The following is a 57671-nucleotide window of genomic DNA, read 5'->3' on the forward strand; positions in this document are numbered from 1 at the left end:
CGTTCGGGGCGGTGCTGACGATCCAGGGTGTGCAAGATTCGCGGAACTGCGCTTTGCATACCCACCGACAGTCGTGTCACCCCGGCATCTGCAAGCCTCTTGACAGACTGCTCGTCAACGGTTTCCGGGTTTGCCTCGCAGGTAACCTCTGCACCTTGGGCAATTCCGATTCGGTCTGCGAGGTCGTGCAGCATACGCGCGTGGGCACTGGTGTCCAGCATGGTGGGCGTGCCGCCGCCGAAGAAGACGGTGCGTGCAGGTGCCTGTCCCAGCCCCGCCTCGTCCAGCACGCGTGCCGCCAAAGAGATTTCACTGCTGACACTGTCCGCGTACGTATCGCGGTCGGCCCCCGGACCGAACCCAACAGTGTAGGTGTTGAAGTCACAGTACCCGCACCTCACGCGGCAAAAAGGTACGTGGACGTAAATGCTGAGGGGTCGGTGAAGCTCGGGCTGCGCGTTTTCAGAGCTGATAGCGCCAGATTGTGGCCAGCGCATTCCGTCGGGCAGCTGCGGGCTCACTGCTGGGGGGGGTTTTCGCTCGCGGGCTGTGTGCGTGGCAGTCGAGGCTCCCGGATCGCTTCGATGTCGTGCGCATGGCGTTCGTCGTGGATGCCGCGGGATTCGAAGTGGGTGAGCACGCGTCCTTCCCACCGCGGTGCGAATCCCCCGCGCTCCCCCTCGGGGTCATTGGGGTCCGCCCGTTCGCCTTCATACGGATTGACGAGGACGTCGCACGCCTCGACGACATCACGCATTTGCCATGCGTAATCATCCCAATCCGTTGCCAGGCGCCACACTCCCCCGTCTTTGAGGATTCTGGCGATCTCCAGGGCGAACTGGTCGTTGACGATGCGGCGCTTGCGGTGACGCGCCTTGCGCCACGGGTCTGGGAAGAATGTCCACACCTCGTCGGCAATCGCACTGTCCAGGGTGATCGGGATCGCCTGGGCGGCGTCAGCTTCGACGACGCGAATGTTCTCAACTCCGGCGCTGACTGCTCGTGAAACGAGTTTGGCAATACCCGGTTGCCAGACTTCAAATGCCAGAAAGTTGTGGTCGGGCCAGCGATCTGCCGCCGAGACGATCTGCTCGCCGACGCCCGGTCCGATCTCGACAACCAGTGGCGCCTCGCGCCCGAACAGTTCAGTGGGCGCCAGGTGGAAGTCGGATGCGACAGTGGTGTATCCCTGTGAGCGCTTAACGGGCACAACGAAACGTTCACCATGCTTGTCCATCGTGCGCTGCAGCGATTCGGTCAGGCGACGCGAGCGACGCGTGAAGGACTTCGTGCGGGCACGGTACACACCGTTTTCCTCGTCGTGACGGTCAGATGAATCCAGCACTGACTTGCGGGTTCGATGTACACGGTTCATCGGCCGGTCACTGCTTCTTTCCTGTGGGCACATCTGACGTCAAAGCCGCAATGAATGCCTCCTGCGGCACGTCGACACGCCCGATGGACTTCATGCGCTTCTTACCGGCTTTTTGCTTCTCCAGCAGCTTGCGCTTACGGGTGATGTCACCGCCGTAGCACTTGGCCAGCATGTCCTTGCGCAGGGCTCGGATCGTTTCACGCGCGATGATGCGCGCACCGATAGCAGCCTGCACGGGGATTTCAAATTGCTGGCGTGGAATGAGTTCCTTGAGGCGCTTCGTCATCTTCAGCCCATAGGCGTAGGCCGCATCTCGGTGGACGATGGCGCTGAACGCATCGACCTTTTCACCGTTGAGTAACACATCGACTTTGACGAGGTCAGCGCTTTGCTGCCCGGCATCGTGGTAGTCCAGCGAGGCGTACCCTCGGGTGCGGGACTTGAGCTGGTCGAAGAAGTCGAACACGATTTCAGCCAGTGGAAGCTTGTAGCGAATTTCGACGCGCTCAGGCGACAGGTACTCCATCCCTTCGAGGGTTCCGCGCCGCTCCTGACACAGCTCCATGACCGCGCCGATGAAGTCTGACGGGGTGAGCACGGTGGCGTCCACGATCGGCTCACGCACTTCTGCCACTTTACCGTCCGGGAAAGTCGAGGGGTTGTCGACACGAATGCGGGTACCATCTTCTGCGACCGCTTCGTAGACCACGTTGGGTGCGGTCGCGATCAACGACAGGTCGAATTCGCGTTCGAGGCGTTCACGCACAATTTCCAGGTGCAGCAGCCCGAGGAAGCCACAGCGGAAACCGAAGCCCAGCGCCGCTGAGCTTTCCGGTTCGAATGTCAGTGCTGCATCGTTGAGCTGGAGGCGTTCGAGTGCTTCACGCAGGTTAGGAAAGTCTGTTCCGTCCACCGGGTAGATGCCGGAGAACACCATCGGATGAGGATCCTGGTAACCCGATAGCGGCTGGTCGGCTCCGCGCACCGATTCGGTTACTGTGTCGCCGACTTTAGATTGGCGCACATCCTTCACGCCTGTGATCAGGTATCCGACTTCGCCAGCTCCAATTCCGTCGGTAGGCGTGGGGTCTGGTGAGATGACACCAATTTCGAGCAGTTCGTGGGTGGAGCCTGTGGCCATCATTTTCACTTTTGTACGCGAGGACAATGAGCCATCCACGACGCGCACATACGTCACGACACCGCGGTACACGTCGTACACGGAGTCAAAAATCATGGCTCGTGTGGGAGCATCCGGGTCGCCACTTGGCGGTGCCACCAGGTTCACGATCGCGTTGAGCAGTTCTTCGACGCCTTCGCCTGTCTTGCCGGAAACGCGCAGAACTTCATTGGCGTCCACACCAATGAGCTGGGCAATTTCGTCGGCGTACTTATCGGGTTGGGCGCTGGGCAGGTCGATCTTGTTGAGTACAGGGATGATCGTCAGGTCGTTTTCCATTGCGAGGTACAGGTTCGCCAGGGTCTGCGCTTCAATACCCTGAGCTGCGTCGACCAGCAGAACTGCGCCTTCGCAGGCAGCGAGGGATCGGGAAACCTCGTACGAAAAATCGACGTGGCCAGGGGTGTCGATCATGTTAAGCGCGTAGCCGGTGCCGTCAACAACCCACGGCATGCGCACAGCCTGAGACTTGATGGTGATGCCGCGTTCGCGTTCGATGTCCATGCGGTCCAGGTACTGGTCGCGCATATCGCGCTGCTCGACGACGCCAGTCAGTTGCAGCATCCTGTCAGCCAGGGTGGATTTGCCGTGGTCGATGTGGGCGATAATGCAGAAGTTTCGAATCCGATTCTGCGGGGTATGCGCCGGAAGAATCGACTGGCGTACTGCATCAGTCAAACTAGCAGACAAGGAACAACCTCCGAACATCACGATGTATACCCCCTATCGTCCCATTGAAGACGGGTCACGCGCCAACTGTCGCCTTGACCAGTTGCGCACATCCCGGGTCAGGGACCACCGCCGCACGTCGCGCCGCTTCCGCTCGCCTACCGTTGCCGAATGCCCTCCTGCGTGTCGACAGCTTCCTGGCAGGAGCCCTGAATGTGCATGTAGATCTGCACATCCTCTTCAGTGAATCCGGCGGGCAGATTCTCCAGCAGTTCGGCGCACCAGTGCTGCGCGGCCGAATAATCGTCCTCATCGAGGGCGAGGGCGACCTGTAAGATCCGCTGCCGGGCTGTCATGTCAGCGCGCTCACCCAGGAACCGCCGGCAATCTTGTGCCAGGACAGACCATAATTGTCGCGCCTTTTCCACGTCTCCTGAGGCAAACAGGCATGCTGCAAGGGAATCGCGAATACTCAGCGTCAATTCGCTGCCTTGCCCCCACACCGGTATCACGTCTTTCACGAGCTCTTCGTAGAGTGCAATCGCTGCATCCCACTGTTCGTCGAGGGCGAGCACTTCGGCAAGATTGTCACGAATCGTCAGGAGCATCGGGTCATCAGGATCCAATTCGGCACCCATGTCATCAGCAAGTTGTCGGTATATCAGGGCAGCTCCCGCGTAATCTCGGCGTTTTTTATACGGCATTGCGGAGTTTGTGCGCGCGGCCCATGCCAGTGAATCGGTGTGCCCCAGGGTACGGCAGATATCCTTGATGAGCGGTTCGAACTGCGGCTGTGCAGCCTCGTCGTATCCGCTCATGCACATCCAGTACAGCTCCGAGTGACGGACAAGCAGGGACAGTGGGTGGCACGCTCCCAGATCGCGGCGCGCCAGGGTGACCGCTTTGGAAGCTGATCTGCGCGCGTAATCGGCCTGCCCGAGGTGCCCATGCCAATCGACGACCTGTTTCATGATGATGACTTGCGTCGCAGTATCGACGTTATTGCACGTGATCACCTGTTTGGCGACGTGAATCGCTTCTTCAAGGTTGCCTCCGTCTGCTAGCTGCCGCATACGTTCCAAGGCGCGCCCTTCAGTGGTGATATCACCGGCGCGGCTTTTCATATTGACAGGGGCTGGCATCCCCCCGGCACTGCTTCGATGCTGCGAGCCTGTCGTAGATTGTCCCACACCATTACCTCATTTCATGTCAGTTCCTTTCGGTTCACTCATACTGACATGAGTTCATGGCACACACATGTATGGCCGAGTACATCTGTGGATAAACGAAGGCTCCTTCTATCCCTGTGGATAAAAGGAGCCTTCCAGAGAAGTCCTCAAGCCTGCATCGGCACCCCGTGCCCATCATAGGCGTAAGATCCCGATCCGATGAAGTACATGATCGATTCGATAAACGCCCAGATCGCGACACCGGTGAGCGTGAAGAACCCGATGATGATGAAGCACAGCGGGAACGACACGAGCGTCACCAAGAGCTGAATAATGCCCAGCGTCGTCCTACCGGCATAGAAGTTATGGACACCGAGCGTGCCGAAGAACAAGCCCAGGATTCCTGCGACGATTCGCGACTTCGGTGCCGAATAGGTTGGATTCGCCTGATATCCGGCGGGATTCTGGTAGGCGCCCTGAGACTGGTAGCCTCCCCGGTTGCCATACCCGCCCTGGTTTGGGTACGGGGTTGCGCCGTGCGCCTCGTACACACCCTGGTTGGAATAGCCGCCATAGGACTGGCCCTGGTATGAGGACCCATCGGGAGCGCCATTGGCAGCACCGTTGGGAGCGCCGTTGGCCGATCCATAAGGGGAACTGCCGTACGACCCGTAGTATTGCGACGAGTTATATCCGGACTGTTCCAATGCGGATCCAGTTGATGCTGAGTTGCCGTAGTCCTGGCTGGAATCAGACGATGAAGGAACATCCTGTTCCGGCCACCGGCTGGCACCATACGTGTGATCGTTGTCCACTGAGAATTCCTAACGTGTCACGTACCGACCTGAAAGTATTTTCAGACACTAACAGTACTGCAGATGCCCACAATTGTGCAGGTGGTACATGAATTAGCCTCGCATTCTGTCCGTGATGCCACGCACACCGGCCACTTTTGGGTGACAATGATGACGAAGCGTACTGAAGGAAGGTTCCATGACGTCTGAAGCAACCCCGCTGCCGCCGCGCACACATACACCCATCCCGGCCACCACTCAGCGGGTTTCCCGGTGGATTGCACGCGTGACAGGTTTTATCGGCCTGCTCGTTCTGATCACAGCCGCAACGACAGCAGCCATCTGCGCATTGCTCGGCATTTTCGTGGTGCGCCAGCGCGACGGTTTCGGCTCATGGCTCCCCCTGATTATTGCGGTGGTCACATTGCTTGTCACCGGTGTCTTCTGGTACGAACGACGCCTGTGGGTCAAGGCCATTCGGGAAGACTCCCGGGCACATCGCCATTCGAGTGGAGGCAACTCAATCACCGTCCACAATGCTTCCCCCTCATCGCCTCAGGAGTCGGCACTTTCTCCCTCGACAATTCTTGACCGCGAAGAAGTACGCTGGCTCAACGCACGTAAGGAATATGACCTGCGGCGCAAGACCACTCTTCCTCGTGTCGAGGCAGCTCAACGTGCCGCAACGGAATACCTGGGCGGGGTGGAAAATGCTCCCTGGCTCGAACGCGATTTGCGCACCAGCGTGATTGCCTTCTTCGCCATGACGGCGGGTGGTGCGATCTGTGCAGTCACCTGCCTTGTTTCCATCATCGTTCTAGCTTCTCATTAGGATTTCCTCATGCCATCGTGGTCCCGACTCGCACGCAACATTGCCCGCAAAGCGCTGTTCACTGTGGTGTCTCAGATGCGCACCTCCGGCTCGCAGGCGCCCACACAGACACGCAAATCGCAGCGCAACTCCATGCCTTCTGACGGTTCCCAGCCGCGCCCCCTCGGCGCGCATTCCATTCGCGAGGTTGACTTGTCCGAGGGTCTTGCGCATACCTCCTACGATCCTGATCCGGATGGGGATGCGGATCCGGGTGAAGTGGTGTGGACGTGGGTTCCCTATGAGGAGGATGCCTCCCGCGGAAAAGATCGCCCGGTCGTGGTCATCGGCCGCTCGACAAAGTCAGGCACCCACGGCGTGTATGTTGCGCAGCTGACCTCGAAGGACCACGATCGAGATGCCCGCTGGGAAGCCTCGCAGGGCCGTCACTGGATGGACGTCGGTACCGGCACGTGGGATTCACGAGGGCGCCCATCCGAGGTTCGACTCGATCGGGTTTTATGGGTAGCTCATGATGAAGTGCGTCGAGAAGGCGCAACACTGAAACGTCAGATCTTCGAACGCGTCATCAACGGCATGCGCACCGTCGACTCGAACAGGTAAGGACTGCCGCCAACTCCCACCGCTGAAGATTTTCGTTGAGTCGCGCGACTGCTCACTATCGTCAAGTTGCGCCTCTGAGAGGGCCACCGCCGGCTCACTTGTTCTGGAGCCGGCGCCCGAACCGGCCGAAGGTGAGCGTATTCACCCCGTTTTTTCGTTCAGCTACTGGCACGGACGCGCTTGATGCTGGTAATGTTAACGGTCGGGCTCCCGGCTTGGTCGAGCAGGGGGTCTGGTTGTTTACCGTTTGCGGGATGTCCCCTCGTCCCAGTCCCGGTAGCGACAGAACCCTCACCGACCTGGACGTTCATGAAGTAAGGAGATTTCCGGACAGTGGCGAATATTAAGTCTCAGATCAAACGCAACCGCACCAACGAGAAGCGTCGTCTGCGTAACCAGTCAGTGAAGTCTGAGCTGAAGACCTTGGTACGTAAGGCTCGCGAACTCATTGAAGAAGGCGACGAGGACGCTGCAGAAAAAGCAGTGCAGGTTGCTTCCCGCAAGCTTGACAAGGCTGCTTCCAAGGGCGTGATTCACCGTAATCAGGCCAGCCAGCGTAAGTCGAAGCTGTCGCACCGTCTGAACAAGATGACGGCTGAAAAAGCGGAGTGATTCTGCGCCCCGAGCGGGCACACACTTTCACAGGGAGCAGGCATGGCGCCTGCTCCCTCGCTTTTTGGTTCGGCCACGCCAGTCTCCTTCGTCCGCTTCGCGCGCCATCACGCATTCGCCGGCATTTTCTGCTCGCGTTATCGCAGGTGTTCCGCGTTCGACCGTCCTCGTTCTCGTTCTGCACGCGAGTGTGGTCAATGGCACACTGGAGCCATGAGCGATATTCCTGTGATGAAACTGAATGACGGCTACGAGATCCCTCAGCTGGGCTTTGGGGTATTCCTCGTTGAAGAAGATGAGGCACAGCGGGTAGTGATGGACGCCCTCGAAACTGGCTATCGCCACATCGACACGGCGAAGATCTACGGGAACGAGGAAGGCGTCGGACGCGCGATCGCTGAATCGGGAATTGCCCGTAAAGACCTGTACATCACCACGAAGCTGTGGAACGATGACCAGCCGAAAGCACGCCAGGCACTTGAGCAGTCCCTGGAACGCCTGGGACTTGACTACGTTGACCTTTACCTCATTCACTGGCCGTGCGCCCGGCAGGATGCGTACCTCGATGCATGGCATGAAATGGAAAAGTGCCGAGAGGAAGGGCTGATTCGCTCGATCGGTGTGTGTAATTTCCTGCCGAAACACCTGGAGCGTTTGCTCGGTGAGTCCGAGACTGTTCCGGTTGTGAACCAGATTGAGTTGCATCCGACCTACCAGCAAAGCTCGGTGACGCAGTATTCACGCTCGCACGATATTGCGATTGAAGCCTGGGGACCGCTGGGACAGGGCAAGTACGACCTGTTCGGTGAGAAGCCGATCAAGGAGGCTGCTGAAGCTCATGGAAAGACTCCTGCTCAGGTGGTATTGCGGTGGCATTTGCAGATGAAGAACATCATTTTCCCGAAGTCAGTACATGTTGAGCGCATGCGCGAGAACATGGAGATCTTTGATTTCACGCTGACCAGTGACGAAATGAGCGCGATCACCGCGCTGGAGCGAGGCAACCGTGTCTCGTCTCACCCCGACGAAGTCGACGTGGACTAGAAGCGGCTCCTAGGCTCTTAGGCGCGGGCCGACCCGCGCAGTCGACAGATCGTGAGGACACATTTTTCGACTGCGCGTTCAGGGTCACGTGACAGGCCTTTGGCCTCTTCGTCTGCGAGCGCGATGGCTTCAATGGCACCGGCCAAAGCCGTGTCAGTCCACCCTTGCACGTCCCGCCGTGCACGGTTGAACTGCCACTGATTCATCGACACAGACTGCAGAGCGCCACGCGGAGCGGTTGCGTACGCCATCGACCGAAACTTCGATGCCAGTGCGCCGACGATCATCAGCGGCGCGACACCTGTTGCCAGAGCGTGGCGTAGCAGTGTGAGCGCCTGAGCTGTCCGACCTGCGAGTGCAGCGTCAGCAACGTCAAAGCCGGAGGCTTCCACTCGGCCTGAATGGTAACGGTGGACGGCTTGCGTCGTGATCGTCCCTTCGACGTCACTCATGAGTTGGGACAGTGCGCTCATCATTTCCGCCAGGTCAGATCCCAGAGCGCCGACGAGCATGTGCGCAGCTTCAGCTTCGATGCGTCGGTGCAGGCGGCGCGCCTCGGACATGACGAGGTCGATTTTTTCGTTGTCGTATTTGAGCGGATCTGCCGCGATCGTGGGCACATGTGCTTTCTTGAGCGCATCGAGCACTTTCTTGCCACGGTTACCGCCGTTGTGTCGGACAATCATCCACACGTCGTCTGCCGGGTTGTCAATGTAGGCCAGCAGATCCACCATCAGTTCGTCATTGGTGACTTCAAAATTAGGGATCACGATCAGGCGGGGTTCACCGAACAGGGACGGTGAGGTGACAACATCGAGTTGTCCAGCCGGATACGTGGCGGCCGAAATCTCCACGCGTTCAACTGAAGCGTCGCGTTCAGTGGCCTGGCGTCGAAGCTCACTGACGGCACGGTCTGCCAGGAAGGCTTCGGATCCTTTAACCAGCACAAGAGGTGCCAGTTCGATCGGGTCACTTGAGCGTGACTGGGATCGACGCGCCATCTGCCATCCTCCTCCGCTTCCTCACCGTGTCGTTTTTTAGATTCAGGGTATGCCACTAGTGTGACATGCGTCGACGGCATCTGCGTACCACTGTGGACACACTCAGCATTCCGATTGCTGCGCTGGCCAGGACGATAGTTCCCTCGATCCCCTGTGGCCATGACACGTTCGCCATCGGCCATGACGACACCCATGTAGCGACCCACGCGATCCATCCCGTGAATATTTGTGCAACGTGCGCCATCAGGGTTGCTGCAGCGGGCCACCACGGCGCACACACCGCTGTCATCAGGGCGCAGACGCACGCTGGCGCGATGACAGGGCTGACCAAAACGTTCGCAATCACACCCCACACTGGTAGAAGCGGCGACATCAGTACGAGGACAGGCGCCACCAGGATTTGAGCGGCAAGTGGAACACAGCACGCCTGCAGCAGGCGTCTGACACAGCGCGCATACCAGGCATCGCTGCGCACCGCGTGCTTGACAGCTTCGTTCCACTGTTGAGCAGGGCCGACAACGCCCCACGTGGCAAGGACGGACAGCGCAAACCCCACTGCCCGGGCAGAAAACGGGTCAATCAGCAAAACCAGTACGACCACGGTGGACAGCGCTGCCTGCGCTCCCCCAGGCCGTTTGAGCAACAAGCCTGCGACTCCGACGCTCGCGGTCAACACCGCGCGTATGACCGAGGGCTGCGGTCCGACAACTGCCACAAGAAGACTCATCGCCGCAAGGGTCGCGCCAGCGCGGATCAATCCTCGCCCTGGCACTGCGCTGACGATCAGTGACAACATGATCGCGATGTGAGTTCCGGACACGGCCGTGAGATGCGTCAGCGACGACGTCTTCATTGCGTCCGAAAGCTCCTCGTTCATGGCGCGATCATCACCAATGGCGACGCCGGGAACCAGCGCCTGGCCTTGCACAGTGAGCGTCGAGCACACCTGACGCATCGATGATCTGACATGACGGACAATCGAGACCCATCCGCCCGGGCGTTCAGTCAGCTCAATGTTCTCAGCCTCCATCGCGCCCACAAACGGCGGGTCGGAGCGAAATTGCGAGTCAATACTGCCGCGCACGAGTACGCGATCATCGCGCACATACTCTCCAATCCCTGCACCCATCAACATGACATTCACGTTCGAGGGCTGCCATTGACCGTGAGACACTTCAACCTGTTCGACGCGCGCGTCTGCGTAGAAGCGTGTCCGGTTCCACCGGCTTGCCATCGCAGCTGGGTCATCGATCAGGCGCACGCGGAGCGTCACGTAGGTGCGTCCAGAGTCGATGAGGCGCACGGTCGGATCCCGCGCATGAGCATCGCAGGCACTGCCGGCAACTATTGCAGCCGCACCCGATGCGATAAGTATTGCCGCCCATCCCAACCGTAACGATCCGACAGGAGTGCGCATCCGGCGAGGGCGAGGCCTCCCTCGTTCATTGTGCCGATCACGAACCCGCCACGCGGCCAGTGTTGCTGCGAGTGCCACAAGGACACCGGTCACTACCACCGCATCCTTCAGGTGGATCGAGATGCGCAGACAGATGAGCAGGGTGATCCAGATGCTGGCGGCAACCGGCGTGACACGCATATCACGCATGCGCGGATAAATCCTCGGTGAACTCATCGGATGGCCTTCAGTGACGGTGGCGCCCCGGGAAACGGCTGACCGGCATGGCAACGGCGAGTGCGAGCCGATGATTCAATCAAGAAAAAGTGCTGCATGAGGACGAGGGTATGCATTCGTCTCACCGCCTACCACCGTGTGTCCTTCGCCTGTGGGTGAGCGCTGCACACGTGTGGTGGCTGTGGACGGCGGTGGTTTTCCACACGACAAAACCCCGGTCGGATTAAGTTGTCGTTCGATTTACAGGGGCGACGCAGCGCGCTTACAGTAGGACTCATCTAACCGCGCTCATGACAAGGACACCCGTTTGAACCCACCATACGTTGCTCCTGATGCTCACGACGCTGCGATACGGACACCTCCGGGACCATCTCCAGAACTCTTGCACCTGCGCGCATCAACGAGGATCGTCCGCGCACTGAGTGCAGCACGCTTACAGCGCGCTCACACCAAGTCCCGCACTGATGCGCTGAGAACGCGGGTGCGATCGTTCCTGATGTTGCCACTTGTCACACTCATGGTTGCGTTTGCGCTGACGTCGTGTCATTCCTCGCAGCCGACGACGGATAATCAATTCTGGGATGGATCCTTATCCCTCGAGCAGCGCGCCACAATCGAGGATGTTCAGCGCACCATCCTGCCCGCATTCCAGGAAATCCTCGCCAACCTGTCCGCAGCTGGAGCCGGACAATTTTCAGAGCTCGAGGGCCCTTCGCTGACGGGTCGTGCGACTGATCGTAACACGGGCAAGATCTCGGCTTTTGAAGTTGCAACTGCCATTGCCGCTGGCCACGCAATTCCGCCTGAAGAGGCTCGCCGGATCACAGGCGACATTGTGACCCCGCTCGGAATGACCCAATTCAGTGACCTCACACCCGATGATGACGACACCGGCGAGGTCTCGTACAACTGGTTTGATCCGGATAACGGTGGATTCGTCGAACTGACGATTCTACCCGATAGTTCCATGACTGTTTATTACATTTCAGGCATGCGCCCGACGGATGGTTCGACAACTCAAGCCGAACAGTGGACTGACGGAGCCCAGTCCGATGCGAGTGCCCAGTAGCAGGCGTTTCTGTCGGTGGCAACGCCGCTCTTACACACACGCACCTGTCGAAATCTTCTGAAGCATTGCCGGTCCAATGCCTGAGACATCATCGAGCTGTTCGACTGAATCGAAGCGACCAACTGTCTGGCGATAGTCAATGATGCGTTGCGCAATGGCTGGTCCCACGCCGTCGAGATTTTCGAGTTCGGCAGATTCAGCGGTGTTGATGTTGATACAGGATGGTGCCGTGTTGCCTGCCGGGTTGCCATCAGAGTCATTGCGTGACGGAGTGCCTGTCTGAGCACCGGGTGGAGGGCTTTCACCTGGTTTGGTCACGGCTATGTGTTCACCATCGACCAGCACGCGCGCCATGTTGAGCGATTCAAGGTCGGCATCAGCAAGTGGACCGCCCGCAGCATCGACCGCATCGATGACTCGTGAGCCGTCGGGAAGCTCCACGACTTGCGGCTGCCCGACCTGCCCTGTCACGTAGACGGTGACGCTGGCAGTGTCAGATGGGGTGAGTAGATCGCCCTCGTCAACGCCCGTAACAGCCGAGGAGGACTGAGCGGACTGAGCAGCCGGTGCTTCGTTTGGCGATGATTCGTCGAGGCTATGGGCGGTATCTGGAGCTGAACGAAAGCGCCATACTGAGATTGCGCTGACAAGGACAATGACGAGGACCAGGACAATGACTGCCGGCGCCGATGGCAGAATACGGATGCGCTGCTCGGGTGTTTCGTCGCCGCGTTCAGACGCTGCCTGGGCGTACACAGCGTGTGTCAGCTTTTTGAGACGACGGCGTTGAAGGAGGTCCATGTGGGCACTGTATGGATACTGCGGACTGTCTCGGAACAGCGGCAGTGCGAGTGTGGATAACTCCAGCGCGCAGTGCCTCATGTGGATAACTGGGCACTGTCCACATCACAAGCGATTTATTCCAACCTCTTTACTCGAGGGCATGCATCTCTTACCATGAAAACGCCCGCTGACAAGGAGACAGAGGACTACCGTGACAGATTTACATGTCGTGCCAGGAGATTTCGGCAAGCTCTCCAATTCAACTGCATCTATCGCTGACGATCTTTGCTCCGTCACAGTGGCGGACGCACTTTCAGGACTTTCATCAGCAATGCCCGGCGCATCGTCACCTTCAGCCGCGGCGGAGGCCGGCGCGAATATCGAGGAACGCTCAAAAGCTACCGCCAATTTGCTGTCTCGGTTCAGCGATGCTGCTATGAGTACTCAAAACAGCTTCAACGCCACAGAAAACAGCATTACTAACGGATTTTCAGGCAACACTGTAAAGCCGCCAGCGTACTCAGAACCTGCTAGAGCCACTGATGGCGGCACAGGTGGGGACACCGCTGTTCACACAGTGAAGTAGGAGGTCGCAATGCCCTCGTGGAGCGATATTCAATATTGGAATGACAGCCCGGTCATTGAAGCGGCGAACAACCTGACTGATTCCTACCATAAGTTCCGAGCTCAGGCGGATGAAGCAGCCGCAGCACGAAACGAGATCCAGTCTGTTGGTGAGGCTGCAGACTCAGCGCGCGATCAATTAGGCACGATCATTGAACATCTGAGCCGCGTCATTAATGACACTGCCGAGCTCATGATGGCAACGGCAGATGCTGCTGATGGCGTCAATGAAGTCATGACTCTCGTTCATGAATGCATCACTCAGGCACAGATCGATGGTGTGGCGATCCATGCAAATGGATCGGCATCTCATCCCCCGCCACCGTCCACTCTCCCCCCAGACGTTTACGCCATTGAGGCGGCGCGGAACGAAGCGGAATGTCAGGCTACGATTGCAAACATCAACCGTGCAGTTCAGCGAGCAACAGAAGTGGACAGCGAGTATGCACATCGCACTCGCGCCGTGGCAGAAGGCTCTTATCGAAATTCGGAGAGTAGCAGCTCTACGAGTCCGGGTTTATCAGATTTGCCTGACCCTGCCACCTGGTCACCAGCAGAAATCGCAACGTGGTGGAATGCTCTATCTGAAGATGAACAAGATGCCCTCATCAAAAATCATCCAGACCTCATCGGAGGGCTGGACGGCCTGCCTGGATCCGCACGCGATGAAGCCAATAAGATTCGTCTTCCTGCCATGCTCTCTGAAGCTGAGCAAGCCGAGAAGGAAGCTCGCAAGAAATACCTTGATGCTCAAGAACGCTTGGGGCCATCGGGTTTTGCATCACTCGAATATAGTGAATGGCAGCGAGCTCAAGAGAAACTGGAAAATCTTCGCGCTGTCGAGTCCACACTTAATTCCGACCCGGAATTGTCCTTACTCGTTTTAGATGATTCTGGAGAACGATTGAAAGCCGCTGTCGCTCATGGAGATATTGACAGCGCTAAGCACGTTGCGACTTTCGTTCCCGGTATGAACACTACAGTTCACGATAGTCTCGACTCGTACACGGCCAAGACAGACGTCATGCAGAGCAAGGCTTTGAAGAACAATAATGGCGATGTCGCAACTATTGCATGGCTCGGCTACGATGCTCCGGACTTGTCAGATGTTGCCTCCACATCTAAAGCACACGCAGGTGCCGACAGGCTCAATTCTTTCGTTGAAGGAATCCAGGCCTCGCGTGAGGCAGGCGAATATGGTGACCCGCATCAGACTGTTCTCGGCCATTCGTATGGCTCGACTACTTCCGGTATGGCAGTGAAGGACACGAGGACAGGAGTAGTTGACGATCTCGTGATGTTTGGCTCCCCTGGATCGGGTGTGCAGGACATCCGTGAATATAACCTGCCCGCTGATTCAGGAGGAGATCCGGGACCGCATGCGCACGTCTCGCACGCCCAATACCGAGATCGAGTGCAAGGGATAGGACCGGACTTTTCCTTCGGCAAGAACCCGAACAAGCTTGACGGCATCGAGCATCTCGCAGATTCCACTGCTAAGCCTGATACCTTCTGGGAATGGGTCGACCCGTTTTCGCAGCACAGTTCTTACTTTGAAGAAGGGTCTGCGACAATGAATGACTTCGGCCGTGTAATCGCGGGAGTGAAGTAGATGGTGTTCGCAGCACGTACAAGACTGCACGCTCCGAGCATTCCCTTTCTATCCGTACTGATAATTGCAGCGTTGACAGCAGCGTCGTGTACCACAAAGGAGCAAACAGTGACTAACGAGTTCTGGGATGGCAGCGCCCCCTTTGAGAAGCGCCAGACAATTGAAAGCGTTCAAACGGAAGTTCTCCCCGCCTTTAAGCAGCTTCTCGACGAACTCTCCGAATCCGGAGCTGGGTCTTTCTCTGAGCTCAAGGGGCCTTCTTTGGACGGACGAACGACAGAGAAAGAAACCGGAGCCATCGTTGGCTTTGAGGTCAGCACTGCAGTCCTGGCCGGCAACGCAATTCCTGCTGACAGCGCGCGTGAAATCGGCGACCGTGTCCTCCCCCCAGCAGGTCTGAGCCACTTCACCGATATCACGCCTCAAGATGCCAAATCGGACACCACATTTAACTGGCACGATGAAGAAAACGGTGGATTCGTCGAACTGACGATTCTTCCCAAAGGCGATCTGACGATCTACTACGTCTCCGGAAATCGCCCCTCTGACGGCTCAACAACACAAGCCGGACAATGGATCGACGGTGCTCAGTCAATTGCGGGCGCCAACTAACCCTGATCCTTGCGGTGAGCTTTTAGACTCGAGATATGAGTGAAAACAACGCCGACTTGGAAGCTCAACTCGCACAGGCTCGCGCTCAGGCGGCCGAAGCTGAAGCACGCGCCGCCCGAGCAGAAGCTGAGGCCGCCGCAGCCCGCCTCGCCGCACTGGAAGCACAGGGCGGATCAGTGCAGGCGCCCGCAGACCCAGCTCAAAACCCCGCCGAGAACGCACAGGACGACAACCCGCCTTCTGACAAGCCCCACGACGTGCAACCGCACGCTGACGAATCTGAGCAGGAGCAAGAATCCGCCGACAAGGACTCAGCAGCAGACAAGGACTCAGCAGCAGACAAGGACTCAGCAGCCGACGCGCCCCAGCAGGCACCAGAAGGCACGACGGACAACGCGCCCGATAAGCCTCAAGAAGACACGACGCCTCCTGCCTCTTCACCTTTGGCTGACACTATCAGCGCCGCCTACGCATTCGCGGACACCACATCGGCTCCAACCATCACGGTCGGTACGCTGCTAGACGGCGACACTCACCTACCCCAGGCGACCGCCACAATACCGCTGTCCATCCTCAACCGTCACCTACTCGTAGCCGGCGCCACCGGCTCTGGCAAGACTCGCACCCTCCAGCTCCTGGCAGAAGGACTGTCAACAGCGGGAACCCCGGTCGCCCTCGTCGATGTCAAAGGCGATCTGACCGGCCTTGCCGAAAAGGGTACTGCCAACGACAAGCTTGCTGCGCGCACGACCGCCAACGGGCAGGACTGGCAACCGGCTTCCTTCCCCACACAGTTGCTCACACCGGCAGGCTCCAACGCCCCTGTTCCCGGCGCGATGGTGCGCACACGCGTCAGCGATTTCGGGCCGCTGCTTCTGGCCCGCGCTCTCCAGCTCAACACCACGCAGGAGCAGGCACTTCAACTGATTTTCTCGTGGGCCGACACGAACGGTCTGGAACTTGTTGACCTCGGTGACCTGCAATCAGTCATCACATTCCTCACTTCCCCTGAAGGCAAAGAGGAGCTCAGCGGGATCGGCGGCGTGTCCAAAGCGACCGCCGGTGTCATCTTGCGCACGCTGACCGCCCTTGCTTCCCAGGGGGGTGACCAGTTCTTCGGGGAACCCGCATTCGACACGGCTGACCTGATGAAGGCCGACAGTGACGGGCGCGGGATTATCTCCCTGCTGGAAGTAGGCGACATGTCCCGCCAGCCGGCCCTGATCTCCGCGCTGATCATGTGGCTGCTCGCTGACTTGTTCTCCAGCCTCGACGAGGTCGGTGACCTGGACAAGCCACGCCTGACATTCGTCTTTGACGAAGCACACCTGCTGTTCACCGATGCGACCAAGGAGTTCGTGCGTCAGGTGGTCCACACCGTGCGCCTGATCCGTTCCAAGGGCGTCAGCATCGTCTTCGTCACCCAGTCTCCCACGGACATCCCCTCTGACGTGCTCGCACAGCTCGGTTCGCGCATCCAGCATGCGCTGCGTGCCATCACACCGGACGATCAGCGCCGCCTCAAGGATGCCGTCAAGACTTTCCCCACCACTGATCTGGACTTGGCGGAGATCCTGACCACGCTCGGCACAGGTGAAGCGGTGGTGACGGTACTCGACCCGAAAGGCCGCCCCACACCGCCCGCACCGTTCAGCATCTGGGCTCCCGCATCGGTCATGGGAGAGGCGTCCGACGCGACGATCTCTACGTTGTTGTCGGCCTCAGATCTGGTCGCCCGCTACGCCACGCCTGTTGACCCGCGCTCTGCCACCGAAGAGCTGGCTGAGCGCACCCAGAAAGCGATCGACCAGCGGGCCGCAGAAGAAAAGCAGGCCGAGCTGGAAAAGGAACAGGAGAAGGCTCGCAAGAAGGCCGAACGAGAGGCGGAAAAGGAGCGAGCCCGCTGGGAGAAGGAAGCCCAACGTGAGCAGCAACGCGCTCAGAAAGCCCGCGAGCGCCGCCAACGATCCATGGAATCGGCACTGGCCAACGTGATCAAGTCCGCCGGCACTCAGATTGGGCGCGAAATCACCCGCAGTATTTTCGGCACGCGCCGCAAGTAACGTCACGCCGGTCATGCCGCCCACTTTGAGTCGCCCTCGTCCGCTGGCAATAATTGACGAGGGCGACGCGCGCACGCGAAGAAGGAGAAGATCATGCGTATAGGTTTCGTTGGATCAGGATCAATGGCTGGAGCAATTGCTCGCGGAGCGGCTCACAGTGAGGCCATCGACTCCCTGATGTTTTCAGATGCCGGCTCCGGCAGGGCAGCCGCACTGGCCGATGAGCTGGGCGGACAGTCTGCGACCAATGAGCGTATCGCCGCCGAATGCGACATCGTCGTCCTGGCCGTCAAACCCTACGCGATTCGTGAAGTGTGCACCGCGCTGGCTCCAACAATCGCCGAACGCGGCGGGGTATGCGTGGCGTCCCTGGCTGCCGGCACGCCGATTGATACGCTCAGTGCAGCGCTGGGTGATGTTCCGATTGTGCGCGTCATGCCGAATGTGAATGCGCAGATCGGCCAGTCCATGAGTGCACTGTGTGCCAACAAAGCTGCCTCGACTACCGCCGCCTCCTTCACCACAAATGGCACCTACCTTGACGCCGTTCGCGCACTGATGAACGCGGTGGGCACCACCCTCGTCATTGACGAAGACAAGTTCGCAGTATTCAGCGCACTGGCAGGATGCTCACCGGCTTGGGTGTTTCAGATCATTGAGGCGCTCGCGCGCGCCGGTGTGAAATACGGCCTGTCGAAGAGTCAGGCGACCACCATTGCAGCCCAGGCGGTTGCCGGGTCTGCCAGTTTGGTCCTTGACCGAGCCGAAGACGGCATCGTGCCTGCTCAGCTGATCGATCAGGTCTGCTCGCCCGGTGGCACCACCATTGCAGGACTGCTCGCAAGTGAAGAAGCAGGCCTGTCGAATGCACTGGTCGCCGCTGTCGATGCGGCAGTCCAGCGCGACGGTGAGTTGAGGTAGACACCACTGGATGCTGGACGTCTTTGGTGGCAAGCGCCTTAACCTCGTAGGCTAAGAGCAGAGTTATACGCGTATCGGATGGAGTCAGACTCATATGACCACACAGCAACCCCTGTCATCGCGACCGCACCTGGGTCAGGTGCCCGACAAAGTGACAGCAGATGGATTAGAGGACAAGTGGGGCGGCCGTTGGGAAGACGCCGGAACGTACTCATTTGATCGCACGGCCACGCGTGAACAGGTCTATTCGATCGACACTCCTCCGCCCACCGTTTCCGGATCCCTGCACGTGGGGCATGTCTTTTCCTACACGCACACTGACGTGGTTGCCCGCTACCAGCGCATGATGGGCAAGGAAGTGTTCTACCCAATGGGGTGGGATGACAACGGCCTGCCAACTGAACGCCGCGTTCAGAATTATTTCGGCGTGCGCGTCGACACGTCACTGCCCTACGACCCCGACTTCCAGCCCCCGCACACCGGTGGCGGAAAATCCATTAAGGCTCGCGACCAGCAGCCGATCAGTCGCCAGAACTTCGTGGAGCTGTGCGAACGCCTGTCCATCGATGACGAGAAGCAGTTCGAAGCGCTGTGGCGTCGCCTCGGCCTGTCGGTCGACTGGAAGCAGCATTACCAAACCATCGGCGCACATGCCCGCAAGGTTGCCCAGGCAGCGTTCCTGCGTAACCTGGCGCGCGGCGAGGCCTACCAGCAGGAGGCGCCCGGCCTGTGGGACATCACGTTCCAGACCGCCGTGGCCCAGGCTGAGCTCGAATCACGCGAATACCCAGGGTTCTACCACCGCCTCGCATTCCACATCACTGACGAGGGGGCCGCACGCCAAGCCGCTGAGCAGGGTGCACCGGTTGAAAACGGTCGCGATGTCTACATTGAGACCACGCGACCCGAGCTGCTGGCAGCCTGTGTTGCCCTGATCGCTCACCCTGACGATGAGCGCTTCAAGCCGTTGTTCGGCACCACGGTTACCTCGCCCGTCTTCGGTGTGGAAGTGCCTGTCCTTGCCCACCCGGAAGCGGAGATGGATAAGGGCGCGGGCATCGCGATGTGTTGTACGTTCGGTGACACCACTGACATTGACTGGTGGCGCGACCTTGATCTGCCGTTGCGAGCTATTTTGCGCAAAGATGGCCGCATCGCAACCGACGTGCCCGAATGGATCACGGATCCCGCCGGCCGCCAGGCGTATGAGGCGATGGCCGGAAAGACCACGTTCTCAGCGCGTCAGGAAGTGGTTGACCGCCTGCGTGAGTCCGGTGAAATGAGTGGTGAACCCACTCCGACGCAGCGTCAGGCAAACTTCTTTGAACGCGGCGAAAAGCCTCTGGAAATCGTCACGTCCCGCCAGTGGTACATCCGCAACGGTGGGCGCCCATGGACGCATGAATCAACGGGTAAGGACTTCAATGAGGAGCTCATTGAGCGCGGGCACGCATTGGACTTCCACCCCGAATTCATGCGGGTGCGCTATGAGAACTGGGTGGGTGGCCTCAACAATGACTGGCTCATCTCCCGTCAGCGCTTCTTCGGCGTGCCGTTCCCGCTGTGGTACAGGATCGACGAGGATGGCACAACGCTGTACGACCAGCTGATCATTCCTGATGAAGCTGACCTGCCGATCGATCCGTCCAGCGACACGCCCCACGGATACACGGAGGATCAGCGTGACCAGCCCGGTGGCTTCGCAGCCGAGCTGGACATTATGGACACGTGGGCGACCTCGTCCCTGTCCCCACAGATTGCAGCCGGCTGGCTGGAAGACGAGGACCTGTTCACCCGCGTTTACCCGATGGACCTTCGCCCGCAGGGGCAGGACATCATCCGCACGTGGCTCTTCTCCACGGTGGTGCGTGCCGCACTCGAATTTGGCGAACTGCCCTGGCAGCACACGGCTTTATCCGGCTGGATCGTCGATAAAGACCACAAGAAGATGTCGAAGTCGAAGGGCAACGTCGTCACGCCGATGGGCCTGCTCGAAAAGTACGGGTCGGATGCGGTTCGCTACTGGGCGGCTTCCGCCCGTCTGGGTGTGGACTCAGCTTTCGACGAGTCGCAGATGAAGATCGGTCGCCGCCTGGCTATCAAAGTTCTCAACGCCTCGAAATTCGCGCTGACGATGGGCGACGATTCCGGTGAGGTGGATCTTGATGCCTCGCATGTGACGCAGCCACTTGACCAGTCTGTTCTGGCACACCTGCGTTCCGTCATCGACACTGCCAGCAGCGCATTTGCAGCCTACGACCATGCGCGTGCCCTCGAGGTCACTGAATCATTCTTCTGGACGTTCTGCGATGACTACGTGGAATTGGTCAAGGAGCGTGCCTACAACCACGACGGCGCCTGGTCGGACGAGGAAGCTCAGTCGGCACGCGCGACGTTGGCCCTGGTCATCAACGCTGCTGTGCGTCTGCTCGCGCCCTTCCTGCCCTACGTCACGGAAGAGGTGTGGTCGTGGTATCAGGAAGGTTCCATTCATCGCGCGTCCTGGCCTACCCTCGATGAGCTGTCCGGCCCCGAGGGTGACCCGACTGTTCTGGATGCTGCGTCGGCAGCGCTGATCGTCATGCGCCGCGTCAAGTCGGAAGCCAAGGTTTCTCCGCGTACGCCGTTCCTGGCTGTGACGGTGCAGGCTCCTGCCGACATGATTCCTGCCCTCGAAATGGTGGAATCCGATCTGCGCTCTGCTACGAAGGTGACGGGTACGCTGACTCTTGAAGAATCCGCGTCAACACCCGACAGCGGCGATGATTCGCATGAGACCCACAGTGTCACAGTTGCTGACGTGACCCTGGGTGAGCCTCCGGCCAAAAGAAAGAAGTAGTCATGGCGCACAGCTCCAGCGAGCCCGATTCGAATGCCGATGAACAGGTAGTCGTCGAGCCGGCAGGACAGGAGTCTCCCTCGTCAATTGGTGTGGAAGAGGCAACGTCTGCTTTCACGTCGTCTCAGCTCCGCCTGCCGTCAGGAGACTCGATTGACGCGGGCGAGAGCGAGGACGAGAGCGAACCTGTCTCAACCGATGCACTCGAGTGGCGGGCGCCTGTCCTGGTCCGGATCGACGAGCACACCACGATTCCCTACCTGCTGCAGCGCAGGGTGCAACGCTCACCGCGCAAGCCGATTATTGAGCGCAAGCTCTCGATGGGGGACACGTGGCGTCCGATGAGTGCCGCGCACTTCTACGAGGATGTGCAGCGCACATCTGCCGGCCTGATTGCAATGGGGCTCGAACTCGGTGATCGGGTCGCCGTCATGTCGCATACGCGCTACGAGTGGACGCTGTTGGATTTTGCCTGCTGGTGTGCAGGACTGGTGCCCGTTCCGATTTACGAGACGTCGTCGATCGAGCAGATCGCCTTTATCCTCAGAGACACGCAGGCGCGCGTGGCGATCACTGAGACCATCACGATGGCGGAACTGGTGCGTGCCGCGGCCAGCTCGCAATCTCAGGATGTCACCGTGCTGTCGCTGGATTCCGAGGCGATCCAAACCATCCAGGATGGTGGCGCTCAGGTTCGGCGCACAGTGCTGACTGGTCGCATGGCGCAGCTCACCACCGATTCGATTGCCACGATCGTGTACACGTCGGGCACGACGGGACGGCCCAAAGGCACGGTGCTCACGCACGGCAACTTCACTGAGCTGGCGGTGAACTCGCACCGTTGGATGCCGGAGATCGCGGCGGGTGACGATTCACGCCTCTTATTGTTCTTGCCGTTGGCACACGTGTTTGCGCGTTTCCTGCAGGTCTTCCAGATTTCAGGTGGAGGTGTGCTGGGGCACAGCCCTGACACGAAGAACCTGCTGCCGGATCTCGCTTCGTTCAGGCCGTCCTATCTGCTGGTTGTGCCGCGAGTGCTGGAGAAGATCTATAACTCGGCGGACGCTCAGGCGGGCTCGGGCCCTCAGCGCAAAGTATTCCGTTGGGCTGCACATGTGGCGGTGGAATACTCGCGCGCGTTGGATACTCCTGAAGGTCCCTCGCGTTCGCTGCGTTCCCAGCGCATGGTGGCTGACAAGCTGGTGTATCAAAAGCTCCTGAAGCTTGTGGGCGGCAATGCCAGCTACATCGTGTCCGGCGGCGCTCCCCTGTCCACGCATCTCGCTCACTTCTATCGCGGTATCGGACTGCCTGTGTTGGAAGGCTACGGCCTGACTGAGACGGTTGGGCCGGTGTCGGTCAATACACCGCGTCTGACCAAGATTGGCACGGTCGGACCGCCGCTTCCGCCGCTGTCGATCAAGATCTCTGATCAGGGAGAAGTCCTCATCAAGGGGTGTTCGGTTTTCCAGGGCTACCACAATATGCCCGACGAGACAGCTCAGGCGTTGACTGAGGACGGTTGGTTCCGCACCGGTGATCTGGGGTCGCTGGATCGTGATGGGTATGTGCGCATCACAGGTCGAGCCAAGGAGCTGATCGTGACGGCAGGCGGCAAGAATGTTTCACCTGCCACGCTGGAAGATCCACTTCGTTCTCATCCGCTGATCAGTCAGGTTGTGGTCGTAGGTGACAAGCGTCCGTTCGTCGCTGCTCTCATCACGTTGGATGAGGAGATGTTGCCGGTGTGGTTGAAGAATCACGGCCTGCCAGCGATGTCCGTTGCTGAAGCCTCGACCAATGTGGAGGTACAGGCGTCGTTGGAGCGAGCAGTTGAACGTGCGAACGCACATGTGTCGCGTGCCGAGTCGATTCGAGCGATCCGCGTGCTGACCTCTGACTTCACGGAAGCTAACGGCATGCTGACGCCCTCGCTCAAGGTCAAGCGTGCGGTTGTGACCAAGCGCTTCGAGGCTGTCATCAACGACATCTACGGCGGACCGCTTGAAGAGGACCAGGATAAGTAGCGTTCGTGTGCTTCTTGCTCGCGCTCTCGTGCAGGGCGCGGGCAAGAAGCCAACCGTTTGCGATGTTCGCGCAGTCGCACGTCAACGGGTCAAGGTCCTAGTCAACCGGTCAAGGTCAACGCACCGCCGCGCGTCAACCCGTCAAGGTAAGAGGGCCGCTCACTTCGCACAGCCGACCGTTGAACATCGATTTTTCCGTACTATATCAACGTTCTCATATCGTGAGATGTTGAATCCTACGCCTCATACCTTGACTGGTTGACGATTCAGCCCTTCAATTACCTTGACCCGTTGATCAGCAGATCATCCCAGCCGCTTTCGGCTGCACGCAGCCGCGGAATATCACGGCCACAGCCAGATCACGATGCTCAGCCGTCCCCAATTCACGCAGCTGATGGGTGGGCCAGCCGCCCCACCACCACAGCACGCCCGATGAGGGGCCGGCCGTCTGCATCATGATCGACCGCCACGGCGCGATCGGCCAAACCGCCGCTAAATGGCTTTGAGTGAGAGGTTATCGTTCTTCTTGGCCTTCATCATCATGAACGCCAGTGCACACGCACCTACCGCGATGCCGATCAGGTCGGTGATCGGCTCAGGCGACATCATGGATAGGCCTGCGCCCAGGAACACTGCTCTCATGAGCAACGGTACCTTTTCCATAAAGAAGCCTTCGACGGCGATCGCCAGCAGGAGCACGCCTGCAACAGCCGTGGCAGTTACCTTCATACCCTCCAGCCAGTTCACGTCCTGGAGCAACAGAACCGGGTTGAACACAAAGATGAACGGAATGACGTATCCGGCCAGGGCGAGTTTCATCGACTGGAAGCCCGTGCGCATCGGGTCAGCCCCCGACAGGCCGGCAGCGGCGAAGGAGGCCAGGGCGACAGGCGGCGTGATGTTGGCGAACAAGCCGAAGTAGAACACGAACATGTGTGCAACCAGCGGAGGCACGCCCAGCTGACCAAGCGCAGGTGCAGCCATCGTTGCGGTGATGATGTAGGTCGGAATCGACGGCAGGCCCATGCCCAGAATGATCGAGGCCACCATCGTCAGCACCAGTGACAGCAAAATTGATCCTGCGCCGAATGCTACGATTGCATTCGCCAGTTTGACACCGAACCCCGTCATCGTCACAACACCGACGATGATGCCAACGGCCGCGCAGGCCACAGCCACGGAGATTGCTGTTTTGGCACCGTTTGCCAGCGCTTCGATGATGTCTTTGACTGACATGCGCGTAGCCGGGCGAAGCTCTGCGACCACTATGGTCACCAGAATCGTCAGCAGCGCAGAGAACAAGATGGTGCGTCCTGAGAAGAACAGCATGTAGATCAGGAAGAGCAGCGGGATGACCAGGTGACCGCGTTCTTTCATGACGTCTCGCACCAGAGGCAACGAGTCACGAGAAATACCCTTCAGGCCTTCCTTCGTTGCCCTCAAATGCACCTGCGCGATGATGCCCAGGTAGTACAGCAAGGCGGGGATCAACGCGGCAATCGCGATTTCACTGTATGGTATGCCCAAGGTCTCAGCCATGATGAACGCTGCAGCGCCCATAATCGGCGGCAGGATCTGGCCGCCAACAGATGACGAGGCTTCCACCGCGCCCGCAAACGTCGACTTATAGCCCACGCGTTTCATCAGCGGAATCGTGAAAGCACCGGTTGTTACCACGTTCGCCACGGCGGCACCGTTGATCGACCCAAGGAAGCCAGAGGCAATGACCGACACCTTCGCGGGGCCACCACGGGATTGACCGGCAATAGCCAGCGCGATGTCATTGAAGAACTCACCCATGCCTGACTTCTGCAGGACCGCTCCGAACAGGATGAACAGGAAGATGTAGGTGGCGGACACAGAAATTGCCGTGCCGTAGATTCCTTCGGTCGTCAAATACAGGAAGTTGAACGTGTCGGAAGGGTAATACCCGCGGTGACGGAAGATTCCGGGGAACAATCGCCCGTACAGCGCGTATATCACGAACGCGATCGCCAGCAGCGGCATGGCCCAGCCGGTGAGCCGGCGCGCCGCTTCAATGACCAAAACAACCAGAATCGTCGCAAAGACAAGGTCTGCAGTCGAGGGTTCACCGAACCGACGCACAATCCCGTCGTAGTTGGTTATCACGTAAACGGCCGTCGACAGCGCAGCCAGGGCCAGGATGATGTCATAAAACGGGACTCGCGAGCGCACGCCCTTTCGGATCGGCGGATACAGCAGGAATGTCAGGAACAAGATGACGCCGACGTGGATCGATCGGTGGATCAGCACCGGCGGCGCACCGAAGTAGGCGGTCCACATGTGATACAGGGACAGGGCGACTGCGACGGCTGTGATGAGAATGGCCATCGGTTTCCACTCGACCTGGCGAACGCGCGATTCCCGGTCAAATTCTTCAAGCACGTCTTCGGCGTGTACATCAATGTCGTGCGTGTCGACACTGACACGTTCGTCGTCACGTTTCGACCGGGTCGGGTGCGTCTGTGAGGGGTGAGCCTGTGTGGTGTGTGAGTGAGACATGGTTCTACTCCTGAATTCGTAGTCGCACGAGGGCATGATGTGGCAGATCCGTCGGGGCGATGACATGAGTTCCGACGGTGAGCGTGGTGTGAGTATCGTGGCTATGCGCCCACGTCAGCTCCGGAATCGTCCGGTTGATTCCTTCGGTGTGGATGACACCGTCTTTGACGGTGGTCACTCCTCCAGGGTCGGCCGGCACCCCCGCTCCGTATGATTTGATGTCGATGGCGTCAAGCTGCAGGTGGTCGCCGTGGACGGTGTAGTACTCGACCCACGGTTCCTTCTCGATGGAATGGATCCATTTCATCGTGATCGGTTCGTCGTCAGTGGCGGCGAATCGGAAATATTCCTGACCGGTTTCCTGATCTTCAATGATTATCGAGGGTGCGGCATGGAGCGCGGTTGCGTACGCACCGCACATTGCACCCGTTGCGACGAGGGCGATGCCGACGACGGCTGCCACGATCCGCGGGCTCTTATTCAGACTGTGCAGTGTCTTTGGATGCATCTTTGCTCACCACCCCCTGTTCTGTGTAATAGCGCAGTGCTCCAGGGTGGATGGGGACTGCTGCGCCTTCATCGAAGCTGTCCAGCGTGATTCCCGTTGCAGCCTTGTGAGACGCGTGCAGGGTGTCGAGGTTTTCAAACAGGGCTTTCGTCATTTTGTAGACCTGTTCCTCGTCCAGGTCCGGAGAGACGAGCAGCTGGTTCATAATCGACGCGGTGAGGACGTCCTCTGCCTGTGAGTATGTTCCGCCTGGGATTGCGCTCTGGTCGAAGAAGGGATACTTCTCCTTGAGCCTGGCGAATCCTTCACCCTCGATGGGGACAATGACAACGTCTTCGGTTGTCGCAAGGTCCATGATTGAGGAGTTTGGCAGGCCGGAGGTAACGAACGCTGCGTCAGTCTGGCCGTTCTTGATCTGGTCGATGGCGCCCGAGTATGACAGGAAGTCTTCCTGGATGTCGTCATAGGTCATGCCGTACGCATCCAGAATCATCTGCGCGTTCAGTTCCACACCGGAGTTCTTGTCTCCCACGCCGACGCGTTTGCCGCGCAGGTCCTCCACCGATCGGATCCCGGTCCTGGCGGTTGTCACGATCTGGACGTAGTTGGGGTACAACGCTGTTAGTGCGGTGAGCTCACTGAGCTGGCGGCGTCCTTCGAATGGGCCGGTTCCCTCGACAGCTTGTCGTGTTGCATCGCCCATGACGAAGGCCAGTTCGGCGCGCCCTGAGGTGATGAGCGAGATGTTTTCCACGGATGCGCCCGTTGCCTGTACGGATGCGTCCGATCCTAGTTCGTTGCGGAAAATCTGAGCCATAGAGGCGCCGATCTGGTAGTACGGTCCAGACGTGCCGCCGGCGGCGATAGTGATGAATTCGACGGATCCGCGTTCGTGCGAAGGACCTGGTGCTATGCAGGCAGTCAGTACCAACGCCGCGGCGGCCATTATGGCTCCAAATCGTTTTCTCATGACGTCCCCTTCCGGGCTTGCTGATGTGTCCGATGAGGTGGCTGTGTGACGGTTGGATTCGCCTGCGCCATGCTGACATACTGGCTCGGTGAATCCTCATGTAGCCAGTTACTTCCCTGTCCTTCAGCTCACATATTTCTTTCGGACAATACCCCTGTTATTATCTTCACGTCAAGAGAAATTTTAGAATTTCATTGCCGTATCTCGAATCGCAGAATTCGAAATACGCAAAAATGCGGCAGATATCGCTGAGGATATCTGCCGCCTTGCGCGTTCCTGGTGCCGCGGATTAGGACATGGACACGGAGGCGCTCGCTGCTACTATCGCAACAATGATGAACCATATGATCATGAGAACAACGAACACGATCAGTGATGCCAGGAAGCCGTTACGCGACATGCGCGAATCGTTCGGACGCTGATCCTTCCAGACCAACCACAAAACCAAGCCGACAATCGGGACGAAGAATCCCAGGACCGCCCATCCGATGCTGCCGGTGTCCACAGGATTTGCTCCCTGCTGATACTGGCTCGCCTGCTGGTACTGCCCCGGCTGGCCGTATGGCGATGGCTGTCCAGCCTGGTACTGCTGAGACTGGGATCCGTACGCATCGGAGCCGGACGAATTGTACTGATTCTCCTGCCCATAATTAGGGTTATCCTGCCCATAATTAGGGGGAGTATTGGTGTTTTGGCTCATTGCCATTGCCCTCATATCCTCGAAAGTGTATGACGTGATTACAGTTCTGACGAACTATCTCTATGATACGGTCACTGGCCCCACTTTGTGAACGATGTCATTTACGTGTTACGCCCCGTTCACTCCTCGTTTCCAAAATTGCGCTTGATGTGTTCATGATGTCGGATAACCTCGCGCACCATAAAGGCCAGGAACTTCTCCGCAAAGTCCGGATCCAGCCCGCTTTCTTCCGCCAAACGCCGCAATCGCGCCACTTGCCGCGCCTCACGCGCCCGATCTTCAGGCGGCATATCGTGCTCCGCCTTGATGAACCCTACGCGCTTCGTGCAGCGAAACCGCTCCGCCAGGATGTGGATGAGCGCAGCATCAATATTGTCGATCGTTTCGCGTGCCTGGCTGAGTTCTACAGGAATAGCGGGCTGCGTGCCGGCACTGGCGGCACTCGGGTCAGATGTTTGGTTCATATCAGCACTCCCCTCGTTGTCTTACGTGCTGCGTCGTCTTCGACGCGTGCATGTCTTCCTGCCGGGCACACCCGCTCCGGCAAAGGCGGCTACGCGCTTTGAGTCTTCGCCTCACCAGGGGCATACAGTTCCGCGTCCCCCTCGCCGGTGACGACATCGCGGGTAATGACGACGGTGCCGACATCGTCGCGACTGGGTAGTTCAAACATCAGGTCGGACAGCGTCTTTTCCATAATGGTGGACAGGCCGCGCGCGCCCGTACCTCGCCTGTTGGCTTCAGAGGCGATCTCCATCAGCGCGTCCTCGGTAAATTCCAGCGTCATGTCGTCCAGCTCAAACAGGTGCTGGTACTGGGCGACGAGGCATGCCTGCGGCTCGGTGAGGACGCGAACCAGGTCCTGCTCGGTGAGCAGTTTCGTTGAGGTGAGGATCGGGAGCCTGCCGATAAATTCCGGAATCATGCCGAACTTGTGCAGATCTTCGGGCGTGACTGATTCGTAAATGTCACCCATTTCGGAAGAGGATTTCAGTGACGAGGCAAAACCTGTGGAGCGCTGTCCAAGGCGCGCCCGCACGATCTCCTCGATACCGGCAAATGCGCCGGCCGCGATGAACAGAATGCCGGATGTGTCGATTTCGAGGAACTGCTGGTGCGGATGCTTGCGACCGCCTTGAGGCGGGACGGATGCGACGGTCCCTTCAATAATCTTGAGCAGTGCCTGTTGGACGCCCTCGCCCGATACGTCTCGCGTGATCGACGCGTTTTCGCCCTTGCGGCCAATCTTGTCGATCTCGTCAATGTAGATGATGCCGCGTTCAGCCTTCTTGATGTCGCCGTCGGCTTCCTGGATAAGTTTGAGCAGGATGTTTTCAACGTCCTCGCCCACATACCCTGCCTCCGTCAGCGCAGTGGCATCCACAATCACGAACGGAACGTGCAGCATGCGGGCAAGCGATCGGGCCAGGTGGGTTTTCCCGGTTCCGGTTGGACCCAGCATGAGAATATTGGACTTGGTGCCCTGCATATCCTCATCGTTTCCGGCTTCCCTGGAGCGCACGCGCTTGTAGTGGTTGTAGACTGCGACGGATAGTGCGCGCTTGGCGCGGTCCTGACCGATGACCCACGAGTCAAGGAAGTCGAAGATTTCGCGCGGTTTGGGTAGCGGGGTCTGCGTGGGCGCGCTGTCAGTCTGCAGCTCTTCTTCGATGATTTCGTTGCACAGTTCGATGCACTCGTTGCAGATGTACACACCGGAGCCGCCGATCAGCTTGCGCACTTGTTTTTGTGTCTTGCCGCAGAACGAACACTTGAGCAGTTCTGCCCCATCCGTCAACCGTGCCATGACGCGCCTCCCATTCGATCCGCACACCTCCATGCGCGTGTTTCTAGCCTAATGGAGCCATCCGCAGTGGGCGAACCGGCGCGCGTGGGAACGCCCTCGCCAATCATGTGAGGTTTCCCGGTCGGGTGTCACATAATTGACGAGGGCGACTTGTCCACGAACAGCTCAGCGCGCTGAACAAAGTGACTGGCACCACCTGCTGATACATGCGAGCAGCACCGCGCGTATCTGAGCCAGCGATACTACGCGCCGGCGATCAGTTACTGGGCTTTGCGCGGCTCGAGCACCTGGTCGATCAGACCGTACTCGCGGGCCTGCTCAGCGGTGAGGATCTTGTCGCGTTCAATGTCGCGGCGTACCTGCTCCGAACTGACGCCTGAATGCTTCGACAGGGTGTCTTCGAGCCACTTGCGCATGCGGTCAATCTCATCGGCCACGATCTCGATGTCCGAGGCCTGACCGTGCATGCCTTCCATCGCAGGCTGGTGAATCAGGATACGAGCGTTCGGCAGTGCGAGTCGGCGTTCAGGCGCGCCCGCGGCCAGCAACACGGCGGCAGCCGAGGCGGCCTGCCCCAGGCACACGGTCTGGATCTGAGGCTTGACGTACTGCATGGTGTCGTAGATGGCGGTCATCGCAGTGAACGAGCCGCCGGGGCTGTTGATGTACATCGTGATCATTGAATCGGGATCCTGAGACTCCAGCACGAGCAGCTGAGCCATCACATCGTCAGCCGACGAATCGTCAACCTGAACTCCGAGGAACACGATGCGGTCCTCGAACAGTTTGGCGTACGGATCCTGGCGCTTGTACCCGTAGGCGGTGCGCTCCTCGAAGGTGGGCAGCACGTAGCGGGCCTGCGGCATCTGACGGGCCATTGCGTCAAAGTAAGGAGCAGTGCTGGACATATCAGTTCTCTCCGTTCTGCGCGTCGTTGGCACGGTGGCCGATCTCCTGCGGTGTGGAGACGATCTTGTCGGCAAATCCGTAATCGACAGCTTCCTGAGCGCTGAACCAGTGGTCGCGGTCGGAATCCGCAAGGATCTGCTCGACGGACTTACCGGTGCGCTCAGCGGTGATTTCCGCCAGTTCGCGCTTCATCTTGAGAATCAGTTCGGCGTTGATGCGAATGTCGGTGGCCGAACCACCGGCCCCGCCTGAGGGCTGGTGCATGAGGACACGCGTGTGCGGGGTGATGAAACGCTTGCCGGGTGCGCCTGCGGTGAGCAGGAACTGTCCCATGGACGCTGCAAGACCCATGGCCACGGTGACAACATCCGGCTTGACGTACTGCATCGTGTCGTAGATGGCCATGCCGCCGGTGACCGAGCCGCCGGGGCTGTTGATGTACAGGTAGATGTCGCGGTCGGGATCTTCAGCAGCCAGAAGCAGCATCTGCGCGCAGATTGCGTTCGCATTTTCGTCTTCCACTGCACTTCCCAGCCAGATAATGCGTTCCTTGAGCAGACGCTGGTAGACAGCATCTCCGAACGAGCCTTGAGGCTGCGCGCCGTCGGCGCCTCTCACGCGCTGTTCACTCACTTGACGTCCTTCCATCGGGCACTTTTCATCACTGATGTCCAACCTACCGGTTTCGCACTGCGCCGTCGGCCTGGATTGGCACTTTTCGCTGACGGCGCACGCTCGCGCACGCTCATACATGCTCACCTCATGCAGGCGGGGCAGGACCGTTTTCTGGTTCCTGCCCCGCGTGTGAGTGATTGATCAGCTACGCGATCACTTTTCGTCAGCTTCTGCTGCCTCTGTGTCTTCAGTCTCGGCTGCATCGTCGGCCTCAGCTGCATCCTCAGCAGCTTCGTCTGCACCTTCAGCTGCGTCATCGTTAGCTTCTTCATCACCAAAGAACTCAGTCAGGTCGATGGCCTGGCCGTTTGTGTCCTTCACGGTGACCAGACGCAGGGCCTCGATGATGGCCTTGGTGCGGGTCAGTCGTGCAACCACGGTCTGGACTTCCTCGGGCGAGGAGATCAGCTGGTTGATGTCGATGCCGTAGGTCTGCGACATCTGCATCAGGTAGTCGATCAGTTCGCGCTGCGAGACCTGGACTTCCAGTTTCTTGGCCAGCTCGTCGGAGAGGATGTCGCGGCGGAATTCGAGTTCGATCTCTTCGCGAGCTTCCTTCTTCTTCTTGGCGGTGGGCTTGTCACCCAGCTGCTGCTTGACAGCCTCGTCGATGACGGATTCAGGCAGGAGGATTTCCACCTTGTCCAGCAGTGCTTCGACCAGACGGTCGCGTGCGTCCAGCGCCTGCTGAGAACGCTTGGTCTGCTCAGCCTGCTTCTTCATGTCTTCCATGAGTTCGTCAGCAGTGTCGAATTCGGATGCCATCTGGGCGAATTCGTCATCAACCTTCGGCATTTCGCGCATCTTCACGGAGTGAACATGCAGAGCCACTTCAGCTTCTTCGCCGGCGTGGTCTCCGCCCTTGAGCTTGGACGTGAAGGTCACGTCGTCACCCGAGTGCGTGCCGCGCAGAGCCTTGTCCTGGCCATCCAGCATCGTGCCGGAACCGATTTCGTAGGAGACCTCGGACACCGAGTCCACCTCTTCACCGTCGACCGTTGCGGTCAGGTCGATGGTGACGAAGTCGCCGGTCTTAGCCTGGCGCTTGACGGACTTCAGCGTGGCGAATCGGGCGCGCAGGCGGTCCAGCTCGGTCTGCACGTCTTCGTCGGTGGCATCCGCCGGGTCAACCTCAACGGTCATGTCATCGGTAATTTCGGGCACTTCGAAGGCGGGAACGATGTCGACCTCGCCGGTGAAGACGAGCTTGCCGCTGATCGGGCCGCTGGTCGCCGGAATTTCGGTGACTTCGATGCTGGGTTGAGCCATGGGGCGCAGTTCGTTTTCCACGACCGCCTGCGAGTACAGGCGAGGCAGAACCTCGTTGACTGCCTGCTCGATGATGGCGGCACGACCAAATCGCTGATCGATAATGCGCGGCGGAACGTGTCCCTTACGGAAACCGGGGATATTCGCCTGCTTCGAAATTTCCTTGTATGCCTTGTCCATCTGAGGCTTGATTTCTTCATGGTCGGCCTCAACGGTCAAGCGCACCTTGGTGGGCTCGAGGGTCTCAACAGTGCTCTTCACGTGTGTGCACTCCAACGTCTTGTTTCGATTTCAGCCCGTATTTCGGGCACATGACAACCCCTCGATTCTACGACAAGTCCCAGGCGTTGTCTGCAAGGGATCCGTCATATGTGGGATGAATCTACCGAATGTGCGACACGCACCACTGAACGTCCCCATCGCAACGTAATCTGCGTCACAGTAAAGGTATGGCTCCAACGACCTTAACTTTCGTGGGCGCAGCTGGAACCGTGACCGGTTCCAAGCATCTTCTAACCGTTGACTCCCCACGAGGCGAGCGACGGATTCTCATCGATTCAGGCCTGTATCAGGGCGAGAAAAAACTCCGCCGCAAGAACTGGTCTGATTTTCCAGTCCCGGCCGATTCCATTTCGGACATTCTCCTCACTCACGCACACCTGGATCACGTGGGATATTTGCCACGCCTGGTCAAGCAGGGCTTCAGCGGCACCATCTGGGCCACACCGTCCACCATCGACCTGGCACATATCGTTCTGCGAGATTCTGCCTACCTGCAGGAACGCGACGCCGAGCATGCACGCACCTACGGGTATTCCAAGCACCGCCGGCCGTTACCGCTGTATACGGTCAACGACGTTGAGGACACGCTGCCACTGATGCGAGCTGTCGATTTCGACGCTGACATTGACGTGGGCGGGCAGGTCAGTGCGCACTGGACGCGCGCCGGCCACATCCTCGGCTCAGCTTCGATCCGCGTCCACACACCTGGCGGTGACGCGCTGTTTTCCGGTGACCTGGGCCGACCCACGCACCCCGTTCTGCGCTCGCGAGAAATTCCCGAGGGTGCCCCGACGGTTCTGCTCGAATCAACATATGGAGATCGTGAACACTTTGAAGCTGATCCAGGACACGAAAAGCACGAAGTGTTCCGTGACGCCATCTGCCGAACCATCGATCGCGGCGGCTCCGTTCTGGTTCCAGCGTTCGCCGTCGACCGCACTGAAGTAGTGCTGAAAGTACTTTCCGACATGGTCGCTGCCGGCCAGATCCCCTCGGTGCCAATCTACGTGGACTCCCCCATGGCGCTGGCGTCCCTGCGCCTCTACCAGGCTGTCAGTGCGCGCGGCGAACTCAATGATGAAGTGGGAGGCCTGAAGCTGAGCAACCTGAATCTCATTGAGGTGCGAGACCAGGAACAGTCGCAAAAACTCAACGATCCTAAGGAGCCTTCCATCATTGTGTCGGCCTCCGGCATGCTCACCGGCGGCCGCGTCCTGCACCATATCGAGCACATGCTCCCCCAGGCGATTCATACCGTCGTGTTGACCGGCTATCAGGCGGTAGGCACACGTGGGCGCGCGCTCCTGGACGGCGCACGCGAACTGAAAATGCATGGCGCGTGGGTGAGCGTGCAGGCCGAGGTGATTCGCGACGAGGAATTCTCCGTACACGCAGATTGCTCGGAGCTGGTGGACTGGGTACGCGATCTGGTGCCTCAGCCTCGTTCAGTGTGGTGCGTGCATGGCGAAGAAAAGGCTGCGCAGGCGTTAGTCGAATCGCTCGATCAGGAGCTGGGTGTACGCGCCCGGGTGGCCGTCCCGGAGAAGACCATCGAGTTGAAGAAGTGACATAGCGTCCACTCCCCCTCTTCTCAGCCGGCCAGAATCGACCGGAACAGAACACGGTTATTTTCTGCTTTTGTGTCCTTTTCGTAACTTTTCTTGTCGCAATTTCCTGACACACGTCGCGGCGCGCCATACAATAATGTCTGCGACTAAAGTCCTATATGCGCCACAGTGCATACAGGCGGCGGACCGACGATGGTACGCCGCGTCGCACATCTGTCCTGGGATTCTCCGTCGAGGCGACGCGTCCTCTGTGTCACGAAAGGTCACCATGAGTATTCCTACCCTTCACACATCGTCATCGCATGCAGCAGCTGATGACTACGTAGCGCCATCACGTACCGTCCACCTTGTGCGCGTGGCGGGCCTGCTGGGAGGTCCACTTCTGGCCGTACTGGTGTACTTCATCATGCCCGACAATGCTGCCGACATCGCAGCACAGGGCCTTTCTGACGAAAAGCTCAGCACCATGAATCTTGACGGCCTGCCCATCGTGGCCGCGGTCGCGATCCTCATGGGCATCTGGTGGATGACCGAAGCCATCCCGCTCGCCGCCACTGCTCTGATTCCAATGGTCGTCTTCCCTGCCCTACAGGTCGATTCTTTTTCCGGAACAGCCGGACCGTACGCCTCGGACACGATCTACCTGTTCATGGGCGGATTCATCCTGGCGCTCGCCATGCAGCGCTGGAACCTGCACCGACGTATCGCGCTGACCGTGGTCAACATGGTCGGGACGAAACCTCGCCAACTGGTCGCAGGATTCATGATCGCGACTGGTTTCCTGTCAATGTGGGTGTCCAACACCGCGACCGCCGTCATGATGCTACCCATCGGCATGTCAGTGCTGCAGCTCGTCTCCCAGCTCGAAGGTTCCCGCCAGGCAGATTCTGAGGATCGACCCGCCGACGCTGAATCAGTGTCCGGCACAGCTCGCGACGCCACAAAAGGTGGCGTCGTGGCAGCAATCGTTCAAAAAGGCAAAGATGCCTCGGAAACGATCAGTAAGCAGACGCAACTATATCACTCGAAGTTCGCCATTTCCCTCATGCTCAGCATCGCCTATTCCGCTTCGATTGGCTCACTGGGAACCATCATCGGCACTCCGCCCAACTCGCTCCTGGTGGCATACCTGAAGGAAAACCACGATATTTCGATCGGTTTCGGACAGTGGATGCTGGTAGGTGTCCCACTGGCGGTGACGTTCCTGGCGATCGGATGGTTCCTGCTGACATATGTTCTGTTCCCACCGGAAATCTCGGAAATCCCCGGAGGTAAGAAGCTCATTCGCAGTGAACTGAAGAAGCTCGGCCCGATGGGCAGCGGCGAGTTACTCGTCGGCATCCTCTTCGTGGCCGCCGCCATCTTGTGGGTGTTCCTGCCCTTTTTCCTGAAGTTTTTCGGCATTCAGATCAAGGGGATCGACACCATTATCGGCATGGGGATCTCCTTGCTGCTCTTCATCATTCCGGCAGACCCGAAGCGAGGGGTGCGTTTGATGAACTGGGAGTCAATGAAGGACCTACCCTGGGATATCATCCTGCTGTTCGGCGGCGGTCTGGCTCTGTCTGGCCAGTTCTCTCACACGGGCCTGTCAAACTGGGTGGGCCACTCAGTTGAACAGTTGCGCACCCTGCCCATCATCGTGATTTTGTTCACCATCACGGCGCTCGTCCTGGCTCTGACGGAGCTCACCTCCAACACCGCAACTGCTGCCGCGTTCCTGCCGATTATCGGCGGCGTCGCCATCGGCCTTGGGTACGGCGACATGAACATCCTGCTCTTCGTGATCCCGGCTGCACTGGCTGCCACGTGCGCGTTCATGCTTCCGGTCGCCACACCTCCGAACGCCATCGCGTACGGGTCGGGTTACGTGCGCATCGTCGACATGATCAAGGCAGGTTTCTGGTTTAACGTCGTCGGCATCTTCCTGGTGATGGGCACCGTACTGGCTCTGGCGGTCCCGATCTTTGGTCTAGCTTTAACGCCTTCCGTGTAGCACTCCGGTCGCCCTCGGCAATCATGATGAACGAGGGCGACCGCGGCGCCGTGTCGAAACTCCAGCTTGAATCATCGGGCGGATGACCGCGCGCCACTTTAATGACGGTGTGTCATAATCATGGCATGACACCGACCTCCCTGAAAAGTGCGTCCACTGCGCCATCTCAGTCATTAACACTGGCGCACCCCTGGATCGCACTCGTTTTCCTGTCTCTGGCACTGTCACTGATCGTTATCGACGGCACCATCATCAACGTGTCTTTGCCGACAATCATGCGTGACCTCGAGCTCACATTCACGCAGGCTCAATGGCTGACAACGAGCTACGCCCTGATCTTCTCGGCGCTGCTGATCACCGTGGGACGTCTGGCCGATAACTGGAGACGACGCAACATCCTTCTGGCAGGGATCGCCATCTTTGTTATCGCATCAATCATTGCCGGCACGGCGCGCACTTTCACTCCCCTGCTCATCGCACGTTTCCTGCAGGGCACCGGAGCGGCGGCCGTTTCTCCAACAACGCTCTCAACTGTCAACGCGACGTTTACAGGCAAGAGGCGCATGATTGCGTTCGCCGTGTGGGGGTCAGTTATTTCAGGGATGGCCGCTGTTGGTCCTCTGCTGGGTGGCTGGATCACGACGAACACCACCTGGCCGTGGATTTTCCTGATCAATGTTCCGATCGGCATCATCGTTGCGCTCGGCTGCATTTTCTTCGTGCCCAACACTTACGGAGAACGCTCCGAACACGGTTTCGACGCGGGCGGGTTTATCACCTCGTCAATCGGTTTCGCCGCTCTGGTCTACGCACTGATTCAGGGGCGTGACCTGGGCTGGTGGAAGCCGATCAATGAGGACTGGGCGTCATGGCCACTCTCGCCTGTGCCGCTGGCGGCGGCTCTGGCGGCCGTCCTGCTCGGCTTTTTCATCTGGCGGGAACGGCGACAGCTGCGAGTGGACGGGCCGCACCTGCTGAATCTGAATCTTTTCAAGCTCCGAAGCTTTTCTGCAGGGAACGTGGCCGCTGCGGCAATTTCAGTGGGAGAATTCGGTCTGCTCTTCGCGTTGCCTTTATACCTTCAGAACGTCCGCATGCTCACACCGCTCCAATCAGGCGGTGTCCTGGCTGCAATGGCTGCAGGCGCCTTTATCGCAGGTGGCTCAGCATCCCCACTGGGGCGTCTCTTTTCTGCAACGTGGGTGGCGCGCGCCGGACTGGCCATAGAATCCATTGCCGTATTCAGCCTGGCGATCAGCCTGACAGCCCACACGCCCATCGCAGTTATCGTCACAGCACTGGTTGCCTACGGTTTTGGTCTGGGGTTGGCGTCAGCGCAACTCACATCCGTCATTCTGGTTGATGTGCCACCCAGCACGTCGGGGCAGGCATCCGCCACCCAGTCCACGACACGTCAGGTCGGTACAGCGTTGGGAATTGCTCTGGTTGCAACGTTCCTGGCTGCGTCGGTGAATTCACAGGTACAGGGAAGCCTCGACGATGTGCCGCTGCCCGAGCAGGCACGTCACGGCATCGAAGCGTCTGTCGCACCTTCAGCTGGCGCTTCCATTCGGGCGCTGACTGACTCGGACGGTTCAGAAGGCGTTCCAGCGGAACTGACCGATCAGGTGATCGACAAACTGTCGGAGGCTTTCAGCGTCGGAACGTCGCGCGCAATGGGAGTGGCCGGCGCAGCCCTCGGACTGGGATGTGCACTGACGTTCTTCCTGCCTGGCGCCCGCAAGCCCTCAGGCGAATAGGGCACGTGGCACGGGGGGTTACCTCGCGTCACACGGCGGCGCTTCTGCAGATACTTGTTCGACACGCCCGCTTAAATCGCTACACTATATCAATTGCATCCCATCTGACAGCGACGATCGCTGTGGCGTAGAACAAGAAATGAACGGAGTATGTATGACCGATCCCAATTCACGGCCACAGAGCCCGATTCGTCGGATCGCACTGATTACAAACCCCGTTGCAGGTTTGGGATCGTCGATGGATGCGGCACGGCGCGCCACTGAGTTTCTGGCCAATCGCGGCATCGATGTGGTCTCCATTGCCAGCTACCTGCCACTGACGACGAGCCTGCGCACTCGCGAATTTGTCGCTGACCCAACCATTGACGCGATTGTGGTGTGCGGCGGAGACGGGCTGATCAACCTTGCATTGCAGGAGGTGGTCGGCACAGGCAAACTCTTCGGTGTCATACCGGCTGGCACCGGTAACGACCTGGCACGCGAATATTCCATTCCTTTCGATCCCAGAGCAGCCGCATCACTCATTGTGGACGGCCACCACGACAGCGTTGATGTGGGCCTCATGAGCCACGCGAACGGGGAAGAACGCTACTTTGCAACAATTATGTGCGCGGGCGTGGATTCAATGATTAACGATCGTGCCAACCAGATCAGATGGCCGAAGGGTAATTCACGCTACCTGCTGGCACTGGGCATCGAGTTCGCACGCCTACGCCCCCTGCGCACAACGATCCGCATCGACGGCAAAGGCACACATCACGTCCCGACAATTCTCAACGCCATTGCCATTACCAAGACGTATGGCGGCGGCATCATGATGTGTCCGCATGCTGACCCCCGCGACGGCCTGCTGTCGATCAGCCTGGTGGAAACGCTCAATCGCCTCGAAGCGATCAGCAAAGTTCCGAAGATCTTCCTGCACCGCCTGGAGGAGGTACCGGAGGTCCACATGTACCGTGCCCACAGTGTTGACATCGAAGTCAGCGGCCTCGATGCATTTGCTGACGGCGAGCGTCTCATGCCCATGCCTTTGCACATCGAATGCGTGCCGCGCGCCCTCAACTTGATCATGGCGAGGTAGAGCGGCGCACGCAAGTCGCCCTCGCTCATTGTGACGAACGAGGGCGACTGTGGCAGATCAGTGAGTTTGCGTCGAATCGGTGGGGCTGGCTCACTATGCTGCTGCAGACCAACGGCCAGCCACCGAGAGGCACCCTAGCTTTCAGCCCACGGATCGACGACTATACGGATCGGGTTACCTGTCTTATTGCGCATGATGTCCAGGCCTTCTTCCAGATTCTCCAGCGAGATGATCTGAGAGACCGATTCGGACAGATCCAGTCGCCCGGCCTTGACGAGTTCAGCAAGCAGGAAGATGTCCACTACTTCGTAGCCCAGGTGTCCTATGGCCTGACGGCGCTTGACGCCAAAATCGTACAGGCTTCCGCCGTGGAATTCCTGGCGTGACAGCCCGACCAGCACGGCGCGCCCCCTGTAGTCCAGTGACTGCACTGCCTGCTCGAAGGTCACCTGAAGACCGGCAGCGTCGAACGCAACGTCAATCATGCGCCCACCCGTCGCTTTCTTGATCTTGTCCATCAGCTCGGGGTCGTCGGATCGGAACGTGAAGTCAGCGCCCAGACGTTTGGCTCGATCAAACACGCCCTCGTTGATGTCGATACCAATGACAGGGTACGCACCCGCCAGCCGGGACAGCTGGACGATGTGGGTTCCGACTCCACCCAATCCCCACACGGCAACGGCGTTGCCCATCGAGACCTTGCCGGTGTGCTTGACTGCTCCGAACGGGGTTGCCACAGCATCAGCGAGGATCGCGGCCTGTTCCATCGGCACACCATCGGGCACGCGGGTGAGTCCTTCAGCGTTGGCCACTGTGTACTGCGCCCATGCACCGTCATAGTCAAATGCCATAACGCGCAGGTTTTGGCATGAGCCTCGGTTACCTCGGCGGCATTCGCGACACTTCAGGCAGGGCATACCCGACTGCGGGATGACCTTGTCGCCGATCTCCCAGCCCTGCACATTCGATCCCATCTCTGCGATGGTGCCCGAGCACTCGTGGCCCTGCGTGATTTCCGGCATTTTCATGGGAAAATCACTGTCGATCAGCGCCATATCCGAATGGCAGATTCCACAGTAGGCAACTTTGATGAGGACCTGGTTCGGACCGGGTTTGGGAATCGGAATATCCTCGATCGTTACGGTGCGATCTGAATGCAGACGCTGGGCGCGCATCGTGCCTTCCATTGCTCTCTCCTTTTTGCGCGCAGCGCCGTGCCCTCGTGCGCATAAAAAGACAGGCGTCTGTGCCTGCAGATGCGTTGACAAGGTTGTCGCCAAAGCTCACACGACGTCACGCGGACATTATGTAGGAGGATTTCTCCTATGAGCACAGACTAACCCATGACCTGCGGTTATTGGGTCTTTTGACCTATATCGCAGATGCGAGTTTCGACGAAGCGATGCGTGAGCCTGCCTCGACAATAACGAAGAAGCCTCCTGCAACCAACGCGATCGTGCCGCCTGCTGACAGGCCACACACGACCGCAAGCCCCAGTCCAACTACGGCAATAATGGTAGACGCGAGCGTGGACAGTGCGACGAAACGCGGCGTCGATGCGACGCGCCCCTTCAAGACGGTGGGTGCGGCGGCGATTAAGGAGATTGACACGACGGTGCCGACCGCCGGAATAATGACCGTCACCGTCGCGATAATCAGACCCAGGGTAATCAGGCGCATCAGGTCAGGCCGCCCTCCGCTGGCTCGGTAGTTCACCGCGTCGAAGCTGACTGCTACCAGCCGCCCGCCCATCAACGCCCACACTCCCCCAGCGACAACAAGGACGAGGGCGGCCGCGATAACGTCGATGCGCGTACATGCCAGCAGGGATCCTGTCAGGAAGCCGTCGATCCGCAGCGGCAGGGGCGCGAACCACTTATTGAGGAAGTAGCCAGAGGCAAACCCCACGGTGAGCGTGATTCCGGCGGCCGCTTGCGAGGAAATTCCTTTCAGGGCCGATACGCCATGCATCAACAGCGCGAGGACGAGTGAGGCCAGGCCAGCACCGATGAACAGTCCCAGAGACAAAGCCTCATGGCTGCTCGAGACCAGCGCCGCGCCGACCACGCCGATGACGGCGCCCGGGAACGCGGCATGGGTGATTGATTCAGTGAAGAAGATGCGCTGGCTGAGTACGGCAAGGGATCCGACCAGGCCGCACAGAGCTCCCACAACGATTACTTCAACCAGCGGCAGGGCGATGATGGTCCACATCGAGATCATGGGCGCACTCCCTGAATCGGGTGGGCGACAGGCTGCGTCGCGTGCCCGGTGTCCAGTGCGCGCACGCACATGCGGTACAACGTGCGCACAGCCAGTACCAGCCCGAACATGGCACACACACTGAGCGAGACAGCAGCCTGCGGTGAGATTGGGCGCGAAACCGGCAAGTTCATAACATGCATCCCCAGGACCGCCCCGCCGATGCCGACCGCAATCCCCACGGGAATCATCCACCCGACGGTGCGGGCGACCAGTCGAGCGCTGGCCCCAGGGATCACCAGATATCCGATCACCAGCAGGACGCCGATGGCGGAAGCGGCTGATACAACAACGGCGGCGATCGCGGTGTTGAGAACAATGTCGACAAGGAGGGTGTTGACTCCCAGAACCGGAGCGGTATCGCGGTCGAAGGCGGTGATTACCTGGCCGCGCCACGTCAGGGCGACGATCACGATGGCGAGCAGGCAGAAGAGGACGGACTGCGCCAGGCGCGCATCGGTCACGTCCAGCAGTCGGCCGAACATGAGCGCTTCCAGCTGGCCGGACATGTCGCCTTTTTTCAGCGAGATCACCACGCCCAGTGCGAAGAAGGTCGTCAGAATCGTTGCGGTGGATCCCTCGGAAATGTGGCTGCGCTGCCCGGCCCACACCAGTGCTGCGATGACTGCGCATGCACATAGCGCAGCTCCGGGCACGATCATGTCGATGCCGCCATAAAGGGCACCTACTACGATGCCAGGGAAGACGCCGTGAACCAGTGATTCTGCGTTGAACTCCGCACACCGCACGTTGACCAGCACGCCGACCACTCCGCTGGCGCAGGCCAGGATAATCAGCAAGACAAATGGCCTGAACGTGTACGGAGCTGACGCAATAAATCCCCATCCAGGTAGTGGCTGCAGAAGCTGCCGTAGACCTTCAAGCCATTCAGCCCACATGCTCGGACTCCTGTGTCGCTATGTGCGCGATGCGAGCACGCCGATCAGCGCGGTGCTCCTCTTTACCTGCGCTGGTCGCTGCGAGTTCGACGGGCACCGACCCCCCGTATGCCTTCGCCACCAGCTCCGGTGTCAGTACCTGTGCGATTGGCCCGAATGCCACTTGCCTGCCTGCCAGCAGCAGTGCCCGTTCACAGGTAGCGTCAGCCAAGATGAGGTCATGCGTGGAGATCACGACGGCTACGCCCTGGTTCTTGGCGTTGGTGATGATGGAGAGCAGGGCACGGCGGTTCGGCTCATCCAACCCGTTGAACGGCTCGTCGAGCAGGATCATCGCCGGCTCAGCGACCAGGGCCCGCGCCAACAGGATGCGCTGACGCTGCCCGCCAGACAGGTCACCGAACCGGACGTCTCCACGATCACTCATCCCGACATTGGCGAGGGCGTCCTCGATGCGCTGTTTGCCGGTCGATCCGAGCCGCCCAAACAGTTTCCGCTGACCTCGGTATCCCATCGCAACTACCTGGCGAGCAGTGATGGGGAATGTGGGGTCCAGGTTGAGCTGTTGCGGGACGTATCCCACTGTTGAGCCTGGCGGCACTCGAAGGTGACCGGCGCTGACGCGGACGGATCCGATGATGCCGCGCAGCAGCGTGGTCTTTCCTGACCCGTTCGGCCCGATCAGTGCCAGCGCTTCACCTGCCTGGATGCTGCCATCCACTCCGGTGAGCACTGTCTTATTGCCGTATGCCAGTGAGCAGTTGTCGAATTCGAGTGCCGCGCCCATAGCCTTTCCTTGCTCCGTTGCCTATTTTTCTGCGAGCGTGTCAGGCAGCTGTGGTACGTTCCCGTTCCACGCCTGGACCAGCGTCGTCACGTTGTGAGTGATGGAGCCGACGTAGGTTTGTCCTGCCGACCCGTCGGGTCCGAGGGAGTCGCCGTATAGTGCGTCGTCTCCGACGATTGCTTTGACACCGGCGGCCTGAGCAACTGCCTCGATTGACTTCGAGTTGTTGGAGTTTTCTGCAAAAAGCGCGACCGCTCCTGAGTCCTTGACCTGTTGGGCGGCTTTCTTGATGTGGTCAGCGGTGGCGTCCTGTTGGCTGTTGAAATCCGACAGGGCTGCGCCGATGAACTTCACGCCGTAGTCTTTGGAGAAGTATCCGAATGCGTCGTGAGAGGTGAAGAGGACGCGGTGCTGAGGCGGAACCGAATCGATCGCTTCACGCACCCATCCGTCCAGGTCGGTCAGGGTCTGCGTGTACTGCGCAACGTGCCGGTCGAAGAGGTCCTTGTTGTCAGGCGAGGCTTTGCCGAGGATTTCACCGATATTGCGCACCTGGATGGCGGCGTTCTTCGGGCTGGTCCACACATGCGGGTCGTACTGAAACTCCGGTGTTGCGGCACCATCTTCAGGCGGGAACGGCCACTTTTGCACATCGACCTTCTGCGTGCCGCGATCAATGGTGTAGGGCAGGTCGCTTTCACGCTTGGTCACCGAGGCAGGGTCGTCGACTTCCGCTGCCGTCAGAACTCCCGATGTCACTCCCATGATCCCGTGGAAGCCAGATGCCTGGATTGCTGAGTCAAGGAAGTGTTCCAGGTCGACGCCAGAAACGAACATGATGTCGGCGTGAGCAAGGGCGTCTGCCTGTGCCGGGGTCATCTCGTGTTCATGTGCCGAGGCATTCGGGGCGAGTAGGCACGTCAGGTTAATCGTGGTGACGGCTGACTGGACTGGCGCTCCTAAGGCATGAGTGGCGCCCTGTGCGTCAGTTTTGTTGAGCGCCAGCGTCGAGTGCTCATCGGCGTTGCCGGCGATCTGCGTGACGTAATCGCACACTTGGGTGGTTGTAGCCACCACATTCACTGTGTTGGAGGAGCGTTGTGCGCCGGATTGACCATTCGCGGCGGTCGCTCCTGACATGTTCGCCTGGGTATTGCCGCAGCCTGCAAGACTAGCCACCGCCACGGCGACCATCGCTGCTCGAAGGCACACAGTTCTTTTCTTCACTCTTTCTCCCCTTATGTGTGATGCCGCTGGTCGTATTCCCTCCCAGCCCTTAACGATAACGGCTCTCACTATATGCCCAAGTTAGGTTTTCGGTCAACCGAATAATATGTTTGGTTCAATACAATATTTGATGGGTGTGGGAGTGTCAACGTGCAGATCAGGAGGCAACACAAGAGCACGGCAGCGTGCTGGGTACAGGGGTCTCACTGCAGTGTGTGCAGAGGCACAAAGTGCTGAAGTCAGAGGCCTCGCCGCGATGGATACAAGGGGGTAACCGAGGGATTCACAGGAAGAGGCAGTGGCCAGCCACCCTCGAAAATTCGAGAGGAGCGGAACGCAACGGGGACAGCTGAAGAACCCAAGAAGAACGGCACATTCGGAATGAATGACAATAAATCGAAAATGGTCGGGGTGACAGGATTTGAACCTGCGACCCTCTGCTCCCAAAGCAGATGCGCTACCAAGCTGCGCTACACCCCGGTCGGTTTTTCACCGCTTGGAAATGATAATGCATCCGCTGAACGAAAACCAATTCTCCCACTCAATCCGGATTGTGGGATAGATCGTGGTTTTTCGATTTCACTTTTCAGCCCCGGCACGTTACGATCGATTCGTTCACGTGAACAGTCACGCCCATCGGCGCTGGCATCGCGGGCGTAGCTCAATGGTAGAGCCCCAGCCTTCCAAGCTGGTCATGCGGGTTCGATTCCCGTCGCCCGCTCCACTATGATGTGTCGGGGCAGCGTTGACAGTTTGTTGGCGGTGTCTCGATCTTTTTGTGTGTGGGTATGTCCCGACACATCGCCTGCACCCCATGTCAACGATGACGTGACACACCTGTCAACTATGTATTGAAACCAGACAAACAACGAAAAACAGGGTCACCCCCTCGTTCGGTGCGTGAAGGCGTCACTGACACTGCGGCAAAAACGGAAGGCACGCGGTCTTCTGAAGCGGACAATACGCACGCTTCGAGCGGCACTTCACGATATCCTCAAGGCATGTTATTTGCCTTTTCAATTTCCCCGTCCACGACGGATAGCCCTGACGGTTCGATGGCGCATATCGTGGCGCGCGCCGTCAAAGTCATTCGTGACAGCGGCCTACCCCACGAAACCAATTCGATGTTCACCACCATCGAAGGCACATGGGATGAATGCATGCCAGTGATTCGCCGCGCCTGCGAAGCAGTGGGCGAAGTCAGCCCTCGGGTCTCACTGGTGCTGAAAGCGGACCTGCGCCCCGGTCACTCAGATGAGATGAGCGGGAAAATGCAGCGACTCAACTCCCAGCTCGACAAGATCGACGGACAGTAACTCCCCCAAGGGAACACCATAGTGCGTGGTCGCGAACGCGTGCGCGAGCATCACGCTATGACCAATACCGTAGGAACATGAGCATCCCTACCGACGCGCCCCAGTCCCGGCCATTCACGATCCGCAGGGCCACACGCGCTGACGTTTCCGCACTGCAGGAACTGTCCATCACGACTTTTACACAGACCTTCGGTTTTCTGTACGCGCCCGATGACCTCCAGAACTTCCTCGAATCGACCTATTCGCCCGACGCGCTCACATCGCTGCTCACTGACCCCCAGTGCGCCGTCTGGCTGGCGTTCGATGCGGGCGTTGGTGGAGACACTAATCTCGACGCGCAGGAGACCTCTCAACCGGTCGCGTATGTGCTTGCCGGGCCATGCTCACTTCCCCACCCTGATGTGCGCTCCGGCGACGGGGAGATTAAGCGGCTCTATGTCAGGCAAGGCCTGCAGAATTCAGGCCTGGGCACACAGGTCATGTCCATCGCCGTCGACTGGCTCCTTGAGCGTCAGCCGGACGCCTTATGGCTGGGCGTCTGGTCACGCAACGACCGCGCGCAGCGTTTCTATGAGCGTTTCGGCTTCACGCACGCGGGGGAATACCGATTCAAAGTCGGCTGCCACCGCGATCATGAATTCATCGTTAAACGGGCGCTGCATGCCTCACTTCGTCAATGAGGCATGAAATGGGCCCACCGCCTTCAACAGCGGTGGGCCCGAGCTCATACTTTCCGCAGACTACATGCGCTGCATCATCTCCAGCTCACCTGCATCAACCTTCAACTGTCACAGCGCCACTTTCAGCGTCGATGTCGAATTCGGCCAAGTCTCCCCCGGCTTCGTTTTCGAGTTCAACCTCGAAGTAGAACTTGTTGTCGTCATCGTCGTCGAAGTCAGCAGATATGAGGTAGCCATCGGGACGCTCGGCCAGGGCAGCCTTGACCGCATCGGCCAGTGAGATGATTCCAGCATCCGCAACATGCTTGTCGTCTTCATCAAAGTCGTCGTCGATCTCGTTTCGCACGACATTGCCGCTTTGATCAATGACGTAGACACGGCCTTCATTACCCTCAACAACCTTTACCTCCCACTCGGAGCGCTGGTCGTTGGTTTCCAGAGAACAGGCGCGGCCACCGTTCACGCCCTCAGCAGCCGCCACAGCCGCCAGAGCCTGCTCGTTGGATGAAACACCTGATGCCGCAGAGGCCTGATCGTCATCTCCAGATTCGGCGGTGTCATCAGCATCATCATCACGGTCATCGTCCGAGGAAGACTGAGTTGTCTCGCTCGTCGCAGTAGTTGACGTGGGTTCAGATTCAACTGGTGCGGGGTCATTTTGGGAGCTGCAGGCTCCGAGAGTGAATGCCAACGCGATCGCAGGGACAAATGCCAGTTTTCGTGTGGTTTTCATGCTTTTATCCTGTCAAGCGCTCTCCCACTTTTGCAAGCGATCACGCCAGATTCACGGCGCGCGAAGCATTGCTGCCACCCTCAAACGGCGCCAGTGTGCGCAACCCTCGACGTCCGCATGATTATGCATACCTATCAGTAAGTTTCGCTATTTGGATGCCGTTCATCCGACCTTGCGCAAGGTATCCACCATACGAACACTTTTCCACGAGGGCGATTTTTGGCCTAGCGTGTTCACATGCAAGGTGACAGTCGACTTCTTTGCTGATTCTCGACTGACTGCTTACTCAACGAGGGGGAACGTATGTCTGATTCTGCTGCGACGCCAAAAACTGGCAGCCACGGCAAAGCCGATCCACACCTTCGACGCAACCTCAAGGCTCGCCACCTCAACATGATCGCCATCGGAGGCGCAATTGGAACGGGCCTGTTCGTCGCATCAGGTGGCACCATCACCGGCGCAGGGCCAGGTGGCGCACTGCTGGCGTACGGCGCAATCGGCGTCATGGTCTTCTTCCTCATGCAGTCACTGGGCGAGATGGCCACATACTGCCCCTCCTCCGGTGCGTTCGAGGTTTACGCGACGCGCTACGTCTCGAAGTCTTTCGGCTTTGCGCAGGGATGGAACTACTGGTACAACTGGGCGATCACGGTGGCAGCCGAACTCGTTGCCGCCACCATCGTCATGCAGTACTGGTTCCCGCCGGATCAGGTTCCACCGTGGATCTGGTCCGCCATCTTCCTGCTGATTCTGTTCACCCTCAACGCGTTCAGTGTGCGCGGTTTTGGTGAATCTGAATTCTGGTTCGCCGCCATCAAAGTCGTGACCGTCTTGATCTTCCTGGCGCTGGGTGTGCTGATGATCGTCGGTATCTTGGGAGGCGAATCGTCCGGCCTGACTAACTGGCAGATTGGCGAGGCGCCCTTCGTCAACGGCTTCTGGGGAATCATGGGGGTCTTCATGATCGCCGGATTCTCATTCCAGGGAACAGAAATGATCGGCATCGCAGCCGGCGAGACTGAAGATCCGGAGAAGAACGTTCCCAGGGCTACGCGAGCGGTCTTTTTCCGCATCCTGCTGTTCTATATCGGCGCGATCCTGGTGATTGCCTTCCTCATCCCCTACACCGACCCGTCGCTGCTGCAGGGCGCAAGTGCAGACGATTCCACCGCACAAGGCTTCACCGAGGCCGTCACGAAGTCACCTTTCACGTTGCTCTTTGAGCGAGCCGGCATCGCCGGTGCTGCAGGTGTAATGAATGCGGTCATTTTGACCTCGATTCTGTCTGCAGGAAACTCCGGTGTCTACGTCGCCACTCGCATGCTCTACTCAATGGCGAAGGAGCGTAAGGCGCCTCGTCTGTTTGGTCGTGTCACCTCACACGGTGTTCCCCTGGCAGCTCTGGCCGCTACGTGTCTGATCGGCGCGGCATGTTTCGCCACATCTCGCGTCGGTTCCGGCGTTGTCTACAGCTGGCTGGTGAACGCATCTGGCCTGGCCGGTTTCATCACGTGGATGGGAATCGCATGGTCGCACTTCTGTTTCCGTCGCGCATATAAGGCTCAGGGGAAGGATCCGAAGGATCTGCCCTACCGCGCTCTGCTCTATCCCGCAGGTCCGCTCATTGCGTTGGCGATGTGTGCGATCGTTGTGGTAGGTCAGTCCCTCGACGTGATTGCCGGCGAATTCTCCGTCGTCAAGTTCATCGGCATCTATATCGGACTGTTCTTCTTCCTCGCCATTTGGGGCGGACATAAGCTGGTGACGCGCTCGCGCGCAGTTGACCCGATGAGTGCCGACCTGTCGCGGACAGCGCAGTAGTTCCGCCGTTCCCTGTCGTAACGGAATCGGCCTCGCGTTCGACGCGAGGCCGATTCCTTATGCGCTGTTCTGTGTGCACTGTTCTGTGTGCTCTGTTAGACGCCCCACCCTTTTGAGATTGATTTTCACTATGTTAGTGTTGTGCGTATTGATAATCATTCTTGACAGGAGGTCCAATGCGCTTCTTACGCACGCTTGCTCGGCGCCGCAGCGCCAAAGCCCTTGCGGCAGCAGCACTGCTCAGTGTGGTCGCCTCACTCAGCAACGCCATGCCGTCCCCGGCATCCGACACACTCACTCTTGATCACGGTCACGTCGATATGTTTCACCTGAGTACCACCTCCTCAGGTGGAATCGACCTCGACGTGAAAGAAGACGTTACGGGCACAGACGTCCGTCACGCCCCTGAAGATGTCACATTCGTCGTCAAGGAAGCTGCAAAAACAGCGATTCCATCCGATGCGGGTGTGCCCGGTGCACCAGAGGCGTACGTGCTTCCGCAAAAGCAGGATTTCAACCTGCTGTGGCCGGGATGGGACATTTTGGCGTTGGGAGATTCCTACACGGGCGCGAACTTCGACATTTCGTATTCAGGTCCCCAGGGAGGTCGGATCGCAGCGTGGATGACACCAGCCTTCGGTGCGCCTCAGTCAGTACTGACCGACAAGTCCCTCGCTTTGGATCCTGCCGGCTCCACTATCGAGCAACCTTATCTGGCGCATGCGCACGTCAACTGGCTGTTTACACATGCCGGTACCTACACGCTCAAGGTCACCGCGCGTGCCACGCGCACCGATGGCTCCCAGGTTCACAGCACCCCACATACGTACACGATCGTCGTAGGACATGCACAGCCTGCCTCAGATTCACAGGGCACTGATGAACCTGGCTCGAAGCCGGGCGAGGGCGAGGCAGCCACGACACCGACATCCCCTGAAGGGGACGAAAGCACCTCCCCGGCAGGTGACGACGCGCAGACAGGTGACAGCACGCAGTCAGGCGACGGCACGCAGTCAGGTGACGGCATGCAGTCAGGTGACGGCACGCAGTCAGGCGACGGCACGCAAACGGAAAGCAGTTCACAGACGGGAACTGGCTCACAGGCACAGCCTGACTCGCCAGCCGCCGTCTCGAAACCGCACGCAGACTCACCAGCACACAATGGCTCAGCAGCACAACCAGCCGCGAAAGCAGAACCAGAGAAGTGCATTGCCACCGAAATCACCCGCCCCGCCACCGAAGCGGAGATTGCGCAGGCGAAATCTGCTCCCCACGGTGATTCCACAGTCGCCACAACAACCCTGCACTTTTCGGTAGGCCCCAACGCTTCAGGAGATGCGACCGATGGACACTTCGACCTCGGCGTCGGCATCTCGAACGGGCGTGCCGTGGCACTGCTCAAAGACGATCGCGCTCAGCCCGCATCGTGGGTCAATCCGTCAAGCCTGACGTTTGCCGTGGGAGGCGCCGCATATCTCAAAGCACCCTCAGCATTGTCATTCCTCACCACCGCAGGAACGCCCGTGTGGATGATCGGCTCCACACAGCAACGCGGTGTGCCGTGGCTCGGCATGAACTCACAGCGCCCCGAACTGTCAGGCGCCACAACCGGTCAGGTGCGATGGGCACTCGAGGATGTGCAAGGTCCTGGCCGTCTGGGCGTCTTCTTCTCCGGAGGACTTGGCGGCGGAGTAGGCGAAAAAATCTTCACCGCTCCCGGTGATTCCTTCACACTGCCAGCCAACACTCACGCGCATCCGAACTGGGTCTTCACAGCTCCTGGCCATTACTCCGTGACCATCAGCCAGACACTCACCCCCACCAATGCCGCAGCTTTCGCAGCCTCAGGCGTCCATGTGGATGAGAACGGCCAGCACGTCGTCACAGAAGTCGTGGGCCGCACCCCCTCCGGAAAAGCATGTGAGTTGCCGGAAAACGCCACCAGTCTAGCGTCAACCGGCGCCAACAGCTTTCTGGTTCTTGCCGGCCTTGTGCTCATCGCGGGCCTGGCTGGTCTGGGCATGCACCACGCTGCTCGTCGCACACGCTGCGATCGCTAGATGCCGCTGATCGCCATGTTCCACACATTACGACGAGGGTGGCCAGCCCACCTGCATGCTGCAGCACACACCTTTCGCATCACAGGGCGCGCACTGCTGACACGCACGGTAGTCACCCTCGTCACTGTGGCATCTGTCACCACGATAAGCGCGTGCAGCGGCATCGGACGCGCGCAAGCAGGTGCCGATCAAACCGGCGCGCTCAAAGTCGTGACAACCACAGGAATCCTGGCTGACCTGGTGCGTCAGGTCGGCGGTGAGCGCGTGTCGGTTAATGCACTGGTGCCCGATGGGGCAGATCCGCATACCTATGAGCCCTCACTGCGCGACATCCGCGACGTCGCCTACGCTGACGTGGCATTTTCGAATTACCTGCTGCTCGAAGAACATGCCATAATCCGCGCGCTCGACGCCAACCTGCCCTCCCAGGCACGCTCGGTGTCCATCGCGGAAGTTGCCGCGGCATACGGTGCGAAAGTACGCCCGCTGGTCGAAGATCGCGCACTGGATACGGTGTGGCTCGGCATGCGGGTAAGCGGCAGCGGGGAGAAATACGGAGCGGATCGAGCATCGGAAATATCCCTGTATTGCACCGGCGCAGACCTACCCGAAGGATCGGTGGCGAGCGCGTGGCTGACCACCACGTTCGGTGCGCCCAGCATCGCCTTTACTGCGGGCGGGCAGACAGAGACTTCACAGACACATGCATGCTCAGATGATCAGATGCGCCTTCCCGCCCAGGCGCACCAGCACATGAGCTGGGGTTTCACAAAGCCAGGGATCTACCGCCTCACGCTGGGAGCGACCATCCGCCCCGGGCGCGGCCTGCCTGACAGCAACCTGCGCAGTGGGACGCTGGTCGTGGCTGTGGGCATTGACCCCGGTGAAATTGCCGCGCGCGAAAGGCGCACCGTCGTCGATTCTGGCCATGCGGATGTGACCGTGGATCTGGAACGCGGTGACGTGACCCTCATGGCTGATTCACACGCGGGCGGGGATTCGAGCCTGGAGCGGATCAACCTGGATCGCGCCGTCGTCTCAGTGCCGCCTTCCACTTTGACCTCTATTCCGGCAGATGGCTTCCGATTCCTCGGCCATCCAGGCGACCCGATTTATCTGCTGCCGCAGGCAGTCCTCGGTAAGCATGTGCACGGCGAGATCGACCCGCACCTGTGGCACGACGTATCGAATGCGCGCGCATACGTGCAGGTCATTCGCGACGAACTGATGCGCGCTGATCCCGAAGGGGCCGCAACCTACCAGCGCCGCAGCGCCGCCTACCTCAACGAGCTGGCTGACCTGGACACCTATATGGCCCAGACGATTGAGCAGATCCCACCCGAACGACGCCACCTGGTCACCACTACTGATGCGTTCGCTTATCTTGCCGACGCGTACGGGTTGGACGTGGCGGGCTTCCTGGCTCCCAATCCGGCCACAGAGCCATCCCTCGCTGACCGCCAAGCACTCCAGGCAGCGCTCAGTGACCTGAAGATTCCCGCCGTTTTCCTGGAGCCGAACCTGGCCCGAGGGCGCTCACCGCTGCGCACGATTGCAGAGGAATCAGGCGTGAAAGTCTGCCCTCTGTACGGCGACACGCTGGATTCACGCGCCCCGACCTACATCGACATGATGCGCGCGAATGCAGATTCGCTGCGCACATGCCTCTGCCCTGCTGATTCAACGAAAGAGTAACCGTGACACAATCCCTGATTTCACGCCTGACCAGTGCCGCCCTGGGGGCCCTCGCCGCCACTGCCTGCCTGGCCCTGCCCGCCTTGTCTGCGCCGATGGACGAGGCTGACCCTGCCCTGGATCAGACGGTTAAGGCAGATGAACCCGTTTCCACTGATCCGACCGTGATTTCGCGCGGACACGTTGACATCGGTCCGCGCGTCATCGACGGCACGTGGCAGATCCTGGCGCGCGATGATTCGGCTGCCACACCACTGTGGCGCACCCTGGATTCGGTTGCCATCCACGTGAGCGATGAGTCCATGATGGATGTGCCGGATACAGACGATTACGCCTTTCTAGAAGGCGCGCAGGGTAAGCGCGCCTGGGTGATCCCGCAAACTCAGCAGGTCGATGTGCCCTGGGTCGGGTGGAACACGCAGGATTCGGAGGCACTGAAGCGCATGGGAACGGGCGCCACGATGACGGTTGAACGTGTCGAGGGGCCGGGCCGCATGTGGCTGTTCCTGCAGGACGGTACGTTCGGAGCGCCGCGTGTGCTGGCGGATTCGGGGGCGAACAGCGCTGACGGATCAGCGGGCAGCACACCTGCCGGTGAGGTATGGATGGAAGCCAATACTCATGTCCATGCCAACTGGGTATTTTCTGAGCCGGGCGTGTACCTGGTTCATCTGCGTGTGGCAGCTGACGACGGTGCAGGAAACGCGTCGTCTGACGCGACGGCCCAGGCTGTCATGCGTGTCGCTGTCGGCAGCCAGACTGATCCGCACGACGCCCTCAGGGCTGTGCCCGCAACTGCAGATCCTGCCGATTCTCAGAATGCTTCCGACCAGTCCAGAGCAGGCGAACAAGCTGGCGACAATTCTGCATCCACTGCCGAATCGGCACCGCCCGGTGTTTCCTCACAGGACCAGTCGGCTCTGAAGGGGCCACGGGACGTGTCTGATTCGAATACGTCCGCTCCCCTGTGGATCACCATCATTGCAGCCGTCGTGCTGATTGGTGCCGGCGTGGCGTGGCTTGTGAGCAGGGCGCACAGGAAGCAGCGCGCAGGCTCATCCCTCGTCAATCCGCAGGATTCAGAAAGGACCACTCGATAGGCATGACTCTCACGGTACCAACTGCTGCGGCGGACAGGTCACCGGCAGGCGATGCGCTGAGCGTGTCGGGCCTGAATGTGTCACTGGCGGGCCGTTCGGTTCTGCACAATGTCTGCTTCACTGTTCCTCCCGGCTGCCTGATCGGTCTCATCGGCCCGAACGGTGCCGGCAAGACCACACTGATGCGCGCATTGCTCGGATTGGTGCCGATCAGCTCCGGCAGCGTTCAAGCCGGAGGGACGCATCTGAGTGCGCCGATGATCGGGTACGTTCCTCAACGCCATGAATTCGCGTGGGAGTACCCCATCAGCGTGCGCCAATGTGTCGATATGGCTGCGCGCCTCCACCCCGGCGAGGGATCGCGCACGCTCCGCATGATGCGGCGTTTCGATTCCATCGCACGCCGCGAGCGCCATGAGCGCGTCTCGCGCGCCCTGGATCGAGTCGAGCTGTCGGATCTGGCTTCCCGTCCAATCGGACAGTTGTCAGGCGGGCAGCGCCAGCGCGTCCTGGTTGCCCGGGCACTAGCCGGTAATCCGCAGTTACTGTTCCTCGATGAGCCGTTCACGGGGTTGGACATGCCCACCCAGGAACTCCTGACTGATCTGTTTCAGCGGCTGACCGGCGAAGGCTGCACCATCATGATGAGTACGCATGACATTGCCTCCGCGCTCCATACGTGCGATCAGCTGCTGCTGCTCAATCGCACGGTGATTGCGCACGGCACTGCCGCTGAGCTTGCTGATCCGACGTTGTGGGTGCAGGCCTTCCACATTCGCTCCGACAACCCGCTGCTGCGCCTGTTGCCGGCAGAACGACTGGAGGACGCATGCTGACGCTCAGCGAGTTTTGGCAGGATCTGCACAATCCCCTGTTGGCTTTCCTGCCTCGGGCGCTTCTGATCTGTGTGTGCTGCGCCGTAGTCTGCGGTGTTGTCGGATCCTACGTTGTGCTGCGAGGGATGGCGTTCATGGGTGATGCAGTTGCCCACTCTGTGTTCCCCGGCCTTGCCATCGCGTTCGTCCTTCAGGGATCTCTGGTACTGGGAGGTGCGATCGCCGGCATCGTCACAGCGGTGCTGGTCGCTCTGCTGTCGGGCAATCGGCGTTTGAAGGAAGATTCTGTCATCGGCGTACTGTTTGCCGGCGCGTTCGCTCTGGGTCTGCTCATCATGTCGAGGGCGCCTGGCTACGCCGGTTCGCTCCAGCAGTTCCTATTCGGTTCCATCACCGGCATACCTGCATCCGATGTTCCCGTTGTTCTGGGTGTGAGCGCTGGGATCATGGTTGTGGTTGCGCTGATGCATCAGCGTTTCCTGGCGGTTGGGCTGGATCGGGAAAGTGCTCGCGCAGCCGGAGTGCAGACGCTGGCTGTGGACGTCTTGCTGGCTGTAGTGATTTCGCTGACGGTTGTCATTTCGGTGCAGACGATCGGAAATGTTCTGGTGCTGGCATTGCTAGTGACGCCGGCAGCCACCGCACGTCTGCTCACTGATCGCCTGGGCGTGATGATGCTTCTTGGCCCTGCCATCGGGGCGCTGTGCTCGCTGATCGGCGTGTATCTGTCGTGGAGCAGTGATCTGCCGACGGGGGCGACGATTGTTGTCACGCTGACAGTTGTTTTTGTCGTGGCGTGGGTTCTTGCTCCGCGACATGGACTGACAGGCCGCCACAGGCCACGCCGCGTAACCGCATCACCTGCCGCCGCCTAAGCGCCCGCGCCAACAAGGCTTCACGGCTTCGAGACTGCTAGGCGCCGCTGAGACCGCACTCGGCACGCGAGTGCGTAAGGGTTAGTCAGACTGCCCGCGTTCCAGTTCACGCAAGGTGTCAGCCAGGGGGAACCCTTCGTCGGGTTCAAAGCAGAAAGTGGCACTGCCATTGGGGTCTACGCCAATGCTCGTGGTAGGTTCCACTCTGATCAGGGTAAAAGTCCCCACGGATTCCAGAGTTGCCGAATCTCCAGCCAGTAGCACTACCTGAATACCGCCCTGCGCGCTTCCGGCATTCAGATATGTCTGCATAAAGTGATCCTGTACCTGCGGCGCAGTGATCGTCGCGGTGTAATTGCCGGCGTTGTCCAGCCACAGCGGCGCATTCTCACCGATCGTCAGTTCAATTCCATTGTCACACACTATAGTCTTGCTCCCGTTTTGTCCGTGATTTCCACCGGTGATTGGCTCTGAGTCTGATTGCGACTGTTGATGGGGGCTCTCGCTTTGTCCTGTTTCTCCATCAGAGCACCCGGCAAGGGCACCCATCGCGACTACGAAAGCGCATGCCAGGAGGGCCTGTCCCCTGCTCCCATGTCTACTTCGCATATCCATCTCCAACCGCGATCGAGCCGTAATACTTTCCAAAGTCTTCCCAGGAAATGGTGATTTCACCGGTGGGAGTTGTTCCTCCACCTTCCAGATAGTTGTGGCCCCATGGATTCACAATCGTGACCGTATCCGCTGTCGCGCTCTTGACCTGATAGGCGTGCTGTCCCACAAGTTCGACGTTGATGTCCCGTCCGCTGGAGTCTGTGGCATGGACCACGGCGGTATTCCTGTCCGGATGGAATTGTCCGCTTGTCGTTGCTGTCTCCGCAGTAACAGGCTTGTCAGCTTCAAGCGCATCTCTGACTTCCATCTGATCCCAGGGCTTATATCCTTCTTTGAAGAACAGGAAGCCGTTCGACTTATCAATGGCGTGATAGTCCCCGCCGGACAGTTCCTTCGTGGCAGGGCCAGGCCATCCACCGGTGATGCCGCCATTGTTGCCAGGCATCGTTCCGCCCTGATGCATTTGCCCATAGGCCGACTCAAACAGGGAATACACATTCGGTTTCCCATCTTTTCCACAAGCACCCCTCGCATATACGTCATCAACGAATTCAGTTCGCTTCCGACTTTCGTCAGGATGAAGCGGATCATCATAGATCGTCACAAAATAGCCGTCGAGTTTTCCATTTTCATCGTAATGGGGCTTGATCATGTTCCGAAGATGCTCACGCCCTTCTGTCGAGTCATTAAGAGCTATTAACGCCGACAGGAAATAGCAGTCTCCGATTCCCCTCTGGTTCATTTCAAGGGAACCCATATCATCGAGCTGTCTGAGAATATCCTCGAGCTCTTCGTCCGATAATGCGGTGCGATCACTGATATAACTGCCTGATTCGTCTCTGTTGACCGGCTCCAGATGCAGTGCTTCACGCACCAGTGCTGCACATTCAGCACCAAGAGCCTGCGCCTGATCCAGCAATGAACGATATGCCGACAGCAGCCCGTTCCCCTGACGCGCAACAGCTACGATCGTTGGCAGTTTCGCCAGGGGCGGAGCTGCATCAATTTGCGCATCGATTGTGAGCGCCTGGTGATGGAGTTCGTCGGCTTTTCGTTGAAGCGCTGAAACCGAGGCTCCATATCCTACGAGGGCATCGCCTGCCTGGCCGATTCCGTCCACCACATGCAACGCCTGTTTTCGAATCTCTTGATGCGCGCTGTCGAACGATTCGCGCGCTTCCCCTTCCCATGCACGTATTCGGCCAGGAATTCCTTCCAGTTCCTGAGTATTCGTTTCCATCACTTGTGCGGTGGT

General features: G+C 59.2%; 50 protein-coding genes and 2 tRNA genes (2 of these 52 running past the window's edge). 25 read left to right on the top strand and 27 right to left on the bottom strand.

Features of this window, described 5'->3' with window-relative positions; translation table 11 throughout:
- The 5 genes from hemW to AC1EJZ_RS04865 form a co-directional block, all read right to left on the bottom strand.
- Positions 1 to 521: the 5' portion of a radical SAM family heme chaperone HemW gene (gene hemW, locus AC1EJZ_RS04845; RefSeq protein WP_480294050.1), read on the bottom strand. It extends 751 nt beyond the left edge of the window; 521 of the gene's 1272 nt are visible here — the first part of the coding sequence; its start codon is at positions 519 to 521; the stop codon falls past the left edge of the window.
- A complete protein-coding gene (gene trmB, locus AC1EJZ_RS04850; RefSeq protein ID WP_480294052.1) occupies positions 518 to 1375 on the bottom strand; it encodes a tRNA (guanosine(46)-N7)-methyltransferase TrmB in 858 nt (285 codons plus the stop codon). The genes hemW and trmB overlap by 4 nt, the downstream gene beginning before the upstream one ends.
- Before the next feature lie 7 nt (positions 1376 to 1382).
- A complete protein-coding gene (gene lepA / locus AC1EJZ_RS04855) occupies positions 1383 to 3233 on the bottom strand; it encodes a translation elongation factor 4 (RefSeq protein WP_480294054.1) in 1851 nt (616 codons plus the stop codon).
- A gap of 149 nt (positions 3234 to 3382) precedes the next feature.
- Complete coding sequence (locus tag AC1EJZ_RS04860) at positions 3383 to 4348, bottom strand: tetratricopeptide repeat protein (RefSeq protein ID WP_285014505.1); 966 nt, start codon at positions 4346 to 4348, stop codon at positions 3383 to 3385.
- A 212-nt stretch (positions 4349 to 4560) separates the two neighbouring features.
- Positions 4561 to 5208: a TM2 domain-containing protein gene (locus AC1EJZ_RS04865; RefSeq protein WP_480294056.1), complete on the bottom strand. Its 648-nt coding sequence runs from the start codon at positions 5206 to 5208 to the stop codon at positions 4561 to 4563.
- A 178-nt stretch (positions 5209 to 5386) separates the two neighbouring features.
- Here AC1EJZ_RS04865 and AC1EJZ_RS04870 point away from each other — a divergent pair, with 178 nt between their 5' ends.
- From AC1EJZ_RS04870 to AC1EJZ_RS04885, 4 genes are all read left to right on the top strand, one after another.
- The gene (locus tag AC1EJZ_RS04870) at positions 5387 to 6019 is read left to right on the top strand and encodes a hypothetical protein (RefSeq protein ID WP_070727488.1); all 633 of its coding nucleotides are present in this window, start codon (positions 5387 to 5389) and stop codon (positions 6017 to 6019) included.
- A 9-nt stretch (positions 6020 to 6028) separates the two neighbouring features.
- A complete protein-coding gene (locus AC1EJZ_RS04875) occupies positions 6029 to 6622 on the top strand; it encodes a type II toxin-antitoxin system PemK/MazF family toxin (protein ID WP_092648421.1) in 594 nt (197 codons plus the stop codon).
- Between the two features lie 333 nt (positions 6623 to 6955).
- A complete protein-coding gene (gene rpsT / locus AC1EJZ_RS04880; protein WP_058236375.1) occupies positions 6956 to 7234 on the top strand; it encodes a 30S ribosomal protein S20 in 279 nt (92 codons plus the stop codon).
- A 213-nt stretch (positions 7235 to 7447) separates the two neighbouring features.
- A complete protein-coding gene (locus tag AC1EJZ_RS04885) occupies positions 7448 to 8278 on the top strand; it encodes an aldo/keto reductase (RefSeq protein WP_480294058.1) in 831 nt (276 codons plus the stop codon).
- A 17-nt stretch (positions 8279 to 8295) separates the two neighbouring features.
- Here the strand turns inward: AC1EJZ_RS04885 and holA are convergent, their stop codons facing one another.
- Both holA and AC1EJZ_RS04895 read right to left on the bottom strand, forming a co-directional pair.
- Complete coding sequence (holA, locus tag AC1EJZ_RS04890; protein WP_480289039.1) at positions 8296 to 9279, bottom strand: DNA polymerase III subunit delta; 984 nt, start codon at positions 9277 to 9279, stop codon at positions 8296 to 8298.
- 55 nt (positions 9280 to 9334) lie between these two features.
- On the bottom strand, positions 9335 to 10885 hold the full coding sequence (locus AC1EJZ_RS04895) for a ComEC/Rec2 family competence protein (RefSeq protein WP_480289038.1): 1551 nt from the start codon (positions 10883 to 10885) through the stop codon (positions 9335 to 9337).
- A gap of 334 nt (positions 10886 to 11219) precedes the next feature.
- On the opposite strand from AC1EJZ_RS04895, the gene AC1EJZ_RS04900 reads away from it, so the two are divergent.
- Positions 11220 to 11981 carry a DUF4853 domain-containing protein gene (locus tag AC1EJZ_RS04900; RefSeq protein WP_141757407.1) on the top strand — a complete coding sequence of 254 codons (762 nt, stop codon included), beginning with the start codon at positions 11220 to 11222 and terminating at the stop codon, positions 11979 to 11981.
- A gap of 30 nt (positions 11982 to 12011) precedes the next feature.
- On the opposite strand, the gene AC1EJZ_RS04905 is transcribed toward AC1EJZ_RS04900, so the two are convergent.
- Positions 12012 to 12782, bottom strand: a complete 771-nt coding sequence (locus AC1EJZ_RS04905) for a ComEA family DNA-binding protein (protein ID WP_070727582.1) — start codon at positions 12780 to 12782, stop codon at positions 12012 to 12014.
- Between the two features lie 193 nt (positions 12783 to 12975).
- On the opposite strand from AC1EJZ_RS04905, the gene AC1EJZ_RS04910 reads away from it, so the two are divergent.
- The 7 genes from AC1EJZ_RS04910 to AC1EJZ_RS04940 all read left to right on the top strand — a co-directional run bounded on the left by AC1EJZ_RS04910 (position 12976) and on the right by AC1EJZ_RS04940 (position 23462).
- Positions 12976 to 13350 (top strand): hypothetical protein, encoded by a 375-nt coding sequence (locus tag AC1EJZ_RS04910; protein WP_070727473.1) that lies wholly within the window; start codon positions 12976 to 12978, stop codon positions 13348 to 13350.
- Between the two features lie 9 nt (positions 13351 to 13359).
- Positions 13360 to 15000, top strand: coding sequence for an alpha/beta hydrolase (locus AC1EJZ_RS04915; protein WP_480294060.1), 1641 nt, complete (start codon positions 13360 to 13362; stop codon positions 14998 to 15000).
- A 108-nt stretch (positions 15001 to 15108) separates the two neighbouring features.
- Positions 15109 to 15612 (top strand): DUF4853 domain-containing protein, encoded by a 504-nt coding sequence (locus AC1EJZ_RS04920; RefSeq protein WP_070727467.1) that lies wholly within the window; start codon positions 15109 to 15111, stop codon positions 15610 to 15612.
- Between the two features lie 35 nt (positions 15613 to 15647).
- Positions 15648 to 17675: a helicase HerA-like domain-containing protein gene (locus AC1EJZ_RS04925; RefSeq protein ID WP_092648414.1), complete on the top strand. Its 2028-nt coding sequence runs from the start codon at positions 15648 to 15650 to the stop codon at positions 17673 to 17675.
- Positions 17676 to 17768: 93 nt separating this feature from the next.
- Positions 17769 to 18596, top strand: a complete 828-nt coding sequence (gene proC, locus AC1EJZ_RS04930; protein ID WP_480294061.1) for a pyrroline-5-carboxylate reductase — start codon at positions 17769 to 17771, stop codon at positions 18594 to 18596.
- A gap of 94 nt (positions 18597 to 18690) precedes the next feature.
- Entirely contained in the window at positions 18691 to 21435 is a 2745-nt protein-coding gene (valS, locus tag AC1EJZ_RS04935) for a valine--tRNA ligase (RefSeq protein WP_480294062.1), read from the top strand.
- 2 nt (positions 21436 to 21437) lie between these two features.
- Positions 21438 to 23462: an AMP-dependent synthetase/ligase gene (locus AC1EJZ_RS04940; protein ID WP_285014487.1), complete on the top strand. Its 2025-nt coding sequence runs from the start codon at positions 21438 to 21440 to the stop codon at positions 23460 to 23462.
- 295 nt (positions 23463 to 23757) lie between these two features.
- Here the strand turns inward: AC1EJZ_RS04940 and AC1EJZ_RS04945 are convergent, their stop codons facing one another.
- From AC1EJZ_RS04945 to tig, 10 genes are all read right to left on the bottom strand, one after another.
- Positions 23758 to 23919, bottom strand: coding sequence for a hypothetical protein (locus AC1EJZ_RS04945; RefSeq protein ID WP_157843498.1), 162 nt, complete (start codon positions 23917 to 23919; stop codon positions 23758 to 23760).
- Between the two features lie 35 nt (positions 23920 to 23954).
- Complete coding sequence (locus AC1EJZ_RS04950; RefSeq protein ID WP_480294064.1) at positions 23955 to 25985, bottom strand: TRAP transporter permease; 2031 nt, start codon at positions 25983 to 25985, stop codon at positions 23955 to 23957.
- A 4-nt stretch (positions 25986 to 25989) separates the two neighbouring features.
- On the bottom strand, positions 25990 to 26493 hold the full coding sequence (locus tag AC1EJZ_RS04955) for a DUF1850 domain-containing protein (RefSeq protein ID WP_082628486.1): 504 nt from the start codon (positions 26491 to 26493) through the stop codon (positions 25990 to 25992).
- The gene (locus AC1EJZ_RS04960; RefSeq protein WP_092648410.1) at positions 26462 to 27463 is read right to left on the bottom strand and encodes a TAXI family TRAP transporter solute-binding subunit; all 1002 of its coding nucleotides are present in this window, start codon (positions 27461 to 27463) and stop codon (positions 26462 to 26464) included. Before AC1EJZ_RS04960 ends, AC1EJZ_RS04955 begins: the two co-directional genes overlap by 32 nt.
- 289 nt (positions 27464 to 27752) lie before the next feature.
- On the bottom strand, positions 27753 to 28169 hold the full coding sequence (locus AC1EJZ_RS04965) for a hypothetical protein (protein ID WP_083314523.1): 417 nt from the start codon (positions 28167 to 28169) through the stop codon (positions 27753 to 27755).
- A 113-nt stretch (positions 28170 to 28282) separates the two neighbouring features.
- The gene (locus AC1EJZ_RS04970) at positions 28283 to 28627 is read right to left on the bottom strand and encodes a chorismate mutase (protein WP_058236360.1); all 345 of its coding nucleotides are present in this window, start codon (positions 28625 to 28627) and stop codon (positions 28283 to 28285) included.
- Positions 28628 to 28716: 89 nt separating this feature from the next.
- Positions 28717 to 29970 (bottom strand): ATP-dependent Clp protease ATP-binding subunit ClpX, encoded by a 1254-nt coding sequence (clpX, locus tag AC1EJZ_RS04975; RefSeq protein WP_058236359.1) that lies wholly within the window; start codon positions 29968 to 29970, stop codon positions 28717 to 28719.
- Between the two features lie 260 nt (positions 29971 to 30230).
- Complete coding sequence (locus AC1EJZ_RS04980) at positions 30231 to 30878, bottom strand: ATP-dependent Clp protease proteolytic subunit (protein ID WP_058236358.1); 648 nt, start codon at positions 30876 to 30878, stop codon at positions 30231 to 30233.
- Position 30879: 1 nt separating this feature from the next.
- Positions 30880 to 31512 (bottom strand): ATP-dependent Clp protease proteolytic subunit, encoded by a 633-nt coding sequence (locus AC1EJZ_RS04985; RefSeq protein ID WP_307876270.1) that lies wholly within the window; start codon positions 31510 to 31512, stop codon positions 30880 to 30882.
- Between the two features lie 195 nt (positions 31513 to 31707).
- Positions 31708 to 33084 carry a trigger factor gene (gene tig, locus AC1EJZ_RS04990; RefSeq protein WP_480294066.1) on the bottom strand — a complete coding sequence of 459 codons (1377 nt, stop codon included), beginning with the start codon at positions 33082 to 33084 and terminating at the stop codon, positions 31708 to 31710.
- A gap of 188 nt (positions 33085 to 33272) precedes the next feature.
- Between tig and AC1EJZ_RS04995 the strand changes: the two genes are divergently transcribed.
- The 4 genes from AC1EJZ_RS04995 (at position 33273) to AC1EJZ_RS05010 (ending at position 39510) form a co-directional block, all read left to right on the top strand.
- The gene (locus AC1EJZ_RS04995) at positions 33273 to 34673 is read left to right on the top strand and encodes an MBL fold metallo-hydrolase RNA specificity domain-containing protein (RefSeq protein ID WP_058236356.1); all 1401 of its coding nucleotides are present in this window, start codon (positions 33273 to 33275) and stop codon (positions 34671 to 34673) included.
- A 268-nt stretch (positions 34674 to 34941) separates the two neighbouring features.
- A complete protein-coding gene (locus AC1EJZ_RS05000; RefSeq protein ID WP_092648408.1) occupies positions 34942 to 36669 on the top strand; it encodes an SLC13 family permease in 1728 nt (575 codons plus the stop codon).
- A 125-nt stretch (positions 36670 to 36794) separates the two neighbouring features.
- A complete protein-coding gene (locus AC1EJZ_RS05005; protein ID WP_480294068.1) occupies positions 36795 to 38429 on the top strand; it encodes an MFS transporter in 1635 nt (544 codons plus the stop codon).
- A gap of 154 nt (positions 38430 to 38583) precedes the next feature.
- Entirely contained in the window at positions 38584 to 39510 is a 927-nt protein-coding gene (locus AC1EJZ_RS05010; RefSeq protein ID WP_480294070.1) for a diacylglycerol kinase family protein, read from the top strand.
- A 134-nt stretch (positions 39511 to 39644) separates the two neighbouring features.
- Here AC1EJZ_RS05010 and AC1EJZ_RS05015 read toward each other — a convergent pair whose 3' ends face one another.
- The 6 genes from AC1EJZ_RS05015 to AC1EJZ_RS05040 form a co-directional block, all read right to left on the bottom strand.
- Positions 39645 to 40697 (bottom strand): zinc-binding dehydrogenase, encoded by a 1053-nt coding sequence (locus tag AC1EJZ_RS05015; RefSeq protein ID WP_092648405.1) that lies wholly within the window; start codon positions 40695 to 40697, stop codon positions 39645 to 39647.
- Between the two features lie 184 nt (positions 40698 to 40881).
- Entirely contained in the window at positions 40882 to 41733 is an 852-nt protein-coding gene (locus AC1EJZ_RS05020; RefSeq protein WP_480294071.1) for a metal ABC transporter permease, read from the bottom strand.
- Positions 41730 to 42671, bottom strand: coding sequence for a metal ABC transporter permease (locus AC1EJZ_RS05025; RefSeq protein WP_480294073.1), 942 nt, complete (start codon positions 42669 to 42671; stop codon positions 41730 to 41732). Before AC1EJZ_RS05025 ends, AC1EJZ_RS05020 begins: the two co-directional genes overlap by 4 nt.
- The gene (locus tag AC1EJZ_RS05030) at positions 42661 to 43458 is read right to left on the bottom strand and encodes a metal ABC transporter ATP-binding protein (RefSeq protein WP_058236349.1); all 798 of its coding nucleotides are present in this window, start codon (positions 43456 to 43458) and stop codon (positions 42661 to 42663) included. Before AC1EJZ_RS05030 ends, AC1EJZ_RS05025 begins: the two co-directional genes overlap by 11 nt.
- Before the next feature lie 21 nt (positions 43459 to 43479).
- Positions 43480 to 44652, bottom strand: coding sequence for a metal ABC transporter substrate-binding protein (locus AC1EJZ_RS05035; protein ID WP_083314518.1), 1173 nt, complete (start codon positions 44650 to 44652; stop codon positions 43480 to 43482).
- A 436-nt stretch (positions 44653 to 45088) separates the two neighbouring features.
- Positions 45089 to 45165, bottom strand: a tRNA-Pro gene (locus AC1EJZ_RS05040).
- 170 nt (positions 45166 to 45335) lie between these two features.
- Between AC1EJZ_RS05040 and AC1EJZ_RS05045 the strand changes: the two genes are divergently transcribed.
- From AC1EJZ_RS05045 to AC1EJZ_RS05055, 3 genes are all read left to right on the top strand, one after another.
- A tRNA-Gly gene (locus AC1EJZ_RS05045) sits at positions 45336 to 45409 on the top strand.
- 277 nt (positions 45410 to 45686) lie between these two features.
- A complete protein-coding gene (locus AC1EJZ_RS05050; protein WP_480294075.1) occupies positions 45687 to 46001 on the top strand; it encodes a thiamine-binding protein in 315 nt (104 codons plus the stop codon).
- Positions 46002 to 46078: 77 nt separating this feature from the next.
- Positions 46079 to 46681 (top strand): GNAT family N-acetyltransferase, encoded by a 603-nt coding sequence (locus AC1EJZ_RS05055; protein ID WP_480294077.1) that lies wholly within the window; start codon positions 46079 to 46081, stop codon positions 46679 to 46681.
- Positions 46682 to 46775: 94 nt separating this feature from the next.
- On the opposite strand, the gene AC1EJZ_RS05060 is transcribed toward AC1EJZ_RS05055, so the two are convergent.
- On the bottom strand, positions 46776 to 47414 hold the full coding sequence (locus AC1EJZ_RS05060) for a PepSY domain-containing protein (protein WP_480294079.1): 639 nt from the start codon (positions 47412 to 47414) through the stop codon (positions 46776 to 46778).
- Between the two features lie 303 nt (positions 47415 to 47717).
- Between AC1EJZ_RS05060 and AC1EJZ_RS05065 the strand changes: the two genes are divergently transcribed.
- The 6 genes from AC1EJZ_RS05065 (at position 47718) to AC1EJZ_RS05090 (ending at position 55801) form a co-directional block, all read left to right on the top strand.
- Positions 47718 to 49235 (top strand): amino acid permease, encoded by a 1518-nt coding sequence (locus tag AC1EJZ_RS05065; protein WP_480294080.1) that lies wholly within the window; start codon positions 47718 to 47720, stop codon positions 49233 to 49235.
- Positions 49236 to 49411: 176 nt separating this feature from the next.
- Positions 49412 to 51295: a TIGR03773 family transporter-associated surface protein gene (locus AC1EJZ_RS05070; protein ID WP_480294081.1), complete on the top strand. Its 1884-nt coding sequence runs from the start codon at positions 49412 to 49414 to the stop codon at positions 51293 to 51295.
- Positions 51296 to 52990 (top strand): anchored repeat ABC transporter, substrate-binding protein, encoded by a 1695-nt coding sequence (locus tag AC1EJZ_RS05075; RefSeq protein WP_480294083.1) that lies wholly within the window; start codon positions 51296 to 51298, stop codon positions 52988 to 52990.
- Between the two features lie 2 nt (positions 52991 to 52992).
- Positions 52993 to 54090, top strand: coding sequence for a choice-of-anchor M domain-containing protein (locus AC1EJZ_RS05080; RefSeq protein WP_058236343.1), 1098 nt, complete (start codon positions 52993 to 52995; stop codon positions 54088 to 54090).
- Between the two features lie 2 nt (positions 54091 to 54092).
- Positions 54093 to 54926 carry an anchored repeat-type ABC transporter ATP-binding subunit gene (locus tag AC1EJZ_RS05085; RefSeq protein WP_058236342.1) on the top strand — a complete coding sequence of 278 codons (834 nt, stop codon included), beginning with the start codon at positions 54093 to 54095 and terminating at the stop codon, positions 54924 to 54926.
- Positions 54920 to 55801, top strand: a complete 882-nt coding sequence (locus AC1EJZ_RS05090; protein ID WP_070727062.1) for an anchored repeat-type ABC transporter permease subunit — start codon at positions 54920 to 54922, stop codon at positions 55799 to 55801. The genes AC1EJZ_RS05085 and AC1EJZ_RS05090 overlap by 7 nt, the downstream gene beginning before the upstream one ends.
- Before the next feature lie 81 nt (positions 55802 to 55882).
- Here the strand turns inward: AC1EJZ_RS05090 and AC1EJZ_RS05095 are convergent, their stop codons facing one another.
- Together AC1EJZ_RS05095 and AC1EJZ_RS05100 are read right to left on the bottom strand one after the other, a co-directional pair.
- Positions 55883 to 56224 carry a hypothetical protein gene (locus tag AC1EJZ_RS05095; RefSeq protein WP_058236340.1) on the bottom strand — a complete coding sequence of 114 codons (342 nt, stop codon included), beginning with the start codon at positions 56222 to 56224 and terminating at the stop codon, positions 55883 to 55885.
- 175 nt (positions 56225 to 56399) lie between these two features.
- Positions 56400 to 57671 carry the 3' portion of a hypothetical protein gene (locus AC1EJZ_RS05100; RefSeq protein ID WP_480294085.1) on the bottom strand. 87 nt of this gene lie beyond the right edge of the window, so 1272 of the gene's 1359 nt are visible here — the last part of the coding sequence; the start codon falls outside the window, past its right edge — the gene reads right to left on this strand; it ends in the stop codon at positions 56400 to 56402.

Source organism: Pauljensenia sp. C0170B5 (assembly GCF_056590195.1).

What these genes read in the sequence shown, in the direction of transcription:
- valS (WP_480294062.1), top strand. Translation starts at nt 18,691, where the DNA reads ATGACCACACAGCAACCCCTGTCATCGCGACCGCACCTGGGTCAGGTG.
- clpX (WP_058236359.1), bottom strand. Translation starts at nt 29,970, where the DNA reads ATGGCACGGTTGACGGATGGGGCAGAACTGCTCAAGTGTTCGTTCTGC.
- AC1EJZ_RS05030 (WP_058236349.1), bottom strand. Translation starts at nt 43,458, where the DNA reads ATGGGCGCGGCACTCGAATTCGACAACTGCTCACTGGCATACGGCAAT.
- AC1EJZ_RS05085 (WP_058236342.1), top strand. Translation starts at nt 54,093, where the DNA reads ATGACTCTCACGGTACCAACTGCTGCGGCGGACAGGTCACCGGCAGGC.
- AC1EJZ_RS04980 (WP_058236358.1), bottom strand. Translation starts at nt 30,878, where the DNA reads ATGTCCAGCACTGCTCCTTACTTTGACGCAATGGCCCGTCAGATGCCG.
- AC1EJZ_RS04970 (WP_058236360.1), bottom strand. Translation starts at nt 28,627, where the DNA reads ATGAACCAAACATCTGACCCGAGTGCCGCCAGTGCCGGCACGCAGCCC.
- AC1EJZ_RS05025 (WP_480294073.1), bottom strand. Translation starts at nt 42,671, where the DNA reads ATGTGGGCTGAATGGCTTGAAGGTCTACGGCAGCTTCTGCAGCCACTA.
- trmB (WP_480294052.1), bottom strand. Translation starts at nt 1,375, where the DNA reads ATGAACCGTGTACATCGAACCCGCAAGTCAGTGCTGGATTCATCTGAC.
- AC1EJZ_RS04895 (WP_480289038.1), bottom strand. Translation starts at nt 10,885, where the DNA reads ATGCGTGATATGCGTGTCACGCCGGTTGCCGCCAGCATCTGGATCACC.
- AC1EJZ_RS05055 (WP_480294077.1), top strand. Translation starts at nt 46,079, where the DNA reads ATGAGCATCCCTACCGACGCGCCCCAGTCCCGGCCATTCACGATCCGC.
- AC1EJZ_RS04965 (WP_083314523.1), bottom strand. Translation starts at nt 28,169, where the DNA reads ATGGCAATGAGCCAAAACACCAATACTCCCCCTAATTATGGGCAGGAT.
- AC1EJZ_RS04945 (WP_157843498.1), bottom strand. Translation starts at nt 23,919, where the DNA reads ATGATGCAGACGGCCGGCCCCTCATCGGGCGTGCTGTGGTGGTGGGGC.
- AC1EJZ_RS04950 (WP_480294064.1), bottom strand. Translation starts at nt 25,985, where the DNA reads ATGTCTCACTCACACACCACACAGGCTCACCCCTCACAGACGCACCCG.
- AC1EJZ_RS05065 (WP_480294080.1), top strand. Translation starts at nt 47,718, where the DNA reads ATGTCTGATTCTGCTGCGACGCCAAAAACTGGCAGCCACGGCAAAGCC.
- AC1EJZ_RS04915 (WP_480294060.1), top strand. Translation starts at nt 13,360, where the DNA reads ATGCCCTCGTGGAGCGATATTCAATATTGGAATGACAGCCCGGTCATT.
- AC1EJZ_RS05075 (WP_480294083.1), top strand. Translation starts at nt 51,296, where the DNA reads ATGCCGCTGATCGCCATGTTCCACACATTACGACGAGGGTGGCCAGCC.
- AC1EJZ_RS04925 (WP_092648414.1), top strand. Translation starts at nt 15,648, where the DNA reads ATGAGTGAAAACAACGCCGACTTGGAAGCTCAACTCGCACAGGCTCGC.
- AC1EJZ_RS05060 (WP_480294079.1), bottom strand. Translation starts at nt 47,414, where the DNA reads ATGAAAACCACACGAAAACTGGCATTTGTCCCTGCGATCGCGTTGGCA.
- AC1EJZ_RS05090 (WP_070727062.1), top strand. Translation starts at nt 54,920, where the DNA reads ATGCTGACGCTCAGCGAGTTTTGGCAGGATCTGCACAATCCCCTGTTG.
- holA (WP_480289039.1), bottom strand. Translation starts at nt 9,279, where the DNA reads ATGGCGCGTCGATCCCAGTCACGCTCAAGTGACCCGATCGAACTGGCA.
- AC1EJZ_RS05005 (WP_480294068.1), top strand. Translation starts at nt 36,795, where the DNA reads ATGACACCGACCTCCCTGAAAAGTGCGTCCACTGCGCCATCTCAGTCA.
- AC1EJZ_RS05020 (WP_480294071.1), bottom strand. Translation starts at nt 41,733, where the DNA reads ATGATCTCGATGTGGACCATCATCGCCCTGCCGCTGGTTGAAGTAATC.
- AC1EJZ_RS04870 (WP_070727488.1), top strand. Translation starts at nt 5,387, where the DNA reads ATGACGTCTGAAGCAACCCCGCTGCCGCCGCGCACACATACACCCATC.
- AC1EJZ_RS04875 (WP_092648421.1), top strand. Translation starts at nt 6,029, where the DNA reads ATGCCATCGTGGTCCCGACTCGCACGCAACATTGCCCGCAAAGCGCTG.
- AC1EJZ_RS05070 (WP_480294081.1), top strand. Translation starts at nt 49,412, where the DNA reads ATGCGCTTCTTACGCACGCTTGCTCGGCGCCGCAGCGCCAAAGCCCTT.
- AC1EJZ_RS05035 (WP_083314518.1), bottom strand. Translation starts at nt 44,652, where the DNA reads ATGGTCGCCGTGGCGGTGGCTAGTCTTGCAGGCTGCGGCAATACCCAG.
- AC1EJZ_RS04940 (WP_285014487.1), top strand. Translation starts at nt 21,438, where the DNA reads ATGGCGCACAGCTCCAGCGAGCCCGATTCGAATGCCGATGAACAGGTA.
- AC1EJZ_RS05010 (WP_480294070.1), top strand. Translation starts at nt 38,584, where the DNA reads ATGACCGATCCCAATTCACGGCCACAGAGCCCGATTCGTCGGATCGCA.
- AC1EJZ_RS04995 (WP_058236356.1), top strand. Translation starts at nt 33,273, where the DNA reads ATGGCTCCAACGACCTTAACTTTCGTGGGCGCAGCTGGAACCGTGACC.
- AC1EJZ_RS04860 (WP_285014505.1), bottom strand. Translation starts at nt 4,348, where the DNA reads ATGAAAAGCCGCGCCGGTGATATCACCACTGAAGGGCGCGCCTTGGAA.
- proC (WP_480294061.1), top strand. Translation starts at nt 17,769, where the DNA reads ATGCGTATAGGTTTCGTTGGATCAGGATCAATGGCTGGAGCAATTGCT.
- AC1EJZ_RS05050 (WP_480294075.1), top strand. Translation starts at nt 45,687, where the DNA reads ATGTTATTTGCCTTTTCAATTTCCCCGTCCACGACGGATAGCCCTGAC.
- AC1EJZ_RS04960 (WP_092648410.1), bottom strand. Translation starts at nt 27,463, where the DNA reads ATGAGAAAACGATTTGGAGCCATAATGGCCGCCGCGGCGTTGGTACTG.
- AC1EJZ_RS04955 (WP_082628486.1), bottom strand. Translation starts at nt 26,493, where the DNA reads ATGCATCCAAAGACACTGCACAGTCTGAATAAGAGCCCGCGGATCGTG.
- AC1EJZ_RS05015 (WP_092648405.1), bottom strand. Translation starts at nt 40,697, where the DNA reads ATGGAAGGCACGATGCGCGCCCAGCGTCTGCATTCAGATCGCACCGTA.
- AC1EJZ_RS04885 (WP_480294058.1), top strand. Translation starts at nt 7,448, where the DNA reads ATGAGCGATATTCCTGTGATGAAACTGAATGACGGCTACGAGATCCCT.
- AC1EJZ_RS05000 (WP_092648408.1), top strand. Translation starts at nt 34,942, where the DNA reads ATGAGTATTCCTACCCTTCACACATCGTCATCGCATGCAGCAGCTGAT.
- AC1EJZ_RS04905 (WP_070727582.1), bottom strand. Translation starts at nt 12,782, where the DNA reads ATGGACCTCCTTCAACGCCGTCGTCTCAAAAAGCTGACACACGCTGTG.